The organism is Bacillus luti (assembly GCF_009739945.1).
Lineage (GTDB): Bacteria > Bacillota > Bacilli > Bacillales > Bacillaceae_G > Bacillus_A > Bacillus_A luti.
The window spans coordinates 3,543,034-3,600,704 of record NZ_CP040336.1; the positions used below are offsets into that span (position 1 = coordinate 3,543,034).

51 protein-coding genes, 3 other RNA genes, 1 pseudogene and 3 riboswitches (1 of these 58 running past the window's edge) are annotated in these 57,671 nt (G+C 35.9%); of the genes and pseudogenes, 13 read left to right on the plus strand and 42 right to left on the minus strand.

Features of this window, described 5'->3' with window-relative positions:
* Positions 1 to 284, minus strand: partial view of a MerR family transcriptional regulator gene (locus tag EUC40_RS17940; RefSeq protein ID WP_156576203.1) — the 5' end (the start) only. Its footprint begins 556 nt before the window's first position; 284 of the gene's 840 nt are visible here — the first part of the coding sequence; the start codon lies at positions 282 to 284; its stop codon lies beyond the left edge, outside the window.
* 268 nt (positions 285 to 552) lie between these two features.
* Between EUC40_RS17940 and EUC40_RS17945 the strand changes: the two genes are divergently transcribed.
* A complete protein-coding gene (locus EUC40_RS17945) occupies positions 553 to 1,716 on the plus strand; it encodes a cation:proton antiporter (protein WP_156576204.1) in 1,164 nt (387 codons plus the stop codon).
* Between the two features lie 66 nt (positions 1,717 to 1,782).
* Here the strand turns inward: EUC40_RS17945 and EUC40_RS27635 are convergent.
* The 8 genes and pseudogenes from EUC40_RS27635 to EUC40_RS17990 form a co-directional block, all read right to left on the minus strand.
* Positions 1,783 to 2,214: pseudogene (locus tag EUC40_RS27635) on the minus strand (DUF3986 family protein).
* Between the two features lie 90 nt (positions 2,215 to 2,304).
* Positions 2,305 to 3,654, minus strand: a complete 1,350-nt coding sequence (locus tag EUC40_RS17960; RefSeq protein ID WP_156576205.1) for an aspartate aminotransferase family protein — start codon at positions 3,652 to 3,654, stop codon at positions 2,305 to 2,307.
* Between the two features lie 190 nt (positions 3,655 to 3,844).
* Positions 3,845 to 5,395: a solute symporter family protein gene (locus EUC40_RS17965; RefSeq protein WP_071709724.1), complete on the minus strand. Its 1,551-nt coding sequence runs from the start codon at positions 5,393 to 5,395 to the stop codon at positions 3,845 to 3,847.
* Positions 5,396 to 5,397: 2 nt separating this feature from the next.
* Positions 5,398 to 5,739, minus strand: a complete 342-nt coding sequence (locus EUC40_RS17970; RefSeq protein ID WP_000817370.1) for a DUF485 domain-containing protein — start codon at positions 5,737 to 5,739, stop codon at positions 5,398 to 5,400.
* A 399-nt stretch (positions 5,740 to 6,138) separates the two neighbouring features.
* Positions 6,139 to 6,768: a sterol desaturase family protein gene (locus tag EUC40_RS17975; protein ID WP_071709725.1), complete on the minus strand. Its 630-nt coding sequence runs from the start codon at positions 6,766 to 6,768 to the stop codon at positions 6,139 to 6,141.
* Between the two features lie 79 nt (positions 6,769 to 6,847).
* A complete protein-coding gene (locus EUC40_RS17980; RefSeq protein ID WP_000286378.1) occupies positions 6,848 to 7,141 on the minus strand; it encodes a hypothetical protein in 294 nt (97 codons plus the stop codon).
* A gap of 19 nt (positions 7,142 to 7,160) precedes the next feature.
* Entirely contained in the window at positions 7,161 to 7,793 is a 633-nt protein-coding gene (locus tag EUC40_RS17985; RefSeq protein ID WP_151626124.1) for a LysE family transporter, read from the minus strand.
* Between the two features lie 138 nt (positions 7,794 to 7,931).
* Complete coding sequence (locus EUC40_RS17990) at positions 7,932 to 8,660, minus strand: YqcI/YcgG family protein (protein ID WP_156576206.1); 729 nt, start codon at positions 8,658 to 8,660, stop codon at positions 7,932 to 7,934.
* A 263-nt stretch (positions 8,661 to 8,923) separates the two neighbouring features.
* Between EUC40_RS17990 and cspB the strand changes: the two genes are divergently transcribed.
* On the plus strand, positions 8,924 to 9,121 hold the full coding sequence (cspB, locus tag EUC40_RS17995; RefSeq protein ID WP_001161725.1) for a cold shock-like protein CspB: 198 nt from the start codon (positions 8,924 to 8,926) through the stop codon (positions 9,119 to 9,121).
* 119 nt (positions 9,122 to 9,240) lie between these two features.
* Positions 9,241 to 9,489, plus strand: a complete 249-nt coding sequence (locus EUC40_RS18000) for a DUF2564 family protein (RefSeq protein ID WP_000534394.1) — start codon at positions 9,241 to 9,243, stop codon at positions 9,487 to 9,489.
* Positions 9,490 to 9,523: 34 nt separating this feature from the next.
* On the opposite strand, the gene EUC40_RS18005 is transcribed toward EUC40_RS18000, so the two are convergent.
* From EUC40_RS18005 to EUC40_RS18015, 3 genes are all read right to left on the minus strand, one after another.
* Positions 9,524 to 9,700, minus strand: coding sequence for a zinc-finger domain-containing protein (locus EUC40_RS18005; RefSeq protein ID WP_000358801.1), 177 nt, complete (start codon positions 9,698 to 9,700; stop codon positions 9,524 to 9,526).
* A 12-nt stretch (positions 9,701 to 9,712) separates the two neighbouring features.
* Entirely contained in the window at positions 9,713 to 10,372 is a 660-nt protein-coding gene (locus tag EUC40_RS18010) for a ribonuclease H family protein (protein ID WP_071709728.1), read from the minus strand.
* 127 nt (positions 10,373 to 10,499) lie between these two features.
* Positions 10,500 to 10,985 (minus strand): QueT transporter family protein, encoded by a 486-nt coding sequence (locus tag EUC40_RS18015; RefSeq protein ID WP_001026469.1) that lies wholly within the window; start codon positions 10,983 to 10,985, stop codon positions 10,500 to 10,502.
* Positions 10,986 to 10,991: 6 nt separating this feature from the next.
* Positions 10,992 to 11,036, minus strand: a riboswitch (PreQ1 riboswitch).
* 132 nt (positions 11,037 to 11,168) lie between these two features.
* Here EUC40_RS18015 and EUC40_RS18020 point away from each other — a divergent pair.
* From EUC40_RS18020 to EUC40_RS18030, 3 genes are all read left to right on the plus strand, one after another.
* On the plus strand, positions 11,169 to 12,041 hold the full coding sequence (locus EUC40_RS18020; RefSeq protein WP_156576207.1) for an aldose 1-epimerase family protein: 873 nt from the start codon (positions 11,169 to 11,171) through the stop codon (positions 12,039 to 12,041).
* A gap of 69 nt (positions 12,042 to 12,110) precedes the next feature.
* Positions 12,111 to 12,497: a reverse transcriptase-like protein gene (locus tag EUC40_RS18025; RefSeq protein ID WP_088231524.1), complete on the plus strand. Its 387-nt coding sequence runs from the start codon at positions 12,111 to 12,113 to the stop codon at positions 12,495 to 12,497.
* 13 nt (positions 12,498 to 12,510) lie between these two features.
* Positions 12,511 to 13,416 (plus strand): DMT family transporter, encoded by a 906-nt coding sequence (locus EUC40_RS18030; RefSeq protein ID WP_071709731.1) that lies wholly within the window; start codon positions 12,511 to 12,513, stop codon positions 13,414 to 13,416.
* 2 nt (positions 13,417 to 13,418) lie between these two features.
* Here the strand turns inward: EUC40_RS18030 and EUC40_RS18035 are convergent, their stop codons facing one another.
* Complete coding sequence (locus tag EUC40_RS18035) at positions 13,419 to 13,679, minus strand: DUF6123 family protein (RefSeq protein ID WP_001195211.1); 261 nt, start codon at positions 13,677 to 13,679, stop codon at positions 13,419 to 13,421.
* Between the two features lie 183 nt (positions 13,680 to 13,862).
* Here EUC40_RS18035 and EUC40_RS18040 point away from each other — a divergent pair, with 183 nt between their 5' ends.
* Complete coding sequence (locus EUC40_RS18040) at positions 13,863 to 14,423, plus strand: cysteine hydrolase family protein (protein ID WP_156576208.1); 561 nt, start codon at positions 13,863 to 13,865, stop codon at positions 14,421 to 14,423.
* 42 nt (positions 14,424 to 14,465) lie between these two features.
* On the opposite strand, the gene EUC40_RS18045 is transcribed toward EUC40_RS18040, so the two are convergent.
* Positions 14,466 to 15,326, minus strand: a complete 861-nt coding sequence (locus EUC40_RS18045; RefSeq protein ID WP_156576209.1) for a GNAT family N-acetyltransferase — start codon at positions 15,324 to 15,326, stop codon at positions 14,466 to 14,468.
* 122 nt (positions 15,327 to 15,448) lie between these two features.
* Here EUC40_RS18045 and EUC40_RS18050 point away from each other — a divergent pair, with 122 nt between their 5' ends.
* The gene (locus EUC40_RS18050; RefSeq protein WP_156576210.1) at positions 15,449 to 30,475 is read left to right on the plus strand and encodes a DUF7507 domain-containing protein; all 15,027 of its coding nucleotides are present in this window, start codon (positions 15,449 to 15,451) and stop codon (positions 30,473 to 30,475) included.
* 73 nt (positions 30,476 to 30,548) lie between these two features.
* Here the strand turns inward: EUC40_RS18050 and EUC40_RS18055 are convergent, their stop codons facing one another.
* From EUC40_RS18055 to EUC40_RS18080, 6 genes are all read right to left on the minus strand, one after another.
* Positions 30,549 to 30,689: an FbpB family small basic protein gene (locus EUC40_RS18055; RefSeq protein ID WP_071709735.1), complete on the minus strand. Its 141-nt coding sequence runs from the start codon at positions 30,687 to 30,689 to the stop codon at positions 30,549 to 30,551.
* A 334-nt stretch (positions 30,690 to 31,023) separates the two neighbouring features.
* Complete coding sequence (locus tag EUC40_RS18060; RefSeq protein WP_156576211.1) at positions 31,024 to 31,890, minus strand: 5'-3' exonuclease; 867 nt, start codon at positions 31,888 to 31,890, stop codon at positions 31,024 to 31,026.
* A gap of 128 nt (positions 31,891 to 32,018) precedes the next feature.
* Entirely contained in the window at positions 32,019 to 32,744 is a 726-nt protein-coding gene (locus EUC40_RS18065) for a P-type ATPase actuator domain-containing protein (protein ID WP_000964965.1), read from the minus strand.
* Between the two features lie 346 nt (positions 32,745 to 33,090).
* A riboswitch (M-box (ykoK) riboswitch) is annotated at positions 33,091 to 33,254 on the minus strand.
* Between the two features lie 106 nt (positions 33,255 to 33,360).
* A complete protein-coding gene (locus EUC40_RS18070; protein WP_000931540.1) occupies positions 33,361 to 33,747 on the minus strand; it encodes a DUF350 domain-containing protein in 387 nt (128 codons plus the stop codon).
* Positions 33,740 to 34,978, minus strand: coding sequence for a glutathionylspermidine synthase family protein (locus EUC40_RS18075; protein WP_156576212.1), 1,239 nt, complete (start codon positions 34,976 to 34,978; stop codon positions 33,740 to 33,742). The genes EUC40_RS18070 and EUC40_RS18075 overlap by 8 nt, the downstream gene beginning before the upstream one ends.
* A 3-nt stretch (positions 34,979 to 34,981) precedes the next feature.
* Positions 34,982 to 35,293, minus strand: coding sequence for a hypothetical protein (locus EUC40_RS18080; protein WP_000169016.1), 312 nt, complete (start codon positions 35,291 to 35,293; stop codon positions 34,982 to 34,984).
* Between the two features lie 83 nt (positions 35,294 to 35,376).
* Here EUC40_RS18080 and EUC40_RS18085 point away from each other — a divergent pair, with 83 nt between their 5' ends.
* On the plus strand, positions 35,377 to 35,826 hold the full coding sequence (locus EUC40_RS18085) for a hypothetical protein (protein WP_001235543.1): 450 nt from the start codon (positions 35,377 to 35,379) through the stop codon (positions 35,824 to 35,826).
* Between the two features lie 54 nt (positions 35,827 to 35,880).
* Here EUC40_RS18085 and ssrS (EUC40_RS18090) read toward each other — a convergent pair.
* The 5 genes from ssrS (EUC40_RS18090) to EUC40_RS18110 all read right to left on the minus strand — a co-directional run bounded on the left by ssrS (EUC40_RS18090) (position 35,881) and on the right by EUC40_RS18110 (position 37,985).
* A non-coding RNA gene (ssrS, locus tag EUC40_RS18090) (6S RNA) lies at positions 35,881 to 36,064 on the minus strand.
* A gap of 21 nt (positions 36,065 to 36,085) precedes the next feature.
* A non-coding RNA gene (gene ssrS / locus EUC40_RS18095) (6S RNA) lies at positions 36,086 to 36,268 on the minus strand.
* A 116-nt stretch (positions 36,269 to 36,384) separates the two neighbouring features.
* Positions 36,385 to 37,218 (minus strand): sulfurtransferase, encoded by an 834-nt coding sequence (locus tag EUC40_RS18100; protein WP_156576213.1) that lies wholly within the window; start codon positions 37,216 to 37,218, stop codon positions 36,385 to 36,387.
* Positions 37,219 to 37,220: 2 nt separating this feature from the next.
* Positions 37,221 to 37,493, minus strand: coding sequence for a YpbS family protein (locus EUC40_RS18105; RefSeq protein ID WP_000451820.1), 273 nt, complete (start codon positions 37,491 to 37,493; stop codon positions 37,221 to 37,223).
* A gap of 24 nt (positions 37,494 to 37,517) precedes the next feature.
* Entirely contained in the window at positions 37,518 to 37,985 is a 468-nt protein-coding gene (locus EUC40_RS18110; protein ID WP_156576214.1) for a GNAT family N-acetyltransferase, read from the minus strand.
* A 71-nt stretch (positions 37,986 to 38,056) separates the two neighbouring features.
* Here EUC40_RS18110 and EUC40_RS18115 point away from each other — a divergent pair, with 71 nt between their 5' ends.
* The gene (locus EUC40_RS18115) at positions 38,057 to 38,311 is read left to right on the plus strand and encodes a DUF3931 domain-containing protein (RefSeq protein ID WP_000369735.1); all 255 of its coding nucleotides are present in this window, start codon (positions 38,057 to 38,059) and stop codon (positions 38,309 to 38,311) included.
* Between the two features lie 3 nt (positions 38,312 to 38,314).
* Here the strand turns inward: EUC40_RS18115 and EUC40_RS18120 are convergent, their stop codons facing one another.
* Entirely contained in the window at positions 38,315 to 41,974 is a 3,660-nt protein-coding gene (locus tag EUC40_RS18120) for a dynamin family protein (protein WP_156576215.1), read from the minus strand.
* Positions 41,975 to 42,169: 195 nt separating this feature from the next.
* Positions 42,170 to 42,325 carry a hypothetical protein gene (locus EUC40_RS27020; protein WP_166702210.1) on the minus strand — a complete coding sequence of 52 codons (156 nt, stop codon included), beginning with the start codon at positions 42,323 to 42,325 and terminating at the stop codon, positions 42,170 to 42,172.
* A gap of 199 nt (positions 42,326 to 42,524) precedes the next feature.
* Between EUC40_RS27020 and EUC40_RS18125 the strand changes: the two genes are divergently transcribed.
* The gene (locus EUC40_RS18125) at positions 42,525 to 43,688 is read left to right on the plus strand and encodes a DUF418 domain-containing protein (RefSeq protein ID WP_156576216.1); all 1,164 of its coding nucleotides are present in this window, start codon (positions 42,525 to 42,527) and stop codon (positions 43,686 to 43,688) included.
* Positions 43,689 to 43,703: 15 nt separating this feature from the next.
* Here the strand turns inward: EUC40_RS18125 and pbuX are convergent, their stop codons facing one another.
* The 3 genes from pbuX to EUC40_RS18140 all read right to left on the minus strand — a co-directional run bounded on the left by pbuX (position 43,704) and on the right by EUC40_RS18140 (position 46,693).
* Positions 43,704 to 45,026 carry a xanthine permease PbuX gene (gene pbuX, locus EUC40_RS18130; RefSeq protein WP_071709743.1) on the minus strand — a complete coding sequence of 441 codons (1,323 nt, stop codon included), beginning with the start codon at positions 45,024 to 45,026 and terminating at the stop codon, positions 43,704 to 43,706.
* 2 nt (positions 45,027 to 45,028) lie between these two features.
* Positions 45,029 to 45,622, minus strand: coding sequence for a xanthine phosphoribosyltransferase (locus EUC40_RS18135; RefSeq protein WP_000866483.1), 594 nt, complete (start codon positions 45,620 to 45,622; stop codon positions 45,029 to 45,031).
* 106 nt (positions 45,623 to 45,728) lie between these two features.
* Positions 45,729 to 45,830, minus strand: a riboswitch (purine riboswitch).
* A 116-nt stretch (positions 45,831 to 45,946) separates the two neighbouring features.
* Complete coding sequence (locus EUC40_RS18140) at positions 45,947 to 46,693, minus strand: type I methionyl aminopeptidase (protein WP_156576217.1); 747 nt, start codon at positions 46,691 to 46,693, stop codon at positions 45,947 to 45,949.
* Positions 46,694 to 47,235: 542 nt separating this feature from the next.
* Between EUC40_RS18140 and mphL the strand changes: the two genes are divergently transcribed.
* The gene (gene mphL, locus EUC40_RS18145; protein WP_156576218.1) at positions 47,236 to 48,132 is read left to right on the plus strand and encodes a macrolide 2'-phosphotransferase MphL; all 897 of its coding nucleotides are present in this window, start codon (positions 47,236 to 47,238) and stop codon (positions 48,130 to 48,132) included.
* Between the two features lie 54 nt (positions 48,133 to 48,186).
* Here mphL and EUC40_RS18150 read toward each other — a convergent pair whose 3' ends face one another.
* The 10 genes from EUC40_RS18150 to EUC40_RS18195 all read right to left on the minus strand — a co-directional run bounded on the left by EUC40_RS18150 (position 48,187) and on the right by EUC40_RS18195 (position 56,604).
* Positions 48,187 to 48,660: a GNAT family N-acetyltransferase gene (locus tag EUC40_RS18150; RefSeq protein WP_156576219.1), complete on the minus strand. Its 474-nt coding sequence runs from the start codon at positions 48,658 to 48,660 to the stop codon at positions 48,187 to 48,189.
* A 45-nt stretch (positions 48,661 to 48,705) separates the two neighbouring features.
* Positions 48,706 to 50,223, minus strand: coding sequence for a carboxypeptidase (gene ypwA / locus EUC40_RS18155; protein WP_071709746.1), 1,518 nt, complete (start codon positions 50,221 to 50,223; stop codon positions 48,706 to 48,708).
* A 101-nt stretch (positions 50,224 to 50,324) separates the two neighbouring features.
* Complete coding sequence (locus EUC40_RS18160) at positions 50,325 to 52,262, minus strand: ATP-dependent DNA helicase (RefSeq protein WP_000493697.1); 1,938 nt, start codon at positions 52,260 to 52,262, stop codon at positions 50,325 to 50,327.
* 137 nt (positions 52,263 to 52,399) lie between these two features.
* Positions 52,400 to 52,582 (minus strand): DUF3921 family protein, encoded by a 183-nt coding sequence (locus EUC40_RS18165; RefSeq protein WP_000376893.1) that lies wholly within the window; start codon positions 52,580 to 52,582, stop codon positions 52,400 to 52,402.
* A 61-nt stretch (positions 52,583 to 52,643) separates the two neighbouring features.
* Entirely contained in the window at positions 52,644 to 53,783 is a 1,140-nt protein-coding gene (locus tag EUC40_RS18170) for a THUMP domain-containing class I SAM-dependent RNA methyltransferase (protein ID WP_000521229.1), read from the minus strand.
* A 180-nt stretch (positions 53,784 to 53,963) separates the two neighbouring features.
* Positions 53,964 to 54,354: RNase P RNA component class B (gene rnpB / locus EUC40_RS18175), an RNA gene on the minus strand.
* Positions 54,355 to 54,441: 87 nt separating this feature from the next.
* The gene (gene gpsB / locus EUC40_RS18180) at positions 54,442 to 54,777 is read right to left on the minus strand and encodes a cell division regulator GpsB (RefSeq protein WP_000622432.1); all 336 of its coding nucleotides are present in this window, start codon (positions 54,775 to 54,777) and stop codon (positions 54,442 to 54,444) included.
* Between the two features lie 97 nt (positions 54,778 to 54,874).
* Positions 54,875 to 55,429: an SLOG family protein gene (locus EUC40_RS18185; RefSeq protein ID WP_071709747.1), complete on the minus strand. Its 555-nt coding sequence runs from the start codon at positions 55,427 to 55,429 to the stop codon at positions 54,875 to 54,877.
* 57 nt (positions 55,430 to 55,486) lie between these two features.
* Positions 55,487 to 55,924 carry a CotD family spore coat protein gene (locus EUC40_RS18190; protein WP_156576220.1) on the minus strand — a complete coding sequence of 146 codons (438 nt, stop codon included), beginning with the start codon at positions 55,922 to 55,924 and terminating at the stop codon, positions 55,487 to 55,489.
* Positions 55,925 to 56,079: 155 nt separating this feature from the next.
* Positions 56,080 to 56,604 carry a YppG family protein gene (locus EUC40_RS18195; protein ID WP_156576221.1) on the minus strand — a complete coding sequence of 175 codons (525 nt, stop codon included), beginning with the start codon at positions 56,602 to 56,604 and terminating at the stop codon, positions 56,080 to 56,082.
* A gap of 177 nt (positions 56,605 to 56,781) precedes the next feature.
* Between EUC40_RS18195 and EUC40_RS18200 the strand changes: the two genes are divergently transcribed.
* A complete protein-coding gene (locus EUC40_RS18200; RefSeq protein ID WP_000242655.1) occupies positions 56,782 to 56,973 on the plus strand; it encodes a YppF family protein in 192 nt (63 codons plus the stop codon).
* A gap of 26 nt (positions 56,974 to 56,999) precedes the next feature.
* Here the strand turns inward: EUC40_RS18200 and EUC40_RS18205 are convergent, their stop codons facing one another.
* Both EUC40_RS18205 and EUC40_RS18210 read right to left on the minus strand, forming a co-directional pair.
* Entirely contained in the window at positions 57,000 to 57,344 is a 345-nt protein-coding gene (locus tag EUC40_RS18205) for a YppE family protein (RefSeq protein ID WP_071709751.1), read from the minus strand.
* A 15-nt stretch (positions 57,345 to 57,359) separates the two neighbouring features.
* The gene (locus EUC40_RS18210) at positions 57,360 to 57,602 is read right to left on the minus strand and encodes a hypothetical protein (RefSeq protein WP_001252037.1); all 243 of its coding nucleotides are present in this window, start codon (positions 57,600 to 57,602) and stop codon (positions 57,360 to 57,362) included.
* Positions 57,603 to 57,671: the final 69 nt, after the last annotated feature.

Sequence of the window (57,671 nt, forward strand, 5' to 3'; positions counted from 1 at the left end):
TTTAACATCAGTTCTTGTTGTTTTTCCAGTAAATTGAGTGCATATGCTGGATTTCTTTCATCAATATATTTCTTAATTTCCTTTAATGGAATATTTAATTGGCGTAAAAACTTAATCGTATCTAATAGTGAAAATTGGTCGATTGTGTAATAGCGATAATTCGTTTGCGGGTCTACAATAGACGGATGAAAAATTCCTTTTTCATCATAATAGCGTAAAGTCGATTCCGCTATATTATGCATTTTTGCCATTTCTCCAATTGTAAAACGTTTATTTAATAACATATCCCCTTCTCCAATTCATAAAAAATGTCGCCTTGTTTCTTCTTATTATATAGCAATTCCCTCCACACCTAAATCGAATCCTATCCTGAAAATCTGCTATTTTTTCATTGATTTTTCATACATTTTATTATATATTAATTACAGGTTCAAATTACGAGTTCAAAAGAACTTGTAATCAGACCCTTTGTTTAATGGGTTTTACATATTTTCATTAGGCAAATTCCGAGAAATCGTATGATAAAAATAAAAATGATGAGGAGAGGATCCGATGGAATTCGAATTTTTCTTTCAAATTGCACTTATTTTATTAAGTACAAAGCTTGCTGGTGATCTTAGTGTTAGATTAGGTCAACCTTCTGTACTGGGTAAATTAATTGTCGGTATCGTTATCGGTCCAGCTGTATTAGGGTGGATTGAAAATTCAGAGCTTTTAACACAATTAAGTAATGTCGGTGTTATTCTTTTAATGTTTATGGCAGGACTTGAAACAGACTTAGAAGAATTAAACGCAAATCGTAATTCTTCTTTAGCTGTTGCACTTGGAGGTATCGTTCTTCCGTTCGTAGGTGGCTACGTTTCTGGTCTTGTTATGGGAATGGAACAAGGAAATGCTGTCTTCTTAGGATTACTTCTATGTGCGACAAGTGTTAGTATTTCTGTTCAAACACTTCGCGATTTAGGGAAGATGAAAACACGTGAAAGTACTACTATGCTTGGTGCTGCTGTATTTGATGACATTCTTGTCGTTATTTTATTAGCATTTGCAATGAGCTTCTTAGGTACAGACGATGTTAACTTAACAATGGTTATCTTGAAAAAAGTTGTATTCTTCGCTTCTATTATTTTAATCGGATGGAAAGGTGTTCCTGCGATTATGCGCTGGTTATCACCACTACGCGTATCTGAGTCTATCGTGAGCGCGGCTCTTATCATCTGTTTCTCATTCGCATATTTCGGCGAACTATTAGGAATTGCTGGTATTATCGGTGCTTTCGCAGCTGGTATCGCTATTTCTCAAACGAACTACAAACATGAAGTAGAAAAGAAAGTTGAACCAATCGCTTACGCTATGTTCGTTCCAGTATTCTTCGTAAGTATCGGTATGAATATTACATTTGATGGTATTGGCAACCAAATTGGGTTCATCCTAGCATTAACAGTAATCGCTGTACTAACGAAACTAATCGGTTGTGGATTCGGTGCACGAATGACTGGATTTGACGCTAAGTCTTCTGCAATTATCGGTGCCGGAATGGTTTCTCGTGGTGAAGTTGCACTTATCATCGCAGGAACAGGACTTTCTTCAGGTCTACTAGCACAAGATTACTTTACAGCTATCGTTATTGTCGTTATTTTAACAACGATGATTACACCACCAATGTTAAAATACACTTTTGGTGCAAAAGATAAAGCAATGAAAGCAAGTAAATAAGTTTACTATAATAAATAAAAGGAGATTACTATCTTATAAGATAGTAATCTCCTTTTTGTTTTACCTTTAAACAATCTCGTTCTTTTTTAACCAGTTTTCAAAAGTAGTTCGCGCTTCTTCATCATCGATATCATCACGAAATGAATATACTTTAATTCCATAATCATCGATATATTCACCTAACTTCATTTCCTCCACTTTCTTATAAAGTGAAACTTTAATCAGTGGGGGTTTTCTTCATCCCCCACTGATTATTAGCCTTCACCAATCGGACTTTTATGGGCAGTTGATCCCCCACCTAACTTCTTTGCTTCCGCTGAATTTTTGGGTGGGGGTCTTACTGCCCATTAAAGCGGGATAAAAATTTCCTGCCTCATAGTGCGGAATATAAGCATCCCAAACTGGTTCATTTATTCTTTTGTATGCCGTCACTTCTAAATCATGTCCATCTTCATAATATCCAATGTGATAATGTTGACTAAGATCATATTTCTCCATTAATATCCCCTCCCTAAAGAAACTACCATATTTCACGTAATAAACAAAAGCGAGCCTTATATTACAGCTCGCTTTTGTTCTTTTATTTTATTAAATACGTTCCATCGCCGTCTTCAACGTTCCAACAACGAAAGCAATTTCTTCACTTGAAATAACAAGCGGTGGTGCTAATGTTAAGACATTATTATATCCTGCTGTTGTCATGCCGTTTCTTCCTATAATTAAACCTTTTTCTTTACAAGCATTTACAACACTTGCAATTTTGTCGTTATCAATTGGCTCTTTCGTCTCTTTATCATTTACTAGTTCGATTCCAACTAACAGACCTTTTCCTCTAATATTTCCAACTAACGGATGTTCCCCGATTTCTTCTTTTAATTGATCTAATAAAAGAGAACCCATTTGTGCAGAGCGCTCAATTAAATTTTCATTTTCCATAATTTCTAAGTTTTTAAGAGCTAATGCACAAGCTGCAGGATTTCCACCAAATGTATTAATATGACGGAAGAATTCATATTCTCCCTTCCCTTTAAATGCTTCATATATTTCTTTTTTCACAGCTGTCGCTGATAAAGGTAAATATGCGCTCGTAATCCCTTTTGCCATCGTAATAATATCAGGCTTAACGTCATAATTCATAAATCCAAATGCTTTTCCTGTACGTCCAAAACCGCAAATCACCTCATCGCTAATGAGTAATGCACCGTGTTTTTGACATGTTTCATGAACAGCTTTCATATAGTCTTGTGGCGGCATTAAAATGCCCCCTCCTGTAATAATTGGTTCCATAATAAAAGCTGCAATCGTTTCACTTAATTCCCATGTCATAACACGATCTACTTCTTTCACACACTCTACGTCATAAATATTTTGTGATTCGATTTCTGGCATACGATAACAATCTGGCGGCGTTACATGTAAAAATCCTGAAGCGAATGGCTCATATTGATATTTACGCTGTGCTTGTCCAGTTGCTGCCATCGTTGCCATTGTATTTCCGTGATACCCACGGTAACGTGACATAAATTTATAACGATGCGGTTCACCTTTTTGAGCATAGTATTGTCTTGCTATTTTAAAAGCTGTTTCGTTCGCTTCCGAACCACTATTAGAGAAGAAAATAACATACTCTCCACCAAGCCACTCATTTAATTTTTCTGCAAGCTTTATAGCTGGCTCATGTGATTGTGACATTGGAAAGTATGATAAAGTTTGTAATTGCTTATATGCCGCCTCTGCGAGCTCTTTTCTTCCGTATCCACTATTCACACACCAAAGACCACTCATACCATCTAAATATCTTTTTCCTTGTATATCTTCAACCCAGCACCCTTCTGCTTTTGCCCCTACCATTGTACTATTTGGACTAAAGGGACGCATTCCGTGCCAAACATATTGCTCATCTTTTGCTAATAATTCATCAGTTTGTTTCGTTTTCATCATTTCTTCCACCTTCCATAACAACTTATTTTTCACAAAAGCTGCACTGGTGCCATGATGATTTAAATTTCTCCCTGCTATTTTCATTCCACAAAATTAAGACAAAATCCTACTTACAATACAGTAATATTTACAAGAAAATCCCAAAAGAAAAAGGAGCTTTTCTTTTGTATCGAAAAGCCCCTCCTTTTTAATGTGAAGATGCATCGCTAATACCATGACCAGTATTAGATTTCACAAGAATTTCATCAAATTTCGCTGCGTCCTCTTTCTTGCTAGATAAAACAGTTCCTAAATAGGCTGCAAGAAAACCGAGCGGAATCGAAATAATTCCAGGTGTCGTATATGGGAATATCGCTTCTCCAACAAATATAGCTTTTCCAGCTACAGGGTTCCATACATTTGGACTTAACGCTACGAGAACTATTGCTGATACAAGACCTACGATCATACCAGAGATCGCACCGGTCGTATTAAAGCGCTTCCAATATATTGTAAACAATATAACTGGTAAGTTTGCACTCGCTGCAACTGCAAATGCTAATGAAACTAAAAATGCTACGTTCAATGTTTGAGCAAATAACGCTAGTATAATAGATAATACCGCTACTCCAATAGATGCATAACGAGCCATTGATACTTGCTCTTTTTCAGTTGATTTTCCTTTACGAATAATCTCATTATAAAAATCATGTGCAAAAGCGGATGCCGCTGTTAATACAAGTCCTGCTACTACAGCTAAAATCGTTGCAAAGGCAATAGCTGATACGAAAGCAAATAAAAAATCTCCGCCTAACGCTTTAGCTAATAAAGGTGCTGCCATATTACCAGCTGGATTTGCTTTAATAATTGCCTCATTCCCTACAAACGCCGCTGCTCCAAATCCTAAGAAAATCGTCATAATATAAAACGCGCCAATTAACCATGTCGCATATACAACAGATTGACGTGCCGTTTTTGCATCACGTACTGTAAAAAAGCGGACAAGGATATGTGGTAATCCTGCTGTACCAAGAACTAGTCCCAAATTTAAAGAAAGCGTATCAAGGCCATCTTTATACTTTACACCTGGATTTAAAAACGACTCTTTTAACGGAGTAGCTGTTTTCATTTGAGCGAACATTTCAGTCACGCTAAAATTAAATTTTGAGAAAACGATAACAGAAATAATAAATGTTCCAGCCATAAGTAGTACAGCCTTAACAATTTGTACCCAGCTCGTAGCTGTCATGCCGCCAAAAATAACATATACAGTCATAAGTGTACCAACGATTAATACAGATGTTGTATATTCGATTCCTAATAATAATTTAATAAGTGCACCCGCACCAACTAATTGGGCAATCATATAAAAAATCGAAATCGTCATCGTATTAAGCGCTGCAACTCCGCGAACTTTTTTCGCGTCAAAACGTGCTGCAATCATATCCGCCAATGTGTACTTCCCTAAATTTCTAAGTGGCTCTGCAACGAGATATAGAACAACTAAATAAGCAACTAAAAAGCCGATACTATAAAAGAAACCGTCAAATCCAGTTAACGCTATTGCTCCAGCAATACCGAGAAATGAAGCAGCAGACATGTAATCTCCGGCAATAGCCAGGCCATTTTGCCAACCCGTCAATCCCCCTCCAGCTGTGTAAAACTCACTCGCATTTTTCGTTTTTTTCGATGCAAAATAAGTTATGACTAGTGTACCAAGGACAATAATTAAAAACAGTGCAAACGCTGTCGTATTCAAGTTCAGCCCCTCCCCTTTTTCATGTCTTGCAGAATGTTTTGCGAAATTTTATCAAAGGATTCAGCTTTTTTACTATAAATCATACATAATGACCACGTCATAATAAATTGTGCAAAAGCAAACACCCACGCCCACGTCACATCACCAAATGCTGGTGTATTGAGCACTTTTGAATACGACGTTAAAATAGGCAATGCAATAAAAAAACTAAAGAAGAAAATACTCATCGGAACGATAAACTTCTTTTTCGTATTTAATAGCAATTGAAATTCTTCTGACTGAACAACCTCTGTATAATTCACCTCATTTTGCAGCTTACGTGCTGACGTATCATCTCGTTTCATTCTCTAATCCCCTCTCTGTACTTGAAGTACAATTCCCCCTTGCATGCGTAAAAACTAAATTTTATAAATATTCAGAAACTTATTTCCATTTTAGACAATCCACACATCCCTGCAAAGATTTTTCGATAGACATTTTTCGGCATTTTCTCCTAAATTTTTAATATACTTTTTCAACATAAAGTGAAACTTTGATCAGTAGGATTTTGTCCATCTCCCACTGATTATTATCCTTCGCCAATCAAGGTGTTACGGGCGGTTATCTCCCGCTTCAATCCCTCGCACTCACCAATTTTTAAGGTAGGAGTCTTCCTACCTAGCAAATAGCGAGATAAAATTTCCATACTTTAATCCATCCCACTCAAACTTTTATCACATTAAAACAAAATAAAAAAGTAGTGCTTATCGCACCACTTCCGTCTTTTTCTCCTTTTCTAAATTACGGGCTGTTTCACTTAATTCCACGTCTTTTCCATCTTTAAGCGTTCCAAATATAAAATCGAACACTGGATTTGAAACACCGAACCAAAATTTTTCATTTTTATAATGATGTAATATATGCTGTTTTTTGAGCCATCTTCCAAACTTAGTGAAGGGACGAATCGGTCTATGTGCAATATAATGTTTCCATTCGTAAACGAGGAGCATAATAATCATTCCGATTCCAAATGAAAGTGTTACAGTAACACTTTTTGTAATACCATATGCTATAAGTAAATAAATAGTAAAGCTAGGTATACTAAACCATACAGGCAAAAATAAAAGTTTTAAATCATCTGGATATACGTGATGGTCATAATGTAATCTTCTTAACATTTTTAATAAAAATGCATTTTTAGGTGGCTTTAAATGGAATAAAAAACGATGTGTCATATATTCGTTAAACGTATAAAAAATAATGCCAAACAGACACGCTAACATACCAATCCATGTGAAAAATTGCATTTTTAAAATAATGATAAAAATAAATAGAATACTATACATAATAACGATATCATGTTGTAAAAAGAACTCTTTCCCCACTCTCTTCATCTTTCTTCCCCCTTTTCCCCAAAAAACAGCCGCAACATATCGTTACGACTATTTCTTTTCTATTCTTATTCTATTCACTTTACAAATTTGCCTGCTGCTCTATTGTCGAGAAAAAATTGTTTGATCCAAATATATTTTGCTTCGGAATAATATGTTCCACTGCAAATACAGTTACTTCGCCCCTTTGTACTTCTCCAATAATGAGTCCAAATAATTCATTATTTACTGCAAACGTCGGTTGCTTCGTTTGGAGTAATCTTGCAGCATTCTGAAAGACTGCCTCATATAATGGATTCCTATCAGTAATTTCTTTTCGGATTTTTGGTGCTAACGTAATAATAATTTCTTTTCCGTCAATAGTGGTTCGATACATAAAAATCTCCCCTTCAATCTTATGTGAACAACTGTAAAGCCTTGTATGCAAAATGGATAGAATATCCTACTAAAATAATACCTGCTCCGGCTGTTATATAGCCAAGTGCTTTTTTCTTTAATAAAGTCCTTCCGAAATGTACCGAAAAAGCAATATTTAAGTTCCACAAAATAATACCAACAATAATGCAAAGACTGTACAAAAAGGCTTCTTGTTTCGTTACCTTTGTAAGTAATGAGCTAAGCGTACTGCCGTATATGCCAAACCAAAAAACAAGATTTAATGGGTTGGATATCGCAATTAAAAAACCTGCCATAAAAGATTGCTTAAGGCCACCTACCTCTTCTTTGTTATATTCCATATTCGAGTGGGAAATTCCTTGTTTTACGCTTTGAAATCCTAAATAAAATAACAAGAAAAAACCAATGCAATACATAAATGCTTGTACATATGTATACATAAACACAGAAGATAAACCGAAGTAAATGAGAAGCATAAACAAAATATCTGCAGTCATTCCACCAATTCCAACAACCCATGCATGCCAAAACCCTCGTTCAATTCCTCGTTTTAACATTTCAATATTAATCGGACCTACTGGCGCAGCTAATGAAATACCTAATACAATTTGTTGTATAATCGCTCCAAACATCTCTCTATCCTTTCTACTTTCTTTACTATTAAGTAATGATGTAATGATTAAAAATAGACTAGCTTTCATCAAAATATTTACTACTAAAATACCCTTTTTTATCCAAAATATGCAAAAGAGCCATCCAGATGATGGCTCTTACTTTTCTATCTTATGAAGAAAAGGACATTTTCCTTTTATCGGTTCTATATCGTCTCCTATGAAGTATTGTTTCCATTCACGATGATCCGGGTCACCATAATGACTAATGTTAGGATGTTTCGGCAGCTGATCCCACTTTTCAACTCGATCGCGGACCGTTTGTCTCGAATATGCTCCTTTAGGACGATCGCCTTCTAATCCATCAAAAATGGTGCGTGGCTGAAATCCAATAACGAGGGAATTTCCTAAATGTCTCGTTTTTCTCTGTTTATAAGCTGGCGCATTTCCAAACGCGAATATTGGCTCACCACCAAATGAAAATTCCCATAAATAATGGTCTGGGTCTTGTGGAATTTGCCTAGGCCATGTTTGATTATCGTTTTTATGTAAATACTGTAGTACTTTCCAAAAGTATTCACGGTAATATTCCAATGATTGTTCTTCACATTCTGGTTCTACAAAGAGAAAAAAGCCCCTTCTTACAATCGGCCGCTCTTTCATTAACTCCAAAAAAGATAACATTGTATGCGGCAAATGACTCCAATCATTATGAGAAAGAAACGAATAACGAAGTTCATTCTTTTTCAAAGCTGTTAAACCGAAATAACACGGGAAAGTTGGTTCTAGCACAACACTCGAAAAATTTTGAAATTCTTTTGTAACCCAATTCGGTATGTCAGTTCTCGTTTTCATTCCTTCATTATCTAATAAGTAAGACTCCTTCATTCTTTCACCTCATTATGTATAGCATTCAATTAAGACTATTACATACTTGGCCTGTCCTATACCTATTTAAAAATTCGGCTGAAAAAGTTATTTAAAAATACAAAAAAATAAAATCGCTTACTTGACTAAATTCTACCAATTCGTGTATATTTAAATTAATCATTTAGCAGAATATTCAAGATTATAGCATTTTTAGTTTATATTATCTTTTAAATGAAGTTCACTAAATGAAAAAAGCAAACGTTTTTAGGAGGAATTGTAACATGCAAGGAAAAGTAAAATGGTTTAACAACGAAAAAGGTTTTGGATTTATCGAAATTGAAGGTGCTGACGATGTATTCGTACATTTCTCTGCTATTCAAGGCGACGGCTACAAAGCTTTAGAAGAAGGTCAAGAAGTATCTTTCGACATTACTGAAGGAAACCGTGGACCTCAAGCTGCTAACGTAGTAAAACTTTAATCCAACATATGATAGGAGGTTACCTTACTTGGTAACCTCCTTTGTTTTTCCTTTGTATATTTCCGTTTTACAGAGCAAAAACTATGTGAAATGCGCACTATACAAAGGAGGAATTATTAATGGGATCAGAAGTAAATGATTTTGAAGAAGTAAAATTCCGCGTAGAAACAGCACAAAAAATGGTAGGATCAGCAACAATTTCAATGGATCCAGACACATTAGAGCATGCCACTACTGCTGTAGAAGCAGCTCGCTCTCAACTTGAAATTATGAAATCTGTGGCGACAGATTTAGATGAGCCATTTCTAATGAATGAGGAAAAGAAATTAAGCAAGTGTGAGCATCAATTAAACGAAGCAAAGCACTAAAAAAAACATCCAGAGAATTTTCTCTGGATGTTTTTTATGACAACTGTTCTCCATACTTTTTCAATGTTTCTCCAACTGTACATTGCCTAATACAAAAGGAATGGGCATAATATTTACTATTTGTCTTTCGATTATGCTCTCGCAAAAAGCACCCTTCACAATATGTTTCCAATAAGTCATTTACCTCCGTAATGAGTTGCTTTTTATCCATCTTTGCACCTCTCTATTCGGTTATTTCTTTATGACTATCAATGACCGTTCCTTCTAATGCTTGCGTAGCTAATTGATGTGCTTCTTTATTTTGTTTTCTAGATATTGGCTCACATACAAGTTTTAATTTCATTTGCTTCGCCTTTTGTTCAATTTGGTCTAAATAATGATTTAAATGCTCATCATAGCAAGGCCATTCTCCGGCCAATTGCTGCAGCACCACTTGAGAATCTCCGCGAAGTGTAACTGCTTCATACTTAATCCCTAATTCCTCGAGTATATTCATACCGTATAATAATGATGCATATTCCGCTTCATTATTATCATATATACCTTCCATATATGCATTGCGGCGAATTCGGTAGTTTGTATTTCCTTTTTTATAATACACACATATACCGACTCCAGCTTCTTTCGTCTGTACATCATAACCACCATCAAAATAAACGAGTATTTCTTGAGGTTCTTCCTCCACTTGTTTACTCAGCTTTTTCATTTCCTTTAATGACCATTCTGCATCCATTTCATCGTAAAATGAAATTTCTTTCACTCTTCCTGTTTTCTCGAAGTCCTCCGCAAATTGAAGTACTTCCTCTATGTTCATATAATCTGTTGTTAATTCAGTATGCAAACCACGCTTCGTTTTATACAGCCAATGAATTTTATATTTCATACTAGATTCCCCTTATGTAAGACTTCTTATATATATTTTATTATATTTTATCAACAGTCACAGTATTATATTCACTATAATCACATACAAAAAGAGCTATCCCCTATAGGAACAGCCCTTTCATCTATTACATAAATCTTTCAAATTGTACTCGCTTATTAATCCAGTACATTACAGGCATACCAATTGCCATTACTACGAATTCACCAACTGCACATGTTAACCAAGTCAACATAAATGGTAAATCAAATGCAAGATGAAGTTCGATTGCAATCATAAACATTGTAATCGTAAAGATAACTGTATTAAAAATCATACGAGCCCAAACACCTTTAATAAATCGCATAGAAATAATTGTTGCAACTAATGCAAGAATAGATTGCCCTACTCCAAATACTAAATCGTAAGCGATCATTGGTGAGAAAAAGAGATTCGTTAAAAATACACCTAATACAATTCCGTAAATTGCTTTCTTATTAAATACAACGAGATGGTTAAACATCTCTGAAATACGAAACTGTACATTCGTAAAGCCAAATGGCTGAATAAGCATAGAAACAGCAATATATAATGCCGCTAAAATACCATTACCGACTAATGTTCTTATATTCATGACAAAATCTCCTTAGTTTTTTTACGTGGGATGGTTTCGAACCACGTTATTCGTTTTTTAAGCAACAAGATTATATTTTACGCAATAGGCACTCTTTCGTCAATAGATTCCTATCATAAACTACCTTTTTCCTTGTAGACAACGTATAATGAAACATATGAAATATTTAGGAGGTTTCACTTCATGACTGCAACAATTCAAAACGAAAAAGTGATCGTTTCCATCTCTGACAAGGGTGCAGAATTACAAAGCGTTCGCTTAAAAGAAGACAACACAGAATATTTATGGCAAGGTGATTCTACTTATTGGGGACGCCGTGCACCAATTTTGTTCCCGATTGTCGGTCGATTAGTAGATAATACATATTATGTAGATGGAAAACCTTATTCTTTAACACAACACGGCTTTGCTCGTGATCTTACATTCTCTGTAAAAGAACAAAGTGAAACGAAAATTACTTATATTGTTATGAGTAATGAAGAAACATTAAAAAAATACCCATACGAATTTGAATTACTCGTTTCTTATGAGCTGGATGGACAAATCGTTCATGTGACATATGAAGTAAACAACCCTACTTCAAAGGAGATGTTCTTCTCAATCGGAGCACATCCTGGATTCAATTTCCCGTTATTAGACGGCGAATCATTTACAGATTATCATCTATCTTTTAATGGTCCAGAACGCTTAGAAACAAGTGTACTAGAAGGACCTTATCTTTCAAATAACAAACAACTAATCGCTGAACATACGAATGAATTACCACTTACATACGATTTATTCAAAAATGATGCGCTTATTTTTGAAAATATGAATACGAATGAAATTTCGATTCGTTCTCATAAACATAATAAATTTGTAAAAGTAGAATTTGACGGATTCCCATTTGTCGGTGTGTGGACACCAGGGGATAATGCACCTTTCTTATGTATCGAACCTTGGTATGGAATCGCTGATGAAGTAAAACCAGCAAAAGATTTCAAAGAAAAAAAAGGAATTCAGTCTTTACAAGCGAATGAAACATTTACATGTCGTTATAGCATTACAATTGGATAAATACTCTATCCCCTACTTTGAGAACACTTGTGAGTAGGGGATAATCTTATAATTTGGAGGTTTCTCATTTTGATTGAAGTATATATTGATGGTGCAACAAAAGGAAATCCTGGTCCTTCTGGTGCTGGAGTGTTTATTAAAGGCGTACAACCACCTGTACAATTGTCATTACCACTTGGGACAATGTCCAATCATGAAGCAGAATACCACGCTTTACTTGCAGCATTAAAGTATTGCACGGAGCATAATTATAGCATTGTATCTTTTCGTACAGATTCTCAGCTTGTTGAGCGAGCGGTTGAAAAAGAATACGCAAAAAATAAAATGTTTGCACCACTTTTAGATGAAGCATTGCAATACATAAAAAGTTTCGATCTCTTTTTTATTAAGTGGATTCCAAGTAGTCAAAATAAAGTAGCTGATGAATTAGCTAGAAAAGCTATCTTACAAAATTAATGGGGGTATGAGTGTGAAAAGAGAGTGGATTGCTCCTCTTGCTTTATTATTTGTCTCTTTTATTTGGGGAGCTACGTTTGTTGTCGTTCAAAATGCTATGTCTTTTGTCGGGCCATTTACTTTCAATGGCATTCGCTTTTTATTCGCCGGAATTATTTTATTATTCGTTCAAATGATTTTCTCACAGAAAACTTCAAAACAAGAATTAAAACATAGTAGTTTAGCTGGATTAATGGTGGGATTTTTCTTATTTGTCGGCTATTTATTACAAACATTCGGCTTACTTTATACAACATCTTCAAAAGCTGGTTTCTTAACTGGACTTAGTATCGTTATGGTTCCGATCCTGTCTTTTATCTTTTTAAAACAAAAGGCTACCATTTTTATCGTAATTGGCATTGCTGTGGCAACAGCAGGTTTGTACTTATTAACGGCTGGTGATTCTTTCCAATTAAACATTGGAGATATACTCGTTCTCGGTTGTGCTGTCGCATTCGCTGCACATATTCTCATTAACGGATTCTTTTCTAAAAAAATATCCCCTTTATTATTAAGCACGTCACAAGTATTAGCTGTTGGTATGTTTTCTTCTATTTGTGCTTTTTTGTTTGAAGATTGGGAAAAAGTATTTTCAGTATCACTATGGACGAACCAGTCCTTTTTATTCGCTCTCTTTCTAACTTCCCTGTTTGCAACATCCATTGCTTTTTTCATCCAAACATCAGCACAAAAACATACGTCTCCAACAAGAGTAGCAATTATTTTCGCAATGGAACCTGTTTTTGCTGCATTAACTGGTGTTCTCGTCGCAAACGAGCAACTTTCCGTCTCTGCTATCGTTGGGTGTCTTTGCATTTTCTTAGGAATGATTTTTGTTGAATTACCTTCCAAAACAAAAAAAGAAGCGCAGGCTGCGTGAAGTTACGCTTGTAACTTCCGCATAAAAGCCTTAGCGCTTTTTTTATCTGTAATTGCTTCCTCTTTCAACCGTTCTAATAACGCAACAAAATAACTGCCATCAAACTGCAATTGATGTTTAATTGTCGCTTCTATTGCTGCATTTACAATCCCATCAGAAGCACCCGTATATCCTTGTCCGAACATAATAAATCCTTGTGCTTCCTCTGATAATTTAAATCCTTTCGTATGTAAGAATGAAAGATAATCTTCTACTGTTTGCATGTTATTCCCACCTACTCAAAAATTCTCCATCTCCTATCATACATGTTTTTACACGCTATGAGAATGAAATTTCTTTGACAACTTTGTAAATCAATCGTCTACTTCGCTTGTAATGGAGGATTTCCTAACAATGTAAAGGAATATGTACAGTGGAACTTATTTCATATTTAAAGGGGAGACACGATGAAACAAGCACTATTAATTATTGATGCCCAGCAAGAGTTAATTGATGGAAATGAACAAGAAAATGAAGTATTTCGTAAAACCGAGCTATTATCTACACTAAATACAGCCCTGCAGAAAGCAATAGATGCAAATGCTCTTATTGTTTTCGTAAGAGATATCGATGTTGCTTCTGGTAGCGGAGAAGGATTTGAAGTACATAATCAAATTAAAGTACCTCAGTCTGCAATCCTTATTAATAAAGCAGCAACAAATTCATTCTACGGTACTTCGTTACTTGAACTTTTAAAAGAAGAAAAAATCAATCATATTGTTATAGGTGGCTGTAAAACAGAACATTGCATCGACACCGCCGTTAGAACAGCCACTGTACAAGGCTTTGATGTTACATTAATTAAAAATGGTCATTCAACAACTGACTCTAACGTGTTATCTGCAGAGCAAATTATTGGTCATCATAATAAAATTTTACATGGTCATTATAACGTTGATCATTTTTCTATGGTGAGAGATATCGAGGAAGATCTCTTTCAACCAACTCATGACCAATATCGCGATTAAATGAACGATAAAAAAGAATCCTTATGTGAAAAGGATTCTTTTTTATCCAAAAATTTGTGCTGCAATACTATATAGCTCATTATTCCTTTTTAATAATTGATTGCTATTTTTCATCATAATTGGCGGCATATTTACCTTTCGAAAACCAGAATTCTCTAACCTTTTCATGAAATTCACTTTTCCTTCTGGTACATCCATTCTTAATTTACCATTATTCCCTTTTGCTAAATAATGAACAATATCTATTGCCATCTCATCATTTTTAGCAACTACCGGTCCTATTATTCTATTTTCCGGCGTTTGTACACTCAAACCATATCCTAGTACCTTTTGTTCCTTACCCTTCACAACGATACACTGTTCACTTTGTATAATCCTTTTCTTTAAAAATGCTTTTCTATTTGTTCCAAACGCATATTCATCTATTTTTATAATTTCTTCTAAATCACCCTCTTCATAATTCATCATATAATCATCATTTCCTACACAATGATCAGTCGCATTGTACGAGTTACATATGTATTTAGAAACATAACTCACTGCCCTAAATCCTAACTTTTCGTATAAAGGCTTCCCCTCATCTGTAGCAATAAGCATAATTGGAGTGCGAGCTGATACGCTATTCATACAAGAATTCATTATCGCCTTTCCAATCCCTCTTCCCTTATAATCCGGATGTACAATTACCATTCCTATTGACACTAACGTCCCTTCGTATAATATAATTGCAGCGCTAGCAATAAGTTTTTCTCTCTCATTCCATACGCCATATACAATACCTGAGTTCAAAATCGCTTCAACTTCTTCTCTGTTATAATCCCAACCAATATAAGAAGATAACGCTACAATGTCCTCTATTTTTTCTTGCCTAAGACGTTCTACCCTCATTTCTAATTCAATCATACTCCATCCCCTTATCTAGACATTTAAATCATTATTACTAAATCAACTCGTACATGTTTCCCTTTATTTGTCACACACATATCCTATTTTGACCAAGACTATATTGTAAATGAGGTGACAACATGCCCATTACGAATCGATTTTCTACCACCACTAACGGCGCACTCGCTATTACAGGAAATACTTTAGGCTTAAGTAAAATTAGTAATCAAAACCGTGCTGGTACAATCGGGGCAATTGGTGCATTCGCAACTACGAATACCGCTTTACAAGTACCTACTTTTCCTGCTGGTACAACGTTAAACTATACACAAAATAGTTCTACCGCTATTTTAAATATCCCTGCTGGTAGTACGATTCTTTACGCCGAACTCATTTGGGGCGGCAACTATTTATCTCGTGATCAAAACATTACGAGTGTATTAGGGAACCCTGTTTCTTTTACAACACCTGTTTCAACATACTCTATTACGCCTTCAGCTGTTACAGCTTCCAATCAAACTTTCGTTTCAAACTCTATTACATTTGGCTTTTACACTCGGTCAGCAGACGTAACAACACTTATTCAAGCTGGAGGTTCTGGTTCCTATACTACGGGGGCTGTCCCTGGACTTGTAGATCCTATAGATGCTTCTAATGGAACAATTAATTCAGCTGGATGGACGCTTATCGTTGCTTATCAAAACGGGACATTACCCGCAAGAAACTTAACCATTTATGTAGCAGGCAACCGTGTTTCTGCAGAAACTGGTAGTGCCGATGTATCTGTCTCAGGATTTTTAACACCTTCAGGAGGACCTGTAAGCGGGAGATTATTTTTAAGTTCTACCGAAGGAGATGCTGATTTAACCGGGGATCAAGCATTATTTGGACCCAATTTCAGTTCATTAAATGCTTTATCTGGGCCAAATAATGCTGTAAATAATTTCTTTGGTTCTCAGGTCAATAATGCTGCCGGAAACTTAGATACAACTGGGACATTTGGAACGCGAAATCAAAGTGCTTCTACAGGCACAAATATCTCCGCCGGTCGGCAAGGTTGGGACATTACTTCTATTGATATTTCTCCTTATTTAACAAATTCTCAAGTGTCCGCCGCAATCCGTTTAACAACTAACGGAGACGCGTATATGTTAAATACAGTCGGTTTACAAATCAACATAAATTCACCTAATATACAAGCAACGAAAAGCGTGAATAAAAGCGTCGCTGCAATTGGAGATGTCGTCACTTATACCGTTACTATCCCTAATACCGGGCTTCTTCCCGCCAATAACGTTATTTTTATAGATAATCTTCCTAACGGTACTTCCTTTATACCTGGCACTGTGACGGTAGATAGCGTACCACAAACAAATGCAAATCCTGCCGCTGGTATATCTCTTGGAACAATTAATAACAGTGCTTCTCGTACAGTAACTTTTCAAGCGACTGTCGTTTCTCTTCCAAATCCAAATCCGATTTCTAACACTGCTAATATTACATTTCAATATACACCAATTGCTGGAGGAACAACCTTTAACGGTCTTGCAACAAGCAACTCTGCAGGAACACAAATTAACCTCGCAGATATTAATGGAACAAAATCAGTTAACAAACTTTTTACCGATATTGGTGAAACGTTAACTTACAATATTGCCTTAGCTAATATAGGAAATATCGCTGCAACTAACGTTATATATACGGATCCGATTCCTAGCGGGACTACTTTCATTCCTGGGAGTGTAACTGTTAACGGAGTTACTCAAGCAGGCGCAAATCCTGCCACTGGTATATCAATTGGATCCATTGCTGCAAATTCTACTACTACTATTTCATTTCAAGTATTCGTTCCATCTATTCCCCAAACAAATCCAATATTAAATAGTGGTACAACGACATATCAATACGTTCCTGTACCAAATCAACCGGCAGTAAGCGGGACTGATACGACGAATATTGTCTCCACTCAAGTGAATAACGCTACTGTAACAATGACGAAAGCGGTAGATAAAAATTTTGCAGATATTAGTGATACACTAACGTACACCGTTTCCTTTACAGGTACAGGTAATACGAATGCGAACAATGTGATTTTTACAGATGTCATTCCTACCGGAACAACTTTTGTTCTAAACAGTTTAACAATAGATGGCACGACACAAGTGGGCGCAAATCCCGCTAACGGTGTGAACATTGGATCGATCCCAACTGGTACAACAAAAAATGTTTCTTTTCAAGTAGTAGTAAATACGATACCCGCGTCAAATGTCGTATCTAATGGATCAAGTGCTTCTTATCAATACACCGTCAACCCTAGCCAATCACCCGTTACAAAAAACATTTCTTCTAATCTCGTTTCCACTCAAATTAATAATGCGAATGTAACATTAACAAAATCAACAAACAAACAATTTGCTACAATTGGCGAAACAATCAGTTATACAATCCTTATTACAAACAGTGGAAATACAGCTGCAACTAACGTACAACTAACAGATCCACTTCCAAACGGAACGATATTGACTCCTGGTACTGTAACGCTAAACGGCGTTTTGCAAAATGTAGATTCTCTCGTTGCCTTACCTATTGGCACAATTCCTGGCGGAGCTACTTTTACCCTTTCTTTCCAAGTAACAGTTATCAATATTACCGCCCAAAATCCTATCATTAATAATGCTTTCGCTTCTTATTTATATACTGTAAATCCAAGTCTGCCACCAACTTCAAAAACAGCAAATTCTAATTCTGTTACATCTACAATTAGACTAGCAAACCTTCAAGCTACTAAGTCTGTAGATAAAACATTTGCGGAAGTTGGAGATGTATTAACTTACACCTTCGCTCTTACAAACAATGGAAATGTTACGGCGAACACTGTATTACTATCCGATGCAATTGCGAACGGTACTTCCTTTGTACCGAACAGTGTTATCGTTAACAGCGTTCCTCAACCAGGCGCAACACCAGCTAGCATCAATATTGGCAGCATCAATGCTAATACTACCATTACAGCTTCATTCCAAGTATTAATAACTAGTATTCCAAACCCTAATCCTATTTCGAATAGTGCCTCTATTTCTTATAAATTTATCGTTGATCCAAACGCTTCACCTGTAAGTAAGAACACTACTTCAACTACTACATTTACTCAAGTAAACGATGCAAATGTCATTTCAGCCAAAACAGTGGATAAAGGTTTCGCTACTGTAGGCGATGTATTAACTTATACCGTCGTTTTAACGAATGCAGGAAGTGTTTCTGCTAATAGTCCAACTTTCATAGATACAAATCCAGATGGAACTACCTTTATTCCAAACACTTTCCTTATCAATGGTGTGTTACAAAATAACGCTGATCCGAACATTGGTGTTCCCTTGCCTGCCATTCCTGCAAACGGCTCAATTACCGTCTCTTATCAAGTAACTGTCACCTCTTTACCAACACAAAATCCAACAATTAATTCATCTAGTACACAGTATAGTTTTATTTTAAATCCAGGCGATCCCCCAACTACCGAAACATCTTTAAGTAACACTGTAAGTACACAAATTAACTTAGCAAATGTAGTTATTGTCAAACAGGTAGATTTAACTATTGCAGATGTTGGGCAACCAATCACATATACAATTGCTTTAGCTAACTCTGGAAATACTCCAGCAAATAATGTAGTCGTTACCGATATACTCCCTCCTGGCACAACTCTCGTACCAAATAGTACTTTTATAGGCGGTGCTTTACAGCTAGGTGCGGATCCAAGTGTCGGTCTTCAAGTTGGTACTATTCCAGCAGGCGGAATTACAACAATTGTTTTCCAAATTAGTGCAAATAGTTTACCTTCACCAAATCCTGTTCAAAACAGTGCTGCACTTCAATATAGCTTTATCGCCGATCCAGTTTTACCTGCTGTTGTGAGAAATGCTACTAGTAATATAGTAACTACACAAATTAATACTGCTAATATTGTAACTACGAAGCTAACGAGCACAAACTTTGCTGATGTTGGTGATTCTATAACGTATACGACTACTTTAACGAACAACGGAAATATTTCTGCTTCTAATGTAACGTTTACTGATATCATTCCAGCCGGTACTAGCTTCATTCCTAATACAGTAACGATTAACAATGTCCCTATAGCCAATGCAAATCCTGCTAACGGCATCTTGATTGGTACGATAGGACCGAATTCATCACGTACTGTTGCATTCCAAGTTTCTGTACCAAATATCCCTGCTATAAATCCGATTACGAATCAATCAGGCACTACATTCCAATACACGTACGATCCATCCAAACCAGCTGTAACGCAGATGGTTGCTTCTAACACTGTACAGACAACTATTAATAACGCCTCTATTACCGCTGTAAAATCTGCTGACAAACAGTTTGCCAATATAAATGATATTATTACGTACACGACTACTTTAACGAATAATGGGAACGTTCTAGCATCAAATGTAATTTTTACAGATGTTATTCCAAACGGGACATCGTTTATTCCTAATAGTGTAACAGTAAACGGCAACACACTCCCTAATACAAACCCAGCAAGCGGAATTGCAATTGACCCAATAAACCCTAATACAAGTTCAACAATCTCATTTCAGATAAAGGTAAACTCCATACCTAGTCCAAATCCAATCCCGAATCAAAGTAATACAACATACCAATATATCGTAAATCCTAACTTACCTCCTACTTCCGCCAATGCGCTAAGCAATCTAATAACAACTCAAATTAATAATGCTACAATCATCGCTACGAAGTCAGTGAATACACCGACAGCTGCAATTGGTGATATCGTTACCTATACGATTGCAGTTACGAACACAGGGAATATCCCTGCTAGTGCTACAGTTTTAACAGATGGACTCGGTGCAGGCGCTTCATTTGTCCAAAACTCTGTAACTATCGATAATATTCCGCAGCCAGGGTTAGACCCATCACTTGGTATTCACTTAGCAGATATTCCATCAGGAGATACTGTATTCATTACTTTTCAAGCGCAAATTTTAGCGATACCACCTAGTGGTACATTAACAAATAATGCTCTTGTAAATTATGAGTATACAGTGAACCCAAACCAATCACCTGCTGTTGGTAGTACAATTACGAATACGACGGTTACTCCAATTATTGATGCTACTTTAGTTTTAAATAAAAATGCGAGTACAACTTTCGCTACGATTGGTGATATGATTACATTCACTTCATCTGTTACAAACACAGGAAATACTACTGCAAACACCCTTGTTTTTACAGATACAATTCCAAACGGTACTGCCTTTGTCCCAAATAGCTTTAAGATAAATGGTGTAACTATCCCGAATGCAAATCCACAAAACGGTATCAATATTGGTAACTTGAATGCAAATGCATCGATTACACTCAGTTTTCAAGTAAACATTACAACGCTTCCAAATCCTAATCCAATTCCAAACAAATCATCGCTTCAATATAGCTTTATTGTAGATATAGATGAACCGCCTGTTTCACGAACAGTTAAATCCAATAAAACCTTTACACAAGTAAATACCGCTTCCGTTATCGCAACAAAAACTGCAAGCAGTGCATTTGCCGCTGTTGGAGATACAATTACGTATACAACTGGCCTCACTAATAGCGGAAATACTACCGCAAACACACCTGTTTTTATCGATATATTACCACCTGAACTTTCATTCGTTCCTGACAGCGTACAAATCAACTCCATTCCACAACTTGGATTTAGACCAGATAACGGGATTTCTTTAGACACAATTCCAGTTGGAGGAACGACAACGATTAGTTTTCAAGCGATCGTTGGTTCAATACCAGCTACAAATCCTACATTGAACCAATCTAGCACAACATATTCTATCATTGTGGATCCTACCCAGCCGCCAGTTACAGAAACAGCTACAAGTAATCCAACTTTAGTGCAAATTAATGAAGCAATCATCCAAGCAACAAAAAGTGTGGATCGTCTATTTTCTGATATCGCACCTGGAAATTCATTTTTAACGTATACAGTTTTATTAGATAATATAGGAAACTCAACTGCTACGAATATCATTTTTACAGATCCGATTCCAAATAATACAGTATTTATAGAGGATAGCGTTCGAGTAGGTGGGGTTTTATTACCTGGAGTAAATCCAGCGAATGGGATACCCATTGGGGATATTATTGCAGGAGATTTTATAAACGTTACCTTCCGTGTGCAAGTAGTTAGTATCCCAAATCCTATTTTTACAATCGGACCCGGAGGACCAAACTCACCGGTTGTAAACGGCGCTTCTATTAATTATCAATTTATGACAGGACCTAATTTACCACTTGTTTCACGAAATACGACATCTAATTCTGTTTCGACACAAATAAATTCTGGGGAAGTTGTGGCAATCAAATCTGTAGATAAAACTTTCGCAACGATTGGCGATACAATTTCTTATACAATTACATTAAGTAACCCTGGAAATGTCACTTCACAAAATATAATTTTCACAGATATTTTACCTGAAGGAACAACATTTCTTTCCGGAACACTTACAAACAATTCTGGTACACAGCAAATTGGAAATCCAGCTAACGGGATTCAAATTGAAAATATAAACCCAAGTGAAACAACCATTATTACTCTCAATGTACTTGTTACAAACATTCCAAGTATAAATCCCATTTCTAATTTTAGTTCTGTACAATTTGCACATGTGGTCGATCCTAGCCAACCTGCCGTAACACAAACGAATGTATCGAATGCTGTTTCAACAACAATTAATAGTGCAATATTAACAACCCAAAAAAGTGCTGATAAATCTATCATTTCTGTTGGAGATACTGTTACGTATACAACTACGATTACAAATACAGGAAATACACCAGCAACTAATATTACATTTACGAGCGCTATTCCGGCTAGCACTACCTTTATACCAAACTCAGTCACAATAAATGGAAGTCAGCAATTTGGTGCGCAACCAGCACTTGGAGTAACTATACCAAATATCGCTCCAGGTGATACAGTAACCGTTACTTTCCAAGTAAATGTTCTTTCTGTTCCTCCTTCAAGTTCAATTATGGGTAATGACACAATTTTATATTCTTATACTGTTGATCCAAACGGAACTCCTGTTTCAACTTCTACTTCAACGAATATCGTTACAAACCCTGTACAAAATGCTATGATAACAATGATAAAATCAGTCGATCAAACACTTGTAACACTAAGTGATACCATTACCTATACAACGATTTTGATGAATACCGGTAATACAAATGCAACTAATATTACTTTCACTGATCTTATACCAGATGGTACAACATTTATTACTGATAGCGTTACAATAGACGGTATCACACAAATAGGACTCAATCCTAATACAGGTATAACAATTGGATCAATTGCTCCTAACAGCTCCATATCTATATCATTCCAAGTTATAGCTACTTCTACACCAGTTCAAAATCCTATCGCAAATGTAGCTACTACTTCTTACTCTTTTATCGCTGATCCAAGTGCACCAATTGTTACAAGAACTGCAACTTCCAACACAGTGTTTACTACAATTAATACCGCTACCATCCTTTCATCAAAACAAGTGGATAAATCATTTAGTCATATTGGAGACACACTCACTTATACTGTTACTTTAACAAACAACGGAAATTCATCTGCACAAAATGTTATTTTCACAGATACTATGCCGAGCGGAACTACATTTATTGCAAACTCATTTTCTATTAATGACATTCCTCAAAGTGGCGCGAATCCAGTGAATGGTGTAAATATTGGCCCTATAACAGCTGGGTCTACAGTAAATGTTTCCTTCCAAGTAAATGTGACCTCCTTACCAACTGAAAATCCCATTGTAAATTTCTCATCGACATCGTATCAACTAGTCTCACCACCTGATGCAGAAACTTCTATTAGTAATCCTGTTTCCACGCAAGTGAAAGAAGCTATATTATCCATGACGAAAAATGAAAGTGTATCCTATGCTGATATCGGGCAAACTGCTTTTTACACTACTTCTATTACCAATCTAGGAAATACCGATGCAACTAACATTGTATTCACAGACGTATTACCAAGTGGACTCACATTTGTTCCTAACACATTAACTGTCGATGGCGTGTTACAACCTAATGCGAATCCAAATACAGGTGTATTACTTGCCACACTTCCACCGAGTGAAATATATAGTATTGTTTTTCAAGTTACAGTGAATAGCATTCCCACTAGTAACCCAGCACCAAATACAGCATCAACGACGTATGAATTTACTGTCGATCCTGTTAATCCTCCCGTTTCAAGTACAGCTACTTCCAACACTACACTTCTTCAAATAAACAACGCAAATATTATAAGTACAAAAACAGCGGATCTTACTTTCGCGGATGTTGGTAATACAATAACATTTACACTTAACCTCCCTAATACCGGGAATGTGGCTGCAACTGATGTTACCGTTATCGATATACTTGATAGCAATTTAACTTTTGTTCCAAACAGTTTCACAGTTAATGGGCAAACCATTCCAAACACTGATTTATCTACTGGCGTAAATATAGGTTCCATTAATGGTGGTAATGCGGCAATCGTCACATTCCAAGCAACTGTTACTACACTTCCTACACTTAATCCAATCTCTAATTCTGCTTCTATCACATATCATTATGTCGTTGATCCTAGCCAGCCATCTATTACAACTTCTAATCAATCTAATACAACGACTACGCAAATTAATAGTGCTATCCTTACTGCACAAAAAAATTCAAATGTATCAACGGTAGATATCGGGCAAGATATTATCTACTCCGTTACAATTACAAATAGCGGTAATGTTAATGCTACGAATGTTATTTTCACCGACCTTATTCCAGACGGAACTTCATTTGAACCGAATAGTTTTACACTTAACGGAACTACCATCCCCAATGCAGATATCGTTACGGGGGTTCCAATTGGTGATATCGCGCCAAACCAGTCTGTCATCGTAGCATTTCATATTAATGCCAATGAAATTCCACCTATAAATCCAATTACTAATCAAGCTAGCGTTAGCTTCCAGCATATCGTTAATCCAGCTAATCCACCAGTTTCAAAAAATATTACTTCTACTACTGTTTCAACAAAAATCGAAAGTGCAATTTTAAACACGATTAAAATCGGAGATAAAGCTTTTGCAACGATTGGTGATACGATTACGTATACAACTACGATTACGAACACAGGCAATATTCCTGCTAACAATGCTATTTTCTCAGACCCTTTACCAACATGGACACAATTTGTTGCAGGATCAGTTATTGTTGACGGTACTCCGTTACCATCCGCTTCTATCATTGACGGTGTTGGTATAAATACAATCAATCCAAATCAAACTGTAACAATCATATTCCAAGTTCAAATTGTAAGCAATCCAACAACATTCACTCCTGAACTCCAAAACTTAGGTTTTGTTAACTTCCAATATAACGTAGGCAATACATTACAGGCTCAACCTGGCAATGTGGAAACGAACGTCTTCGTTACTTCTATTAATTCAGCAATACTTTCAGCTGTAAAAACTGCTAGTACAGCCTTTGCGAATATTGGAGACACGATCACTTATACAGTTTTCATTCAAAATAGCGGCAATACAAACGCTACGAATGCAAATTTCTCAGACCTCATTCCAGCAGGAACGACCTTTGTTGAAAATAGTTTTGCTGTAAATGGAAGTACCATTCCAGGTGCAAATCCAAATAACGGAGTTACTATCGGAACCGTTAGCGCGGGTAGTTCCTTAACTGTTACTTTCCAAGTCATAGTTACATCTACTCCACCTTCAAATCCAATTACAAACGTTGCATCTATTCAATTCGCATTCACCGTTGATCCGGCTGCTCCTCCTGTTACAGGCACAATACATTCTAATAGCGCTTCAACACAAATTAATAACGCGACTGTTACAACTGTTTTAGAAGCAAATCGAGCAATCGTATCTATCGGAGATGTAATTACGTATACAGCAAAATTAACAAATACCGGAAACTTCCCTGCAAACTCTGTATTACTCATTAACGGCGTTCCTGAAGGAGCATCATTTGTTCCAAATAGTGTTACACTCAACGGGATTTCACTTCCAGATGCAAGTCCAACTCTCGGTATTCCAGTTGGTATTATCGCACCAGGTGATTCTGCTACTATTACGTTCCAGTTTCTTGTAAGCTCTATTCCACCGCAAGGAGCAATTATAAATCAAGCACTTACAAGTTACACGTATATTGTCGATCCGAGTCAACCTCCAGTTACAGCAACATCCTCATCTAATACGATTAATACAGCTGTCGTTGATGCATCGTTATCCGCAATTAAAAATACAGATTCTCTCGTACAATCTACTAACGGTACAATCACTTACACAGTAGTCGTTCGAAATAACGGAAATACAACTGCCAATGCAGTTACTTTAACAGATTTAGTCCCAGAAGGAACTGCATTTATTCCGAATAGCGTAACCATTAATAGCGTTTCCGTTCCAAATGCCAATCCTAACGTAGGAATACTATTAAACTCCATCGCACCATCAGAAATCGTCACCGTTACATTCCAAGCTCTCGTCCAATCCATTCCAATTGTGAATCCAATCTCTAATACAGCCCGTATTGACTATACTTTTATCGCCGATCCAGCCGCACCTATTGTCTCTCGAACAATTACGTCTAATCCAGTTTTTACACAAATTTCGGACGCGAATATTCTTTCTTTAAAAGCAGTCAATGCACAACAAGCAACAACAGGTGATATTTTAACTTATACGATAACACTAGAAAATACCGGAAATATTCCAGCTACGAATCTCATATTTTCAGATACTATTCCCCAAGGTACTACATTTGTAGAAAACAGTTTTACCCTTAACGGCACAGCTATACCTAGTGCAAATCCAAATGTAGGTGTTGCTTTGCCTACCCTAGCAGCAAACGCTATTCACCTTATTTCGTTCCAAATTCTTATTAACGATCCATTCTCGCAACAAACGATTACAAATCAATCCAATACAACCTATACAATTCAACCAGATCCAGGGCAACCACCTATTACGGAAACATCTACAAGTAATATCGTCATTACAAATTTCGTGCAAGCACAATTGACAATTACAAAGACATCCAATCCAATAACTGTAGATATTGGTGGAACTATACTTTATATTTCTGAAGTGAAAAATATCGGAAACGTTGACGCAATAAATACTATTTTCACAGATTCTATTCCGGCTGGTACTACATTCGTTCCAGATACTGTCACAATTAACGGTGTCTTGCAGCCAGGTGTAAATCCAGAAAACGGAATACCGATTGGAACGATTCCATCAAACGGTTCCAAAACGATACTATTTCAAGTACAAACGAATAATCCACCTACTGAAACCGAAATTATAAATCAATCATTTGCAACTTACCAATATGTAAGTATTCCTACAGCTCCACCAGTGAATCGCTCTACAAACTCTAATATCGTTACAACATCACTTCAAAATGCAAATATTATTTCTGTTAAACAGGCGAATGTTACTTTCGTATCCATCGGGCAAAATATTACCTACACAAATACACTACAAAATATCGGAACCGTTCCAGCTAACAATACAGTGTTCATTGACAACATTCCAGAAGGTACTATATTCATTGAAGATAGCTTATCAATAAATAATGTGATTCAGCCTGGTGCGAATCCAGAAAACGGAGTAACTCTCGGCACGATACAACCAAATGAAACAGTCACTATTTCATTCCAAGTGCAACTTACAAATATACCTTCTGGCAACACAGTCATTAACATTTCAGACACTTCATATGAATACCAAATTGACCCTAGTTCTCCGATTATTCAGCGTAGATCATTATCAAATGCAGTAAATACTGAAGTGCGGACGGCAAATGTTAGTGCAATTAAATCCGCTAATAGATCCATTACACGCATCGGTCAAATCATCACATATACAGTCGCAGTTACAAACTCTGGTACAGTACCTATTACAAATACTCTCCTAATTGACGCAATTGCTGCTGGCACCACATTCGTTCCAAATAGCATTCTTGTAGATGGCATACCAAGACCTAACGAAAATCCAATTACCGGAATCACCCTTGATATTATCCTTCCAAACAATACAATTATCGTGACATTCCAAGTAAATGTAGTCTCTATACCTTCTCAAAATAACATTAATAATATCGCCGTCATCCACTATGAGTATCAGCCAGATCCAAGCGCACCACCAATCTCAGAAACGACCTCTTCCAATACTACAAATATACAATTTATTGATGTTATTCTTACCGCTACAAAATCCGCTAATACAGTATTAGCTAATATTGATGAAACCATTGCATATACAGTCTTTATTCAAAATAACGGATCCACTACAACTAACTCCATCTTTTTTACAGATACTATAGAAGATGGAACAGTATTTATTCCGGGAAGTGTAATAGTTAACAATACTGTGCTTCCTGCAGCAGATCCTAATATCGGCTTTTCCATTCCTAATATTATGTCAGGTCAAGCGACTACAATAACGTTTCAAGTTTCCGTTACGAATTTACCTACCGTAAATCCAACGCCTAATACTGCAAACATCGTCTACGATTTTATTTTCAATCCTGACTTTGCACCAATTCAAAAATCTACTACTTCCAATACTACTTTCGTTCAAATTAATGATGCTGATATCGTTTCACTTAAAACTGTTGATTTGACCTCTGTAACAATTGGTGACATTTTAACTTATACAACAACTTTAACGAACACAGGAAATACGGATGCTACTGCTGTTATATTTACAGATAATATACCTGATGGAACAACCTTTATTAACGGTAGCGTGTTAGTAAATAATATTCCTCAACTTAACGCCAATCCAAGTGCTGGTATACTTGTAGGAACAATTGCTCCTAACATTTCTATCCCAGTCACATTCTCTGTTACCGTCGTAGATTTTCCGGCTAGCAGTCGCATTCAAAATCAATCAACTTCTCGTTATACGATAAATAGTGAAGAACAAGTATCGACTAGTAATATTACCTTAACTGAAGTCATTTCTGCCAATGTAATTGCGACCAAAACTACACCTATCCAATACGCTGACCTACAAACTATCATCCCTTATACAATTTCCATCACAAACAATGGGAATATACAAGTAGAAAACATTATCGTTACAGATATCATCTCAGCAAATACGAGCTTTATAGAGAACAGTGTTATTGTGAATGGAAACGCTCGTCCAAATGACAATCCACTTAGCGGTATACCAATTGATAACATTCCGCCTAATACGACAGCAACTATTCTATTCCAAGTACGGGTTACTTCGATTCCGCAAACAAATCCAATCTCTAACACGAGTACAATTGAATATCAATACACGGTACCGAATCGACCACCTATTACCGAAACTATCATTTCGTCTGCTGCCACAACAGCAATTAATCACGCGAATTTGAGTAGTAATAAAGTTGTTGACCTTGCATTTGCAACAGTCGGTGATACGTTAACATATACGATTACACTAAATCAAACTGGTAATGTTTCAGCAAATGATGTAGTTATTCAGGATACTATTCCTCAAGGTACTACGTTTATAGAAAATAGCGTTATTGTAAACGGAGAAACTCTTCCGGGAGTTAATCCAGTAAGCGGTATACCAATTGGCACTATAATTGTTGGTGGAGATGCTATCGCTTCATTCCAAGTTTCTGTGACTTCTATCCCAACACCAAATGAACTCAACAACAATGCAATTACTACCTTTAACTATATAGTCAACCCAAATAGCGCACCTGTTACGAATACAACTACAACAAATACCGTCACAACTACTGTCCAAAATGATAATGTCATTGCCATAAAATCTGTTGATGTAACGAATGCCTTACCTGGTCAAACTTTAACGTATACAATTACGATTACGAATAGCGGTAATATAACGATTGAAGATCTTCTTGTCATAGACACCGTACCAGTAGATACAACCTTCGTTACTGGTAGTGTTACGATTAACGGAATCAATCAGCCTAATGCAAATCCCGAAAACGGTATTACGTTAGACAATCTTGTTCCAAATAAAGCTGTTATTATTACGTTCCAAGTCGCAATATCTGCTTCTACTCTTCAATCCGCAATAAATAACGATGCCTCTATTTCTTATGCTGTTACCATTGATCCAAACGAACCACCTATTACAATTACAAAGCAAACAAATATTGTTACAACGACAATCGTTGACCCAATGGTTATCATTGAAAAAACTGCTGACAAATCTATCGTCGTTATAGGAGATAGTATTACATTCACATTAAAGATAGTTAATCATTCTCCAATTCCTACAATGAATACTTCCGTTTTAGATATCATTCCAGCGGGTACAACATTTATAGAAAATAGCGTAACAATTAACGGTACCCAAATCCCTAATATTCGTCCAGACACTGGTATGAATATCGGCTCTTTACCTGCAGATTCAGTAGCAACGATAACATTTAAAGTTCTTGTAACTTCTATTCCTTCAAACAGTACAATTATAAATTCTGCAACAGTTACAGCCGCTTTCCAATTGACACCACAGGATCCAATTATTACTCTCATCGTTAATTCAAATATTGTCCGCATACCAGTTCAATTTATTACTGCAGCAGTAATAAAAAATGCTTCTGTCAGCTCAGCTTATTTAAATCAATATTTTGATTATACGGTTCAAATTACAAATACTTCTAACATTTCACTTATAAACGTTTCTTTACAAGACACCATTCCAGCAGATTTACAATTTATGAATGAAACTGTCATGATTAATGGTGAGCACGCTCCACTAGCAAATCCGAATGTCGGTTTCCTAATCGCTACTCATTTGGAACCAAATGAAACAATTATCGTGTTATTCACAGTACAAGTGATAAACCCGCCTGTTAATAATGAATTTAAAAACAGTGCAAATGTTTCTTTACAACTTCAAACCACTCCTACAGATCCACCAATTATCGTAACCATTACAAGTAATGAAAACGTCGTCACCTTTATTCCAGAAAATCCAGATGAAACACTTCCAAATTTAAATTGCTTCTTTGACGGGGAACGCTTTATACGCATTACTCCTCGGAATATACGAAATTACTTTTGGATTTGGTGGCGGTAATCAAAAAAGAAAAAGCTTGTAGTTTGGATACTCTCCAAACTACAAGCTTTTTTCACGAACAAAATGATAATACTCAATTGCTAGTAGCGCTATATGCTACGTGTCGTTTCTCAATCCGATCTTCAATTTCTTTCATATTTTCCTTATTCGTTAGTAGGGATTGTTTATTTTCTATTAATAATTGTTTAAAGGATTTTCTCATTTTTTTTCGCATTTTCATTTTCCTCCTTGGGGGATGGTTTATATAAAGTGAAACTTTAATCAGTGGGGGTTTTCTTCATCCCCCACTGATTATTAGTTGAACCAATCGGACTTTTATGGGCAGTTGATCCCCCATCTAAATTTTGTGCTTTTGCTAAATTTTGAGGCGGGGGTCTTACTGCCCATTAAAGCGGGATAAAAGATAAAGAATTATCTGTGTGTTCTTATAATAATTGATTGTTGTGAATTCCATTTGAACTTCATATGAAAATTCCGTTTATTTTCTGACAACTTTGTGAACAAAAAAGAAAGACCGATTAAAAATATTTAATCGGCCTTTCTACTTCTTATAACATATTTATTAATATTTCAGGTCTTCCCCAATTCATTTCTTCACAAACGAATCTAAGTTTTTCTTCATCCATTGTGTGTAATCCTTCTTCTAGTGAACATGAAATAGGAACTTCACAATGAATTTGTGCTAATTGTAATGAAATATTTAAGTTCTCTAAATCACTCTCAATTTTTGTACGCTGTGCTTTCGTTAATGAGGCTACGTTTTCTAGTACAGCTGATACTGTTCCGTGCTCTTGAATAAGCTTATACGCTGTTTTTTCACCGATACCTTTTACGCCAGGATAATTATCACTCGTATCCCCCATGAACGCTTTCGCATGAACGATTTGCCATGGTTCCACACCTTTTTCTTCCATGATTTTCTCTGGTGTGTAATACTCGTAATTTCCGATTCCTTTACGCAAGAGCATAACTTTAACGTTCTTATCAACAAGTTGAAGTAAATCTGTATCACCTGTTAAAATATAAACTTCCGCTTCATTGCAGTATTGTTTTGCAAGCGTACCGATACAATCATCTGCTTCATATCCTTTCATACCGATGACCGGAATAGATAATTTAGCAGTCATTTCTTGTACTAAATCAAATTGCGGAATTAATTCTTCTGGCGGCGCTGCACGATTTGCTTTATAATTTGAGAACGATTCTGTTCTAAATGTCGTACTTCCCATATCCCAGCATGTTACGATATGTGTCGGTTCAATTGCTTGCATAGCTGTTAATAAATGTTTCATATAACCATGAATCCCGTTCGTCGGGGTACCATCTTGTCGTTTCATAAATTGTCCGTAGACACTTGTTGCATAAAAAGCACGAAATAATAGTGCCATACCATCAACTAATAATACCTTTTTCATAATCCCTCTCCTACCAAAAAATAATAACCCCACGTTATGACGTAAGGTTATATAAATAGATTACCATTCTACGTTGTTCAACTTTGTCTATTATACATTGTTTTTGTATATTTAGCATCATTTACACATTAAGACGTTCTACTACAACAAGTATGAAGAATTCCTGCATACGTATTTTTCCCAGTCGAAACAACTACAGCCTTTGCATTTCCACCAACAATATATGTCCCTTTGAAACACACGTTTTCAAGTTCAAGTGGATTGTAGTCTTTCATTCGTTTTAAAGGAATAAATCGCTTACGCTCAAGATGATAGCAACTTTCAAATTTCTCAACACTTGCATCATTTCCTGTTAGCACAGATTCATTTACTAATAAATCATTCGCATAAATGATACGTACATCTGCTGGTACTGTATCACCTTCTGAAAGAAAAATCATATCGCCAGGAACAAGCTCTTGTACTGGCAAATTCATCATTTTCAATTCACCATTTAAACCTGTTACACTTGAACATTCTACTCGAGACACAGTAATTTTTTCACATTGTAATCCATCACGCACATGTTGTTTTGAAAGACCTGGAATCATTCCACTTAGCTTTATCATTACTTCTGCAATACGTGCTCTTTTTGAAATCAATTCATTTCGACCGTATACTTGAATACGTTTTTGTGCTTCTTTCATGGATAGGCCGTCTCGAGTTGTTTTAAAATACGCAAATACAGATTTCACATCTCTTGTTGCGATTTCAATTAATAAATCTTTATTTTTTTGAAGCATTGTTTGTTCTTTCATTGATTTTTTACTTAGTTTATATGATGTGTTACCCACAGTTTTGTTTGCATATAACATATTATCGTCTCCTCCTTTACAACATAGGAAGAAACGCTTTGTTTCTCAATTTATCCACTTTATCGTGAAAGTGTTTAGCGCTTAAATATGTAAATAAACGCTACATTATGATAAATATAGAGGGAGGAACAAGTCGTTTCCTGCCTACATCATATATTTTTGATTTGAAGTATATGGGTAACGGAACCGAGTCAGAATTCGACATGCTCCTCACCTCCTCGTTTATTTTTATAGTTTATACTATGAAATTACTCATAGATTGGTAACAAAAAAGACCCCTACTCTTAAGAGAGTAGGGGTCTTTACATACACAAATAAGCGATTTCTAATATCATTAGAAATCTACAGACCTCTCCCTCGTCGAGTTTTAGCACTGTATAGCATAGGTACATTACCAGCTACGTTAAGAAAAACCTTAATTCGATCATTCCTGTTGACCCATTGGCGTCTCTCGACATTTTTGGGCAGTAGCATTTCTCTATACAGGAGCCTCACCTAACAGAGACTTATTTTCATTACATAGAAAATGTTACTCTTATTTAAAATAGATGTCAACAGTAGCCTATAATTTTTTCGAAAGGGATGATGAAACTACATATAAACTAACGTAAAATTTTTAATACGTTATACAACCCGCAATTACAATCCCAATTGCAAGCGATAAAAACATAAGAAAAAGGCCGACTGCTTGATTATCTTCTTCGAGGCTTTTGTTTATATTAAAGCGTGGTGTAAGCCACTCAGCTAAATAAAAGACAATAATTTGAGCCAAGATCCCAACTGCTCCCCATGAAACCATATCAAGCAGTGAAATGGAATTAGCTGCTGTCGAATATAAAACAATTGCTAGCCCAAGTAATCTTCCTCCAAGCACATAGCTTACCGCCTTATTTCCTTGAGCCATTAACTTAAATTCCTTTACTTTCGTTGTCACTTCCATCAAAAAAAGACCAATTCCTAAAAGTCCGAGTGTTACTGCTAAATATAATAAAAAATTAAGCATTTTTTTCCTCCTTTTTCATACCTATTGGTAAATAGTACGATTCATTCCCCGTAATTTTTTCCCCAGCGCGAATACCGATACTACTCGCTTTTCCAGCGATTAAAAACGAACCAAACACATACGATAATTTCTCCATCCCTTTTTCAGTTTCTAAAAATATGACTGGAAGTTCTGTATATTTTTGAAATATCGGAAGTGACGATTTATATGTTTGATGTACATTTTGAATCATAATATTTTTTTCCTTATCACGAATCGTAATTGTGTCTCCTTCTCTACCAAATGAAGGCTTTTGAACGAAAGAACCTTTTCCTAAAAATAAATCTGGTTCTAAATATGTAGGTAACATATATTCTTTAATCCACTGTTGTTCCTCACGTGTATAAAAAGCCCCTGCTTCTGCTAATCCCCAAATAAGACACTGAATTGATTTTGGCTGAAGTAAAAATGCTGACAAAGGATTTATAATAAAAAGCTTTCCCGCTTTTACAAGTTGCAGCAGTTCCACACCTACTAAATCTCCTGTTTCAGGATCTTGATCCTCAACTAAATCTTCTATCGGATATGTTTGGCGATATAAAACATCAATCTGCACTCCATCCCTATCCACTAAAGCATCCTTTGTAATTCTAAGTTCTGACATCGGCACTACTTTATTTTCAACATGGCATAGCTGACTCAAATACACCGTCGTATTCCAATCCTCTATATGTTCGTGATGTGCTGTAAAAACAACATTTGGATTGTCTATTCCCTTTATTGCTTCCATTACGGCTTTTGTAACACCAGAAGAAAGTAATCGTTCTTGACCCAAGTTTGGATCATCATAGCCTAATTCTTCACAAATTTCCCCATTCATTTGAAAGCACTCCATAATAAAAGTTGGTGTATCGCTGTTAAATTCAAGCATTTTAATTTGGTTATCGCCCGTTAAGACGAAATCAAATCGTGAAATAACAGATTCAGGATACAGCCCTTTTATTCTAATAAAAGGTAGGCTTGCAGGTGGAAAACCAAACTCTAGAAGTTGCTCATCAGATAAACTCCGAAGAATTCTAGCAGTCTTAAAAAATATTTTCCCCATTCGTTCAGTTGCTAATTGTATTTGTTTCACAGCTTTTTCTGTTATTGAAAAAACATGAAACAAACTATACTCACTCTCATATAAATCCGACCAAAAATTCGGATATTTCACATAAAATTCTTTTCGTTTCTTTATGTATTGCGACATATTTTATCCTCCGAATCCACCCTTCGAACCACTTCCAATTCCCCCTTTAAACTCCGCAGACGATTGATACGACTTAAACGCTGATGAATTTTTGAAAGTGGATTTATTTTTATAGTATGTTCCCCCATAAAAGTAATGTCCTCGATAACCTGAACTACTATCATCACACTGCCATACCCCAAGTTCATCATCCCAATCCCAATCTGAACAACTATTATCATTCGGTTCGGGGGGAACATCTTGTGCGCAGCCAAATAAGGTGCCCGTCATTAAAGACGTTAACACACCGCCTACTAGCCATTTCGTTTTTGTCACCTTCGCACTCCCCTTTATAAAATATATTTCTATTATATAAGAAGCCATGATAAAGTAGAAGAAAAAGGAAGAAGAGGGATAGAATGCGCTTAGAATATCGGCTCAACGATGAAACAAACGGGTACCCTGCTTTATGGAACTACGCAAATATTTCTAACTCTGAAATCATCGCACGCATGACTTGTGAATATTTTATAAAAGAGAAAAATACATATGTTGTTACTGCAACTTCAGTAGATCCAGATGGAACGGCAGTTATATATATTCAAAAAGAAGTTTTTGCAAATGATCCTTCAGATCCTACATACTCCCATATAGGTTTTGAAATTAGAGAGCTCAGAGAAACGAGCTCAAGCATAGTTGATAGTAAAGATGTATGGAACTATGAAGAACTTTTACCATCCCTTCATTCAGATATTATATATATTCAGCGAGACGGCATACATATGGAGTTCGCCTTAGATTCAAGAGAGATCGATGAAGACAGAAAGTGCTATATTTATTATGGAAACTTCACAGGTGAATCCAGATAATATCGACATTTTTATGCAACAAAAAAACCTTACGTATAAAACGTAAGGTTTTTATATAGCCCCACATATGCCGTTCTCTCTAGATGTCCATAAACCTGCTCTCACAGGTGGATGCTCTCACAAATGTTTGTAACTTCCCTCTTAAAAAGATGGCCTGTTAGCTACATTTAAATATTGAACTTCCGTATTAAACTTATTGGTTTAAGACATGCATAAGCTACGTACACCGTAGGAATTGTATATAAGTTTAGTTGAAATAAGACCCCCGCACGTGCCGCTCCTCGTAAATGTCCAAAAACCCGCTACTCGCAGGTGGATGCCCTCACAGTTACCGTACATCTTCCTCCACAAGGAAGGCTTGATGATGGTCGCTAAATATTGAGCTTCCGTATAACTAACATCGGTTTTAGACATAAATAAGTTACGTACACCGCAGGATGTATTATTTACTTGTCGTTATATTATCACATTGTTTCCAATGTGTAAAATACAATCTTTTTCGAGCAATCTCTTGCTTGTGACCTTATTTTAATACAAATTTTTTTCGCATGCAAGTGATTAATCTTCTTCTTTTGCAATTTGATTTTCTGGATAAGAAATCCAATCACTCCAGCTACCTGCATACAATTTCACATTTTTGAATCCAGCTACTTTCAGTGCAAGGATATTGGGGCACGCTGTAACGCCAGAACCACAATACACTATTGTTTCCTTATCTTTCGAAAGGTTTTGGAATCGATCTTGTTGCTCAGCTTCATTTTTAAAGTGTCCTGATTCTAGCACTCCATCCTTCCAAAAATAGTTTACTGCTGTCGGAATATGTCCCGCTGTATGGTCAACAAGTTCCTCTACACCAGCATAACGTCTCGGTTCTCTAGAATCAATTAACGTAACATCTATACCTGCATGGATATTTTCTCTGACCGTTTCCATCGATACAAGCATATGGTCTTGTATATTTGCTCTGAATGTTTTTCGTATAACAACAGGTACTTCCGCTGTTATATATAATCCATTCTCTTTCCAAGCAGGAAATCCACCGTCTAATATATATACTTTCTCATGTCCTACATAACGGAGTAACCACCATAAACGAGAAGCATTTGCGCCAGCTTGACTGTCATACGCAATTACTGTCGTATGTTCATCAATACCAGCTTGCGAAAGCTTGTCTGCAAACTCTTCAATATTCGGTAATGGATGACGGCCGCCATGTTCTGTTACAGGACTTGATAAATCTAAATTTAAATCAAAATATAACGCATGAGGAATATGTTCTTCCTCATACTTTTCTCTACCCCAATTAGGATTCGCTAAATCAAACCGACAATCGATTATACGGACGTTCTCATCTTCTATATGCTCACGTAACCATTCGACTGTAACAATCATCTTTAACGACCTTCTTTCTCTTGCAAACGACTTACATACTCCATAACCATTTCTTCTGTAACATATTTACGCTGTAGTGTAACACCATTTTTTGCAAGATCATTAATTTGCTTTGTTACAACATTAATGACATCAACCGAAAATTCTTTCCCATTTGACGCAAGAGATACGGCTGCTTCAATAGCTGCTTCACGCTGCGCATCTAATTGTAAACATGCTTTTACACTTTCATTTTGTTTACGAGAATGTGCTGTAATTGCTTTATGTACTTCCATCTTCTCTTCCCCCTAATAAATAAGTTATACTTTCTCATTCAATTCCATTGCAAGCCGAATCATATCGCGACATACAATCCCATTTTCAATAATCTCTTCTTCATAATGCTTCGAAAAGTAATCAAAATCAATAGAAAAAATACGAAATCCGCATTTTTGATATAAGGCAAGCTGTGAAACACTAGAATTACCCGTACCAACTTCAAGTTTAGACATACCATATCCTTTAGCAGTTTCTACAGCATGCTTCAATAGCTTCTTTCCAATACCTTTACCTTGCATATACTCTACAACCGCAATATTCATAATTTCCATCGTCTTCGGCCTTGTTTCCAAAAGAACATATACACCGACAACTCGGTCCTCTTGCTTAGCTACATATGTTAATCCTCTTTGCACATATGTATTAATTTGCCGTTCACTCGGATCGGCAAGTAACAATAAGGATTTCGGTATAGCTTCTTTTGAGATATTCTCTATTACAACAGGCATCAAAATTCCCCCTTCTCTATTGTTCTAAACCCTCCTTGTCTACCATAAGTAATAGAAAGGAGGGATTCACCATGGACAACAATGAGAAAAAGTGCAACGTCATCTCTATTGATGGAAAGAAGAAGAAAAGCGACTCGTATTCCTATCCAAAATTAGTAGTAGAAAACAAAACATATGAATTTTCTTCATTCGTCTTATGCGGTGAAACACCAGACGGCAGACGACTCGTTCTTACTCATATGATTTCTACTGATGAATTTGCAGGGTTTGTAAAATCTTTAGATACTGTACTACAAAAGAAAATTGAACGAATATTTTTCTCATAACAATTATTTAACATAAATTTCTTTTTCAATTTCTACTAACTGGTTTTGCAGTTGTTCTTTACTTTGTTCATATAGTGATACATCAATCGTTTCAGCCAATGCAAATAATATACTTTCATAATAATTCATTATATCTTGCTGCATCACTGTTTGGAATAAGTTCCATTTTACATCCCACTCTTGCTTATAATGATGAACAAATAAATCTTTTTCATCAGCTACATAGTTTGATACGAACGGTTCTAATACCAATTTTGCATCCTCTTGCATAAGAGCTTTATCATTTTTTTCAAAAAAGCTTTTCTCATTTTTGAAATGTGCTAGTGCTTTTTTGAAATCTTTTATTTCAACTGAAGGGAACGGTTCTTTATGTGTAATATCTTTATATTCATACTCCACTGTTCCACTCATAGAAATTGATTCATTTTCTACTTTGCAGTTCACTACAATTTCATTCTTTGCACGCTTCATCGCTTCATCTATCCACTTTTCAAGGCGTAATGATGTCGCACGCATTTCTTGTAATAAATCATGCTGAATGAATGCTACTAATTCCATAACGCACTGTTGTAACTGCACTTTTACATTTCCATCTGTTCGAAGTGACGCTGGATTAATAAATTCAGTAAACACATCATTATAGCGTAGGAATAAGCGTTGTTGCACGTAATAAAGTAATTCTTTCACTTCATTTTGCATCGCTTGTTCTTCAGCTAGCACGCTATATGATGAAATGATATGAAGTAGCTGATCACGCTCTGCTTCATATTTTTTTGTTTGCTTCTCTTTTTCATCATTCCCCTGCTTTGCACCGTTTATCATATTGCCAAGAAGGTGATTCGCTCCTTGTAATGCGCCATATAGAGCATGCACAGACACAAGCATTAAATCTCTCATCATAAATGACGTGAACGATTCTTCAAACTTAGCAATCCCAGAGTTTTGTAAAATACCGTACTTCTCTTTTTCTATATTCTTTCCTTGTTTCTCTTCAAGCGCACATAAACTTGAAATTGCAAATAAACGCGGATTTCTAATACCGTATTGCAGTAACTGATCTGCGATGTAACCTTTTACCATTTCAAGTTCTTCCTCAGACTGTGCTAAATCAGCAGCATTAATTAAGAAGAACATTTTATCAAGTGCAAAAGTATCCTTTACACGACCAAGCTGAATTAAAAATTCACGGTCAGCACGTGAAAACACATGGTTATAATATGTTACAAATAAAATAGCATCTGCATTTTTAATGTATTGGAAGGCAACGTCCGTATGACGTGCGTTAATAGAATCCGCTCCTGGCGTATCTACAAGCGCTACCCCCTGCCTTGTTAAAGCACAATCATAATAAAGCTCCATATACTCAACAAAACATGATTTTTCCTCATTCGCTACATAATCAGAGAACTCTTCTAATGTAACTTGTACTTGTTCCCCTAAATGAGTAGAAACTGCATCATATCCTTTTTGTACCGCTCGTAAAAAGCTAAATGTTGTTTTTTGCTTCCCGCTTGGTGACGGATATTTTATAACTTTTTCGATTTGCGATAACGCTTCATCTAACGTAGTAATTTCATAATGAAACAGCTTATAAACAGCTTTCATATCTTCTAATAGCGCTTGTTTTGATTTAAACTGAACAATTACTGTTCCGTGTGGTTTTTCCTCTGTGACCGGCAAAATTTGATTAATCGTTGCCGTCGTCGGATTTGGTGAGACAGGAAGCACCTTATCACCTAGCAACGCGTTGGCAAATGATGATTTCCCCGCACTAAAAGCTCCGAATAATGCTACTGTAAATTGTTTCGTTTCCACACGGCGTCTTTTTTCTATTACCTCTTGCTGTACGTGCTTCAGTGCAGGCAATGGTTCTAACAGTGTTTCAGCTTTTTTTACTTTTTCTAGTATACGTTGAATATTTAATACTGCCGTTCCTTTCAGCTCTTCCTCACGAGCCATTACATTACCACTTATGACTTCTTGCTCTTGTAGGGTGAATTTCTCACTAACAATTTGTTTTTTATTTTGTAATATCTCATCTATTTGCAATCCTTCTGGTGTAGCAATATGATCATGCCAAATGTTTTGTAAATAACCCTCATACTCCTCAAAATCATTACTGTATTGAACTTGCGTTTCTTTCGCCGTTTGCACCATCGTGTATGTTTCAATTTCTTCTTCAATACGAGCAACGGCTACCTTCACCTTTTGTTTTAAAACTACCGCACTCTTATCAAAAATTTGCTGTGCTTTTATAAAATAACGCTTCTTCAGTTCATTCGCTACATCCGCTGTATAAAGAAGTAAGTAATCGCCAGTGAAACCTGCGCCTTGTTTAATTACTTCAGCCAACATTTCTGGTCCAAAAGCAATCTCTAAAGCATATATGTCTTTTCCAATTTCCTCTGTGAACAATCCTTCTTCTTTTAAGAAAGCTACAATAAATTCTTTCACATGAAAATCAAGTTGCGTTTCAACAGTCTTTTGCAAAGCAGAATAAAATGCTTCTAAACGTCTCTGTTTTTCTTGCTCCGTTTTCCCTTTCGCAAATAACAAACCAACTTTAAATTTCGTTAATTTCGTTTCTAAATACGCATTTGCCATTTCTCTCATTTCAAATGGCATTAAATACGCGTTATCTAATATAGCTTGCAAACCTTTTATAAATTCGTTTCTCACATGAGATTCTTTACCAGCCTCACGATTTTTAGTTTCAGTTAGCTCTTCCTTTTTTTCAACTACCTCTGCAATCGAAAGCGGTGATGCTAACTCTTCCTCATATTTCAAAAGATGCTTTTCATTTTCAGAAAGAATGAACGAGAAATGTTCTCCCAATAAATATTCTGTTTCTCTTTCCATTCCATTTCTTACATACTGTTCTTTTTCTTCCATAATAGAAGTTATTAAAGCTTCTAAGTTTCCAATTTCATTATGTGGATGGTTCATCATTCGTAATGACGTATAATAAACACCATCTACTTCAATATCCCAGTTAGAGAACGATTGTTTTACACTATCCTGATAATTCTCAAACGATAATTCATTTTCTTTATGTTTATCTATTTGGTTTACAACGAGATAAACCGTTTTATTACGTTGTTTCAATTCTTTAACAAATTGCAAATTCACTTCCGATTGAACGTGGTTATAATCCATCATATAGAAAATAACGTCTGCTAAATGAAGTGTCGATTCTGTTGCTAGTTGATGGGCATCATCCGTTGAATCAATCCCTGGTGTATCAACTAACATAACTCCTTCAGGGATTGGCGCATCATTACGATAAATATGAACACCAATTACCTCATCACCGTCTTTACAAATTTGTTTTAATTCTTCAGCTGAATATGCACCGTCATACTCATACTGTTCTCCAGATTTAACCGTTACAACAACACGATCCATTCCTTTTTCAATCTTGACAACGTTAGCGCTCGTCGGAATTGGACTTGTTGGTAATAACTGCGCTTTATATAGATGATTCATCATCGTTGATTTCCCTGCAGAGAAGTGACCGCAAAACGCTATCATAAGCTGTTCTTGTTTATATTTTTGAATTACTTCAAACAACTTTAAGCTATTCTCTGCATCGCCGTGTTTTTGCCACTCTTCATAAAAACAAACAAGTTTTTTCATACCGTTTGTCTGTACTATGTTTGTCATCCCCTTGTTCCCCTTTATCCAAGATGTATATACTTTATCCCGCTATTTGCAAACTAATAATCAGTAAAAGGTGAACCTCCCCACTCATTACAGTTTCACTTTACTATCATACTAAATTTTCAGCATATTCTCATTAAAAAATAAAAAATCCCTTTCATTCTTTTTACAGATGAAAGGGATTTTATGTCATATCATTCATTTTGCTGTTCCTACTCCATTTAAAACATACTTTGCAATAACTGCATATACAGCGACCGTACCTGCTACTAATGCATATACCATACTGATGCACCAACCTTTTTTGATAATGATTATCACTTTTGAATACATTTTATCATTAAAGAGAATCATTATCAACAACTTTCATAAAGAAAGCTCCTTCGGGAAAAGGAGCTTTACTGCCTGTTTTGAAGAAGTTTAAAACTTGTGTGCACTCTTATTATATCTCATCCTACATATCTTAACAGTTTTAAAAATTGGAAATCTCCCCTATCCCCTTCCTCTTACATTTTGTATACTAAAAGGGAATTACTTAACAAGGAGGAAAATAATGACACAAAATCTTACACAAGGCGAGAGGATACACTCCATCGATATTATTAGAGGAATAGCTGTACTAGGTATTTTTCTTGTTAACTGGCCCGTTATTGCCGGAGTTGACTCACGTGATATTACAGGAATTTACGAAGGGATAGACAGCTACATTCGCCTATTTTACGATATGTTTATTCAAACGAAATTTTATACAATTTTTTCGTTTTTATTCGGATTAGGTTTTTATATTTTTATGAATCGTGCTGAGGCGAAAACAGATCGCCCAAAAACTTTATTTGTTCGTCGCTTGCTTATTTTATTATTATTTGGTTTCTTGCATTACGTTCTTTTATGGGACGGAGACATTTTACATACTTATGCAATTACTGGTTTTTTCTTATTTTTATTTTATAAGAGAGAGCCACGAACTATTTTAATTTGGTCAATTGTACTATTAAGTTTCATGCAACTGTTCTCATTATTAGGTTCTCTCCTCATGTTAATCGTGCCAGTAGAAGAGTTAGGCCTTTCCACAGCAATTATGCCGTTAGAAAACTGGGGCTTACAAATCACAGACAGATTTCATTCTTTCTATTCTGAAGCAATAAGTAACAGTCTTATTATGCTTCCTGAAACACTAGGATTGTTTTTACTCGGATTATATGCCGGTAAAAAAGATATTTTCCGCCGTGCCAAAGAATTAGATCCAAAACTAAAGAAATGGCAAATTATTATGTTTGTTTTAACATTGCCGATGTGGTTTATTATGGTTTACTTCTTTATGAATAATCAACCATACATGCCGTTTTCACTTATGGGTATCACGATGATAAGTGGAAAAACATTATTCATCTTCTACATTTTCACGCTGATGCGTTTATTACAAAAAGAAAAATGGCAAAACTTATTACGTCCATTCCAATACGTTGGACGAATGGCGTTAACAAATTACATCTCACATACAATTGTTACATTACTTGTATTCGGACTATTGTTCAAAAATGATTATCTTGCACCATTATGGGTAGGGCCACTATTTTGCATCGGTTTCTACACGCTGCAAATCTTTATTAGCCGCTGGTGGCTGTCACGTTATCAATATGGGCCACTTGAGTACATTTGGCGTCTTGGTACGTACGGGAAAATGATGCCACTTAAAAAGAAAAGCAAGGTCTCATAACGAGACCTTGCTTTTTTACGCTTCTCTTACCGCACTTTGTATCGGAACTGGTTCATCCTTTACTTTCACTTTACGCTGCGGCACCATATTAAACACAATATTTAACAATACTGCTGATGCACTTCCAAGTACAATTCCGTTATCAGTTAAAATACGAATGTTTTCAGGAAGTTGTGAGAATAACGTTGGAACGACTGTAACTCCAAGGCCGATTCCGACAGAACATGCAACAATTAATAAGTTTTCTTGTTTGCCAAAATCAACGCTACTTAACATTTTAATACCATATGCCATTACCATACCGAACATTGCTAACATCGCACCGCCAAGTACTGATTTCGGAATAATTGTTGTAATAGCTGCGATTTTTGGAATGAATCCAAGAACGATTAACATACCACCACAAGTGTAAATAATAACGCGATTTCTTACTCCAGTTAATTGAACAAGCCCTACGTTTTGAGAGTATGTTGTATATGGGAAGGCGTTGAAAATACCACCTAACACCATCGCTAATCCTTCTGCACGATAACCTTTTGTTAATTCTTTTTCACCAATCTTTTTATTGCAAATATCAGATAATGCAAAGTAAACACCTGTTGCTTCTACAATCCCTACGCAAGCAACGAGAATCATCGTAATAATTGGCGTTAATTCAAATGTTGGTGTACCGAAGTAAAATGGCTGAATACCATGGAACCAATCCGCTTCTCCAACCGCTTGCAAGCTTACTTTCCCCATAAATGCTGCAACGATTGTACCGAACAATAGACCTAGTAAAATAGAGATTGAACGGATAAACCCGTCAAAGAAACGATACATAATGATGATAAATAGTAACACACCAAATGCTAATGCTAAATTTTCAAGACTACCGAAATCCTTACTTCCTACTCCTCCAGCCATATCATTAATAGCTGCTGGAACAAGTGTAACTCCAATTACCGTAACAACAGAACCTGTTACAACAGGCGGGAAAAGCTTTACAAGTTTCCCAAATAGCTTTGCAAAAATAACAACGAATAATCCAGCAGCAATAATCGCTCCATAAATAGAAGACACACCGTATTGTTTCCCAATTGCAATCATCGGTCCAACCGCTGTAAATGTACACCCAAGTACAACGGGAAGTCCAATACCGAAAAAGCGATTTGATAATGCTTGTAAAATCGTTGCAACGCCGCACATCAATAAGTCAATCGATACTAAATATGTTAACTCTTTTTGATTTAAACCAAGTCCGCCGCCCACAATAAGAGGAACGATAATTGCACCAGCATACATGGCAAGCATATGCTGCATACCAAGCGATGCGATTTTAAATGGATGCTGCTTCATCGTTATTTCACCTCCGCAGTTTCTTGCTGTACAAATGTAACTGTGCCGTTATCAAGTGATGCAATTTCTGCTAGTGACTCAACCCGAACACCTTGTTCACGAAGTTTCTTTCCTCCATCTTGAAATGCTTTTTCAATAACAATTCCAATCCCTGCAATACTTGCTCCAGCTTGCTCCACTAAACTCATTAAACCTAAAGCAGCCTGACCGTTTGCTAAAAAGTCATCGATGATTAACACGCGATCATTTTCATCGATATGATTTCGAGATAATGAAATTTCATTCGTTTCTTGTTTTGTAAATGAATATACGTTTGCAACATACATATTATCTTGTAACGTTAACGATTTACGTTTTCTTGCAAAGATTACTTTTACACCAAGCTCTAATGCAGCCATAACCGCTGGTGCAATGCCTGAAGATTCAATCGTCACGATTTTTGTAATGTTCTCTTCTTTAAAACGTTTAGCAAATTCTTTTCCAATCTCTTGCATAAGTACTGGGTCAATTTGATGATTTAAAAATGCATCTACCTTTAATACGTCACCAGATAAAACCTTTCCTTCATTCAAAATCTTTTCTTGTAATACTTTCATGTTTGTTCCCCCTCTTATGCAATAAAAAACTCCAAAAGCCGCCACCACTCGTTACAAGTGAGAGACGCGCTTTTGGAGTTTCGCAAAAAAGAATGCTAAACAAGCAAATATATTCGTCCTCACTCATAGTCAAAGTATTTACGGTACTTCGGTAGAAACTTGCAGGCCATATCCCCGCGATTATATGAGTGTAGCTAACTATTTATTTTATAGAAGGATTATAACGCACTTTTTACACTTTGAAAAGCATTTCTTAATAAAACACGTACAAATTTTATAAAAACATCATTTTCGTTCGAGTTTTGCAAACTCTTACATTTCATCTCACAGAGTCGTTAAAATGATTGGTCCGTCTTTTGTAATCGCAATGGTATGTTCATATTGAGCTGATAATTTTCTGTCCATCGTTCTTGCAGTCCATCCATTTAAATCAACTTTAGAGTATCGCATACCTACATTTACAATCGGCTCAATTGTAATTACCATTCCTTCTTGTAGCTTAGGTCCTTGTCCAGGTTTACCAAAATGAAAAATTGCTGGTTCTTCATGAATCTCCTTACCGATTCCATGCCCCGTAAAGTCTCTTGCAACTGAAAATCCTTCAGCGGCTACATAACTTTCAATTGCATAACCAATATCCCCTACATGATTACCGATTATAGCCTGATCAATCCCTTTATACAAAGCATTCTCAGCTACTAACAACAACCTTTCTGCTTCATCAGAAATTTTTCCAACTATATACGTCCAAGCGGAATCTGAAAGACCACCATTTAAGTTTACTACCATGTCAATTGTTACAATATCGCCCTCAGTTAAAGGAACATCGGCCGGAAATCCATGACACATTTCATCGTTTACAGATGCACATATCGCATATGGATATCCGTTGTAACCTTTCTGCTCAGACGTTGCACCATGCTTTTCTAAATATGCTTCAACAAACGTTTCAATTTCTTTTGTCGTAATACCTGGTTTTATCATTTTCGCAATTTCTTTATGACATGAAGCGAGTAATTTTCCAGATTCATGCATTAAATCTATTTCATTTTTCGTTTTAATTGTGCTCATGCTGCCTCTCCTTACTAAACTTCTAATTATAAAAGCAAACATCACTTTTCTATTTTTCAAATGTAGATTCTTATTAAATTCGTTTTTTTAATATTACATCTAGTACTTTTGATTGATGTTTACTTATAAACAAAGTATATTGTTACTATACTATTAAAAGGAGGATTATTAAAGATGATGCATGCAGGAAGACTACGTCAGCAAACTTTGAACACGAAGTAACTTAATATGTTCAAAGGCTCTGTTTTCATAAAGCAGAGTAAACGGGATTAGTCTGCACATTTTTAATAATCTTCAACGGAAGAGTACACTTTCCACATGGAGAAAGGCAGATATACATCTGTCTTTTTTTCGTATATTTTTTCATACAAAGAGAGACGTTTATTCATTATATCCTCATTTACTCTTAACCACAGACAGAAGCCCGTCTGTGGTTTTTTTATGATTACATTTCTTTAATCATATTGATGTATTTAGGATGATTAGTAACAGAAAACGTATGAAAGCATTAAAATCAGAATAAACATTTGGAGGAAACAAAAATGAATACACTTAAAGTTAAACAATTAGCAAATAAAGAAGGACTAAATATCTTAGAAGATTCAATAGAAATCAATGAATCTGGCGTTGACTTTCAAGTAGCACACGTTACAGAACAAAACGGGGATAAATGGATACTAAGAATTCCTCGTAGACCAGAATCTATGAGACATGCCCTACGAGAAAAAGAAGCGTTAGAAATTATGAAAAAACATGCAGAATTCCAAGTTCCTGATTGGTCTATATTTTCTGAAGAACTAATTGCTTATAAACAACTAAATGGCATTCCTGCCGCTACTATCGATATAGAACAACAAGGTTATGTATGGAAATTTAACGAAAAGAATGTACCAGCCGAATACTATATTTCATTAGGAAAAGTTCTAGCGAATTTACACACATTACCTCAGCAAAAATTTAATAATACAGGTGTTGAAATTCTAACTGCTAATGAATTAAGAACTTCTATGAAACAAAGGATGAATCGAGTGAAGGAACAATACCATATCAATCAAAACTTATGGGATCGTTGGCAGGCATGGCTAGCTGAAGACTCTTTTTGGCCATCTCACGTAGGAGTAACGCACGGGGATATACATCCAGGTCATATCCTGGTTGATAATAAAAATAATGTAACTGGTTTAATCGATTGGACAGAAGTAGGAATAGCTGATGTATCTATAGATTTCACATCACATTATCTACTCTTCGGAAAAGATGGACTAACGAAGTTAATTAGCTCTTATGACAACGCCGGCGGTAAAACATGGTCAAGAATGGATGAACATATTATCGAACTTCTAACAACGAGTAGTATCACTGTTGCTGAATACGCTCAAGTATCAGGTTTGAAAAACATGCATGAAGCAGCTGTACACATGCTAGCAACTGAAAATTAATGAAGTTACTAAAAAACATTAAACTAAAAAAACAGAAGAATCCTCTTCTGTTTTTTAGTTATTTTTACATATATAACTCATTTTCAAAAACTCAAAACAACTTCCATTTGTTTTCTGTATAAATGTCCCAACTGCTTCAAATCCTGCTCTTTTATACACTTTGATTGCTCTCTCATTAAATGTGGCTACTGATAATGTTATATACTTGCAACTGTATCTTTCTTTACTAAAATCTAATCCAGCTTTTACGAACTGTAAACCTAATCCATCGCCTGTTATATTAGGTCTCATCCCCAGTCCTATATCTACCGTTCGATTATCTGTTTGACAAAAGCTAAAGAACCCAATGAGGGTACCATTTTCCTTCACAGAAAATATATGATTTCCTCTGCTCTCCTCATGTAAAAACTCAGCTAAATCTTCTTCATCTGCCTCTATATCGTAAAAGGAATATTCCCCTTCATAATGCCAGTTGTATGCAATTTCTTCTGCTTCTTCTTGCGTCATTACTGTATATGCATAATCCATTTTTCTACCCCCTTTAAAAAAGAGCTGCAATTAAGCAGCTCTCTTTTACAACGCATAAATTTCTTTATACTTCGCTTCTAAATAATCGGCTAAGTAGTTTGCATTTAACCCTTCACCTGTCACATCTTCTAAAATTTCAAGTGGTTTTTTCGTTTTACCATATTGGTGAATATGTTCTGTTAACCACTCACGAACTGGCGTCACGTTTCCTTCTTCTAATAATGCATCAAAGTTCGGAATGTCTTTTAACATTCTTTGCTTAAATTGCGCTGCATACATATAACCAAGCGCATAAGATGGGAAGTATCCAAATGAACCACCAGCCCAGTGAACATCTTGTAATACGCCTTGTGCATCATTCTCCGGACGAATTCCTAAATACGCTTCCATCTTATCATTCCAAGCCGCTGGTAAATCCTTCACTTGTAATGTGCCATCAAATAATTCTTTCTCAAGTTCATAACGAACCATGACGTGAAGCGGATATGTAAGTTCATCTGCTTCTATACGAATGAACGATGGCTTCGATTCGTTAATCGCATCATAAAACTCATCGACTGATATATCGTCAAATTGGCCATCACTATACTCTTTTAACAAATCGTAATTTTTCTTCCAGAATGATTTATTACGACCGATAAAGTTCTCAAAGAATAATGATTGTGACTCATGAATACCCATAGATGTACCACTACATAGCGGTGTACCTTCAAATTTCTCTGCAATATTTTGTTCATATACAGCATGACCACATTCATGAATTGTCCCAAAAACAGCCATACGGAAATCTTTTTCGTCATAGCGTGTCGTAATACGAACATCCCCTCTATTTAATGTAATCTCAAAAGGATGTACCGTTTCATCAAGACGACCTGCTTCAAAGTCATAATTCAATTGCTTTAATAACTCTAATGTAAAGTTTTTTTGTTTTTCTTTTGAAAAATGTTCTGATAAAGCACTTGTTTTTAATCTCTTTTGCGACTCTGATATTTCTTTTACAAGCGGAACGATACGCTCACGAAGTTGACCAAATACGTGATCTAATACTTCTACTGTAATACCAGGCTCATACATGTCTAATAATGTATTATATTTGTATGTTTCGTAACCCCAATATGTAATAAATTTCTTTTTAAATTCAACAATTTTTTCTAAATATGGACGAAACATTTCAAAATCAGATTTTTCGCGAGCTTCTTCCCATACACTTTCCGCTTTCGCTTCTAATTTTACATACTCTTCATATTCCGCTTGTGGAATTTTCTTATTTCTATCATATTCTTTTCGACATTCTTCAACCATTTTCTTCGTCGTTTCAGAAAGTTTATTTTCATTTATTAAAGCTTCAAGCTCTGTTAAATAATTTCCCATCTCATCTGAAGTCGACATAACAAACACTTCTGATGAAAGCATGCCAATTACTTCTGAACGCTGGTCCACACCTTTTTTAGGTGCACCTGTTCTTAAGTCCCAAAACATTAAGCTTAATGCTTCTCCATAATTCTCTATCTTCTTCACATATGCTAAAAACTGTTTTTCTACTTCATATGTAGCAACTGTCATCGTATAAAGACCTCCCTTTTCTACCTCAAACTTAATTCGACATGGAAACATAAATTCCTTTTATAATAGAAAAAAAGCTTGGCAAGCGCCAAGCTTTCTCCTTATAATTCTTTACCTTCTACTGGCAGTACATTTTTCACTGCAGCAATTACTTTCTCATCTTCTGTATCAGATAAGAAAATTGATATAGCACCTTTATCGTCACTTGTACGAATTAAACGTCCAATCCCTTGACGAAGACGTAAAATCATATATGGTACATCTACATCCCAGAATGGATCATTTACGTGCTTACGTTTCGCTTCAAACACAGGATCATTTGGAGGGAATGGTAATGACCAAATAATAACATGTGATAATGATGAACCAGGAATGTCTAAACCTTCCCATAAATGAACGGCACAAAGTACAGTCTCTTCTTCATTTTGGAAACGAGAAACGAGCTGACTAATTTCTTGGTCCCCTTCATATAAGAATGGAACTGACATTTGTTCTTTACTCACATATTCTTTAAACGCTGCAAGTTCTTGCGTTGTACGGAATAATACGAGTGTACGTCCATTTGTTTTTTGGATATTTTCAAGTGTATATTGACACTTTCTTTCCCATTCATTTTCTTTCGTATGTGATAGCAAGTTTACTGCCATTTGTTCTTCATAATCAAATGGTGAGGCAACTGAGAATGATAAATAATCTTTTACCCCTAAACTATTTGCTGTAAATGCAAATGAATCATTGTTAGATAATGTAGCCGAAGAGAAAATATATGGGATTTTCTTTGAGAATACTTTCTCTTGTAACACTTCTTCAACTGCACGCGGCATAATTACTAATGTGAAGGCACCATCACCTTCTTCACCCCATGTAATTACATTTTTCTCATGCATGAAAAGACGAAGTGAATGTTCTAACACATCTAAATGCTCATCAACGATATTTAAATCATATGTGTTTACCGTATGCATTTCACTTTCAAATACTAATGCATCACCGACTTCACCAATTTTTGCATAAAGTCGCTTCGCTTCAGCCGTTACTTTTTCTGTCACAGTAATTTCTAGACGATCAGAACCAGCAATTTCCTTTTTATTCTCTTGTAACACATCAAAGAATCGTTCAGTTTGCCAAATTGTTTCTTCTACTAAATGTGCAAACTCTTCACGAATATCGTTTTGTAACAATCTCGTTAATAGTTGTTCCATCATCGTTTGCTTTAAACGATACGTTAAAGCTTTTTGTGCTGCATACTCTACAAGATGACCTTCATCGAATACAACACAACTACTTTCAGGTAATAATGGAATTTGTCCTTCACGCTTACGAGCATCATACGTCCAAATATGATCCATGTAGAAATCTTGAGAACAAATGATTAAATCTGCCGCTTTACGATAATGTTCGCGTGAAAGAGTTTGACCACAACGATGACGAGAATCACATGTGAAGCAATCTTGGAAGTAATCCCAATTTACTTTTGACCATTCTTCATCATTTAACAGTGGAAATTCTTTTCGATCACCGTAATGAGTAAAGTTTTGCATCGTACCGTGGTCAAATACAAACTGCGGTAATTCGTAGTATACGTCTTCAATTACTTCTGGAGCTCGTCCACTCATAACATCTTCAAGTTTACGCAAGCATAAATAGTTATCCATCGATTTCGCAAGTCTAACATCAACAGATAGTCCTAATGCTTCAGATAATTTAGCGATGTCCCCTTCTTCTTTCACAAGCTGCTCAATTAATGTTTCATCTGCACAAGCGATAATAGCTGGTTTCCCTGTATAACGCGCGTAACAAATTGCATATAGAAGATATACAATTGTTTTCCCTGTTCCTACGCCTGCCTCTGCGAACATTACTTTCTTCTCTTGGAAAGCACGCTCTAATTGAAACGCCATAAAAATTTGTTCATCACGCTCTTCAAAGCCTTTTTCCGGAAGGATGTCGTAAAACACATCTCCAATCCACTCATTCAACTTATCATAAAAATTATCTTGTTTCCCTACCTCAAATGGTAATCTCTTCTCAGTAAACATCCTTAGCCTCCAACCAAAAAGTTTTTCTATAAAAAGACATAGTAACTGCTACTCATATGCATGCAGTTACTTTCCCCTGTTGCAATACATAGAAATATGCGAAAAAAAATTTTCCTTTCGCAAAAGGAAAATTTTTTCTATATTAATGACTTTAAATAGCGTTTATCAATTGCTGTTTCATGTGAAAGTGCGGATAAATACTCTTCCTGCGCTTTTTCTATTTCATCAACAATTACGCCATGACTATCCACTTCTTTTCCGAGCTCATCATACGTACGGTGAATAGCTTTTTGAATCATTGATAATTGAAAACTATCCATATCACTTCCTCCTTTACGCATTACATAATAGCCAGTATATGCGTGCTAGAGGAGTTTTATACTATGAATTACGCGGTGGACGTTTTCCGAAGTATTGGTAGTAATCTGTACGGATAAATCCGTTAAACAACTTACGTTTCTTCGACGCATCTTTTCCGTAGCACTTCTCAAATGCTTCGTAACTTGTTAATACATATGCTGACCATGTATCTAATGGGCGGAATACTTGTCCCATTTCTTTATACAATTGCTCAACAAGTGCTTTTTCACTTAAACGTTCTCCGTATGGAGGATTCGTTACAACGTAGCCATAATCCTCTTTTGTTGTGAAATCTTTTACTTGCATTTGTTTAAATGTGATTAAATCACCTAAACCTACTTCTTCTGCGTTATCTTGAGCAACTCGAATCATACGATGATCAATATCTGATCCGATAATTTGTAATGGTTGATTGTAGTTCGCTAAATCTTCAGCTTCTTGACGAGCTTCACGCCAGTTTTGTTTACCTACCCAGCCCCACTCATCTGATGCGAAGCCACGGTTAAATCCTGGTGCAATATTTTGTCCAATTAATGCTGCTTCAATCGGAATTGTACCTGATCCACAGAATGGATCAACAAATGGACGATCTGGCTTCCAGTTTGTTAATTTAATTAGAGACGCAGCTAATGTTTCTTTTAAAGGAGCTTCCCCTTGATCCATACGATACCCACGTTTATGAAGTCCAACACCACTCGCATCAATTGTTAATGTTGCGATATCTTTGAGCATCGCAATCTCAATACGGAATAATGGACCATCTTCTTCAAACCACGTTGTACGTTTATATGTTGTTTTTAATTTCTCAACGACAGCCTTTTTAACGATACGTTGGCAATCCGAAACACTGAATAACTCAGATTTCAGAGATTTACCGATAACAGGGAACTCTCCGTTCTCCGGAATATAATCTCCCCAGTTTAATGCTTTCGTTTTTTCAAATAGCTCATCAAATGTTGTCGCTTTAAATTCGCCAACTTTAATTTTTACACGATCCGCAGTACGTAACCATAAGTTCGTGCGACAAATCGCCTTTTCATCTGCTTCAAATGTTACTTTGCTGTTTTCTACTTGACATTCATAACCAAGATCGCGAACTTCTCGGGCAACTAACGCTTCAATACCCATTGCCGCTGTTGCAATTAAAGTAACTTTTCCCATTTACATTCACCTCTTATGTATATTCAAACAATAATTAATAGCATGTTGTCCTATTAATCATTACATTTTACGAAACATTTTCTCATTTACCATTTTAACTCATAATTTATAACTTCATACAAATAAAAAGCCCTCCTCTAACAAAGGAGAGCTGAGTTATTTCATAGTTGGTTCATAACGTTCTGTAAGCCATGTTCTGTTCCTTTGTACTGCAAACGGCCCACGCCTCGTACTCCGGTGGCAATCATCTATCTACAGGTTATACAACCTGTCCTTTCCCATCGTTCATTTCCTTGGAAAAGATTCCCCTACCATTATTTGGGTTTCTCGCTCGTGGGGTTTACCTCGTTCCACTCCTATCATTTCTTCAAGGACTTCGTCACTGTGGCACTTTAAAGGTAGTCAAACCATATCCGAAAGGACTTAGGTTTTTTCCCTGCCGTTAAACCAGCCTTACAGCCAGAATACCCTAGCTTATGAATTGGCTAGGCACGAACACTACAGCCATCTCAGGCCGTGCGAGCATGGACTTTCCTCTACAACGTTGGCGTTGCAGCGATTACCCAAACGTTATGACATCCATTAGTATAGTGGAAACAAAAAGATTTTGCAATGTTTTTTTCTATGTAAAATGCTTTAACCTTTTTATCACCAGAAATTATTCGTATAACTTACTTCCAAATACAGCTTTTTCTAAATTAGATAGACGTTTTAAAATGTCCGTATTCGTGTTGTTATATACTGGTTGTGCAACTGGTGTTTGTACAGGTTGTTGTGGAACTTGCGTTGCTACTAGTTTTTGTTCTTCTAGTTCACGCTTTAAACGAGCATTTTGTTGCTTTAATTGCTCAAATTCCTTGTGGAAAGCTTCATAATCTTTAATGATCATATCAAGAAACTTGTCTACTTCTTCTTGTTGATAACCTCTCATACCTGTTTTAAATTCTTTTTCTAAAATATCTTTCGCCGTTAATTTAATTTTATCCGAAATCATTTTCTTCACCTCAAATTTTTGCCAAAACTTTCATTAACTAAATTTTTTCAGAAACAATGCCTTTTGTCAATCAAATATACGAGTACTATATTACATATCACTCTGCATTATTCCACTGTTCCTCTTCTATTATATCTTGTAAATCAGAAAAAAGAATGAAATAACTGTGATAATTTTCTATTTCTCCTTTTTTCTTTGCCGCCTCTACAATATATTTAGGACTTCCTGGTTTTTCTTCATCATATACAGCTAAAAGAGCATCACTTTTTTCAATAAAAAATTGATTTTTTAATTTAAATTGCTCTGGGCTTTCGTACTTCCGTTTCGTGATACTATCAACATGATCTGCTTGAGAGAGAATAAATTCGTAATATTCACGACTATCTTCTTTCCAATTTTCTTCTTGTTCTAAAAACGGAGTAAATACCGCTAATTTTACATCTGGATACTCTTCTTGAATGTCAAAAACAACTTCAGCAGCCCATAGTTCAACTCCTAACTGGCCACTTATTATTACCCACTCCAAACCATCTTCTACAAAAGCAGTTAATTTACGACGCAGCGCCTTTTTTATACATTCTACTCCTGGATGATCATTTTTAAATATTCCAAGTTCAAATGGCTTATATCCTGTTACAGCAACAACTTTCATATCCACACCTCAATTACAAAAAAAAGAACTAGCATTTCGCTAGTTCTAACATATCATTTACTTTTTAAACATTCCACCAACGTTTGGTCCTACATTAGGTCCGAATGGTGACACGTTTGGTCCTACATTAGGTCCAAATGGTGACACGTTCGGTCCTACATTAGGTCCAAATGGTGACACATTCGGTCCTGGTCCGAATGGTGATATTTGATGACCGTGGTGATGATGACCATGGCCACATGGTCCACATCCGCCGCCGAATCCTGGATCGATTGGGTCCACAACATTTACATTTGAATTTGTTTGTGGGAAGAAGTTTTGGTTTTTAATTTGTTGATGATGTACATGTGTTGTATGTGTTGGAAAAATGTGTGGCACCACCGTTGTTGAAAAAGAGTGTGTTACGCATTGTTTCGTCGGATGAACGACAGGAGCAGTTGTACAAATAGGTCCTACAGGCTTATGCCCTCCAAAACAAGGATGACAATGATGCATAGTTTTTTCTCTCCTCTCTCTTTAAAAAATCTGATTACACTTTACAGTATGAGAAAAGAGGTTAAGCCGCTTGTTATATATACCCATTTATTTCATGGAAATTTGTCTAGAACTATGTTTCATTCACAGTATGCGTAGTGGACAACACTCCATTATTATTTACCAAAAAAGCCTCCAACTTGCTTCACAATGCCGGTCACTTGATTCATCGCATTCATCATTTGTCCAGCTGTATTCATCATTTTATTCACATCATAGTTACCATCTGAGTTTTTAAATTGGGAAACAAAACTAGAAAATTGACTCGGTTGCTGTTGTTGTTTTTGTTTATTCTGCGTCGGGTACGGTTGTTTTGGTGGATAAAACATCGCTTGTTGATTTCCATAGGGAGATGGTGGTGGCATATAGTATTGTGAATTCATATAAGGTTGCTGTTGTTGTTCCATATAGGGCTGTTGTTGTTCCATATAGGGCTGCTGCTGTTGATTCATATAAGGTTGCTGCTGTTGTTGCTGTTGATTCATAAACGACACTTCAAATGGCTGGTAATAATTTTGATTTCCATAATGAGGCTCGAAAGGATACATATTATACCGTAAATATGTATCCGTATTATATTGGTACATATTTTGCTGTGCATATGGATTATATTGCTGATATACGTTAGATTGTTGAAACATGCATTCTCTCCTCCTTCACATAAGTTTCTACATATATAATATGTACCTGTAAAATAATTTGTGTGACGGAGTATCTGTCTATTTTTGTCGGAAGTTTAAATTTTTAAAAAATTAAGAAAGAAAACCCTTCCATGCTATGATAATGAAGAAGAAGATTCTCATGGGGGAGGAATCAACATGGTATTAGGGGATTTAAAACAAGCGTTTTCTCAAAAAAAGGGGTATTCCACAGAAAATGCAAATGAATTATTAGACTTTGCGAGACATTGGTATCTCGAAGGGAAAATATGCATTTCTGATTACCGAACTTTAATAAAAGAATTAGAAATAAATGGGGCAACAAAACCTACAACAATGACAGAGGCTTAAAAAAAACAAGAGGGTTTCCCCTCTTGTTATTTACATTGCTCAACTATATTTTGCAAAGTATACGAAATAGCTTGATGGGTTTCAAAAAATCGCTTACCTTTACCTTTATTTACAAAACATTGCAACACATTCGCTTGTAAATTATCGTATACTTGATCAATTTGCTGTACATGTATATACTTCGGCTTTTCTTCCTTAATCCACGTATAAGCTAATTCTTTCCACACCGCCAGTTCCTCATCTACCATGTTTACAAATGGTTTCATATCCTTATAAAAATCATATTCGATCATTTCTCTTTTTTTCATATTCGCTTCATTATTATACTGCATAAGTTTTTCCGAAGACTGTATTAACGCCTCATACTTCATTTCATTCCCACCTTATTATGCACTCACTACGACGTTTTGAAATGTTTTCACCCAATTCCCTTTTTCTTCGTGATGCACTAATTTATTTTCCATATGCTCAATATGCATTTCTGTTATTTCTATCTTATTGCATATATTTTCACCTTTATCCTTTAATGCATGATTCATTCTAATCCCTATATTCATTTCCAGCAAATCGAGAGAACTTAACATTTGATCCATTTTTTTCATTACATCTTCCTTCTGAACCATCGCCATATATAAAACGCCTCCTTCTTTGCTTTTCCTTTGTCATGTAATTTCGCCGCATGATTCCTCACACCTGCT

Coding starts and splice junctions, on each gene's coding strand:
- EUC40_RS17945 (WP_156576204.1), top strand. CDS start 553: ATGGAATTCGAATTTTTCTTTCAAATTGCACTTATTTTATTAAGTACA.
- EUC40_RS17960 (WP_156576205.1), bottom strand. CDS start 3,654: ATGAAAACGAAACAAACTGATGAATTATTAGCAAAAGATGAGCAATAT.
- EUC40_RS17970 (WP_000817370.1), bottom strand. CDS start 5,739: ATGAAACGAGATGATACGTCAGCACGTAAGCTGCAAAATGAGGTGAAT.
- EUC40_RS17975 (WP_071709725.1), bottom strand. CDS start 6,768: ATGAAGAGAGTGGGGAAAGAGTTCTTTTTACAACATGATATCGTTATT.
- EUC40_RS17980 (WP_000286378.1), bottom strand. CDS start 7,141: ATGTATCGAACCACTATTGACGGAAAAGAAATTATTATTACGTTAGCA.
- EUC40_RS17985 (WP_151626124.1), bottom strand. CDS start 7,793: ATGTTTGGAGCGATTATACAACAAATTGTATTAGGTATTTCATTAGCT.
- EUC40_RS17990 (WP_156576206.1), bottom strand. CDS start 8,660: ATGAAGGAGTCTTACTTATTAGATAATGAAGGAATGAAAACGAGAACT.
- cspB (WP_001161725.1), top strand. CDS start 8,924: ATGCAAGGAAAAGTAAAATGGTTTAACAACGAAAAAGGTTTTGGATTT.
- EUC40_RS18000 (WP_000534394.1), top strand. CDS start 9,241: ATGGGATCAGAAGTAAATGATTTTGAAGAAGTAAAATTCCGCGTAGAA.
- EUC40_RS18005 (WP_000358801.1), bottom strand. CDS start 9,700: ATGGATAAAAAGCAACTCATTACGGAGGTAAATGACTTATTGGAAACA.
- EUC40_RS18010 (WP_071709728.1), bottom strand. CDS start 10,372: ATGAAATATAAAATTCATTGGCTGTATAAAACGAAGCGTGGTTTGCAT.
- EUC40_RS18015 (WP_001026469.1), bottom strand. CDS start 10,985: ATGAATATAAGAACATTAGTCGGTAATGGTATTTTAGCGGCATTATAT.
- EUC40_RS18020 (WP_156576207.1), top strand. CDS start 11,169: ATGACTGCAACAATTCAAAACGAAAAAGTGATCGTTTCCATCTCTGAC.
- EUC40_RS18035 (WP_001195211.1), bottom strand. CDS start 13,679: ATGCAAACAGTAGAAGATTATCTTTCATTCTTACATACGAAAGGATTT.
- EUC40_RS18040 (WP_156576208.1), top strand. CDS start 13,863: ATGAAACAAGCACTATTAATTATTGATGCCCAGCAAGAGTTAATTGAT.
- EUC40_RS18045 (WP_156576209.1), bottom strand. CDS start 15,326: ATGATTGAATTAGAAATGAGGGTAGAACGTCTTAGGCAAGAAAAAATA.
- EUC40_RS18050 (WP_156576210.1), top strand. CDS start 15,449: ATGCCCATTACGAATCGATTTTCTACCACCACTAACGGCGCACTCGCT.
- EUC40_RS18055 (WP_071709735.1), bottom strand. CDS start 30,689: ATGCGAAAAAAAATGAGAAAATCCTTTAAACAATTATTAATAGAAAAT.
- EUC40_RS18060 (WP_156576211.1), bottom strand. CDS start 31,890: ATGAAAAAGGTATTATTAGTTGATGGTATGGCACTATTATTTCGTGCT.
- EUC40_RS18065 (WP_000964965.1), bottom strand. CDS start 32,744: ATGTTATATGCAAACAAAACTGTGGGTAACACATCATATAAACTAAGT.
- EUC40_RS18070 (WP_000931540.1), bottom strand. CDS start 33,747: ATGCTTAATTTTTTATTATATTTAGCAGTAACACTCGGACTTTTAGGA.
- EUC40_RS18075 (WP_156576212.1), bottom strand. CDS start 34,978: ATGTCGCAATACATAAAGAAACGAAAAGAATTTTATGTGAAATATCCG.
- EUC40_RS18085 (WP_001235543.1), top strand. CDS start 35,377: ATGCGCTTAGAATATCGGCTCAACGATGAAACAAACGGGTACCCTGCT.
- EUC40_RS18100 (WP_156576213.1), bottom strand. CDS start 37,218: ATGATTGTTACAGTCGAATGGTTACGTGAGCATATAGAAGATGAGAAC.
- EUC40_RS18105 (WP_000451820.1), bottom strand. CDS start 37,493: ATGGAAGTACATAAAGCAATTACAGCACATTCTCGTAAACAAAATGAA.
- EUC40_RS18110 (WP_156576214.1), bottom strand. CDS start 37,985: ATGCCTGTTGTAATAGAGAATATCTCAAAAGAAGCTATACCGAAATCC.
- EUC40_RS18115 (WP_000369735.1), top strand. CDS start 38,057: ATGGACAACAATGAGAAAAAGTGCAACGTCATCTCTATTGATGGAAAG.
- EUC40_RS18120 (WP_156576215.1), bottom strand. CDS start 41,974: ATGACAAACATAGTACAGACAAACGGTATGAAAAAACTTGTTTGTTTT.
- EUC40_RS27020 (WP_166702210.1), bottom strand. CDS start 42,325: ATGATTCTCTTTAATGATAAAATGTATTCAAAAGTGATAATCATTATC.
- EUC40_RS18125 (WP_156576216.1), top strand. CDS start 42,525: ATGACACAAAATCTTACACAAGGCGAGAGGATACACTCCATCGATATT.
- pbuX (WP_071709743.1), bottom strand. CDS start 45,026: ATGAAGCAGCATCCATTTAAAATCGCATCGCTTGGTATGCAGCATATG.
- EUC40_RS18135 (WP_000866483.1), bottom strand. CDS start 45,622: ATGAAAGTATTACAAGAAAAGATTTTGAATGAAGGAAAGGTTTTATCT.
- EUC40_RS18140 (WP_156576217.1), bottom strand. CDS start 46,693: ATGAGCACAATTAAAACGAAAAATGAAATAGATTTAATGCATGAATCT.
- mphL (WP_156576218.1), top strand. CDS start 47,236: ATGAATACACTTAAAGTTAAACAATTAGCAAATAAAGAAGGACTAAAT.
- EUC40_RS18150 (WP_156576219.1), bottom strand. CDS start 48,660: ATGGATTATGCATATACAGTAATGACGCAAGAAGAAGCAGAAGAAATT.
- ypwA (WP_071709746.1), bottom strand. CDS start 50,223: ATGACAGTTGCTACATATGAAGTAGAAAAACAGTTTTTAGCATATGTG.
- EUC40_RS18160 (WP_000493697.1), bottom strand. CDS start 52,262: ATGTTTACTGAGAAGAGATTACCATTTGAGGTAGGGAAACAAGATAAT.
- EUC40_RS18165 (WP_000376893.1), bottom strand. CDS start 52,582: ATGGATAGTTTTCAATTATCAATGATTCAAAAAGCTATTCACCGTACG.
- EUC40_RS18170 (WP_000521229.1), bottom strand. CDS start 53,783: ATGGGAAAAGTTACTTTAATTGCAACAGCGGCAATGGGTATTGAAGCG.
- gpsB (WP_000622432.1), bottom strand. CDS start 54,777: ATGATTTCGGATAAAATTAAATTAACGGCGAAAGATATTTTAGAAAAA.
- EUC40_RS18185 (WP_071709747.1), bottom strand. CDS start 55,429: ATGAAAGTTGTTGCTGTAACAGGATATAAGCCATTTGAACTTGGAATA.
- EUC40_RS18190 (WP_156576220.1), bottom strand. CDS start 55,924: ATGCATCATTGTCATCCTTGTTTTGGAGGGCATAAGCCTGTAGGACCT.
- EUC40_RS18195 (WP_156576221.1), bottom strand. CDS start 56,604: ATGTTTCAACAATCTAACGTATATCAGCAATATAATCCATATGCACAG.
- EUC40_RS18200 (WP_000242655.1), top strand. CDS start 56,782: ATGGTATTAGGGGATTTAAAACAAGCGTTTTCTCAAAAAAAGGGGTAT.
- EUC40_RS18205 (WP_071709751.1), bottom strand. CDS start 57,344: ATGAAGTATGAGGCGTTAATACAGTCTTCGGAAAAACTTATGCAGTAT.
- EUC40_RS18210 (WP_001252037.1), bottom strand. CDS start 57,602: ATGGCGATGGTTCAGAAGGAAGATGTAATGAAAAAAATGGATCAAATG.